This window comes from Caulobacter sp. SRI_014 (assembly GCF_057586315.1).
On sequence record NZ_JBYCZQ010000005.1, the window covers coordinates 166,084 to 221,982 of the forward strand.

A 55,899-nucleotide genomic window follows, 5' to 3' on the forward strand; every position below is an offset into this window, starting at 1 on the left:
CCTCGGGGCCAATGGCTGCTCGTAGTAGTCGGCCAGGGATTCCAGCGCCCGGGGGTTCAGGATCTCCAGCCGCCCCCGGCGGAAGCGGAACAGACCCCGCTTCTCGAGTTGGCCGATCGTCTCATTGACGTGCGCGCGCGACAGGCCCAGCGCATCGGCAAGGTGCGTCTGGCGCAGCGGCGTTTCCAACACCCCGTCGGCGGCCAGACCAATCGCGGCGGCCCGCTTGTAGAGGTACATCAGCACGGTTGCGATCCGTTCGGCGGCGTTCCGGCGCCCCACCGACAGCAGGTTCTCGTCGACCAGCCCCTCCTCATGGGCCGTCAGCCAGGTGACGTCGAAGGCCAGGCTCGGATAGCCCCGATAGAGGTCCCACATCTTCGACCGCGCCAGGCGGCAGAGTACGGCCGGTCCCATGGCCTCGACCCCATGGCTCGCCTCGCCCAGGAAGTTGGCCTGCACCCCGATCAGGTCGCCCGGCAGCAGGAAGTTGAGGATCTGGCGGCGCCCGTCCGGCAGGGTGCGATATCGAAAGGCCCAGCCACTGAGCACCGTGTAGAGCGGCGCCTCCGCCGCCCCCTCCGCCGTGACGATGTCGCCGGTTCCAAAGCTGTCCTCGCCGATCTTCATCGTCTGGATGAAGTCGACCTCCTCGGGCGTGCCGGTCTTGAAGGCCGGCAACGGCCTGTGTGGGCATTCCCGACAGCGGACTTCGGTCATCGCTACGCACCCCCAACAGACCTCATGGCTATCGCGCCGGCGCCGTGCGCGCAATGTTGGCGGCGAGATGGATTGTCGCGGGCTGTCGGATAGGGGCAATCTGGACGTCTTCCAGTCGGGAGGCCACCTTGCGCCCATCGCGTGACCTTGCCCTGTCGCTCAGCTTCGCCGGCGGCGTGCTGTTGCTGATCTGGCTGGCCAGCGCCTGGTGGCTCGGCGCCTTTCCCTTCGGCTGATCATTCAAGGACTTCGCATGCGCCTGCTCGCCCTCGCCCTTGTCGCCGCCCTGCCGCTGTCGGCTGCCGCCGCCCAGCCGCCCAACAGCTATGTTGAAGCGGTAAGGGGCTACATCGCCCGCGCCAAGGCGATCGACGGCAAGATCGGTGCGATCCTGCGCGCCGACCCTACCGCCCTCGACCAGGCCCGGGAGGCCGACATTCGCGCCCGCTCCAGGGGCATGCCGCCGCCGCTGAACGGCGCCGCGATCCTGATCAAGGACAACATCGACGTGGAGGGCATGCCCAACACCGGGGGCTCCCTGGCGCTGAAGGACAACTTTCCCAGGCAGGACGCGCCGCTCGTCGCCCGGCTGCGCAAGGCCGGAGTCATCATCCTGGGGAAGGCCAACCTGTCGGAATGGGCCAACATCCGCTCCTCGGACTCGGTCAGCGGCTGGAGCGCCGTCGGCGGCCAGACCCGCAACCCCTATGACCTTGCCCGCAGTCCTTGCGGCTCGTCCTCCGGCTCCGGTGCGGCGGTGGCGGCGGGGCTGGCCTGGGCGGCCATCGGCACCGAGACCGACGGTTCGATCACCTGCCCGGCTTCGGTCCACGGCCTTGTCGGCCTCAAGCCCACCGTCGGCCTGATCCCGCGCACCGGCGTCATCCCGATCAGCGCCAGCCAGGACACCGCCGGTCCGATGACCACCAGCGTCGAGGACGCCGCCGACCTGCTGACCGCCATGGCCGGCTTCGACCCGGCCGACCCGGCGACGAAGGAGGCCGACAGTCACAAGCGCAACTACGCGGTCGGTCTGAAGGCCGACGCCCTCAAGGGCCAACGGATCGGCGTCATGCGCTACGCAACCGGCTTCCACACCGAGACCGACGCCGCCTTCGAGGCGGCCCTGAAGGTGCTGGAGGCGCAGGGCGCCATCCTGGTCGATATCAAGGAATTCCCGAACTGGTCCGAAGCTGGCAATTCGGAGCTGGTCATCCTGCTGACCGAGTTGAAGGTCGGAATGGCCGACTACCTGGCCACCACCGATCCGACGAAGGTGCAGGTCCGCACGCTGGCCGACGTCATCGCCTTCAACAAGGCGCATGCCGCCGAGGAGATGGGTCTGTTTGGCCAGGACCTGTTCGAGCAGGCCGAGAAGACGGGCGGTCTCACCGACCCAGACTACCTGAAGGCCAAGGCCACCGCCGATCGCGTGGCGCGGGGCGGGCTGGACAAGCTCCTGAAGGACAACAACATCGTCGCCCTGGTCGGCCCGACGCTGGGGCCGAGCTGGATGATCGATCCCATCCTCGGCGACCGTTACGTCGGCGGCGGCGCCGGCAACGCGGCGGCCGTGGCGGGCTATCCCCACCTGACGGTGCCGATGGGTCTGGTGCGCGGCATGCCGGTGGGGTTGAGCTTCGTCGGGCCCAGGTGGAGCGAGGCGACGCTGTTGAACCTCGGGTACGCCTACGAGCAGGCGTCGAAGGCCCGGGTGGCGCCGAAGCTCTGACGGAAGCGAGGCCGGCTCCACAGTTCCTCCTCCGGCGCGTAGCGACGGGGGAGGAACTGTAGGTCGCCCTTCCTAATAAGCCGGCTTCGCCTTCGGCTTGCCCCAGCCCTTCTTCTGCTTGGGCGGTTGCTCCGGCGGCAGCGGCATCGGCGTGCCGTCGCGCTGGAAGCCGTAGTCGTAGCCGTCGCTTTCCCAGCCGCGGCGGTATCCGCCGGACCAGCCCCGCTCGCGCAAGGACCCAGGCAGGTTGCGCGCCGAGATGCAGTACAGCCCACGATCATACCGGGCCCGCCAGCAGTCGCCGTCGAAATAGACCCAATTGTCCTCCAGCTCGAGGATCGCGCCCGGTTCGGCATAGGCCGGCCGCGCCCCGCCGTAGAAGCGGCTGCGCGAAACCTTGGTGCGGCCCGAACCGGCATAGACGCCGATCTCGCGGGCTCCGATGGCGCTCTCGGTGATGGTCAGGCTGGCGCCGGTCGAAATGACGCCGCGCTGGGCGTCGCACAGCCGGCTACGGGCGATGTTGACATTGGCGCCGCGCTCAAGATGCAGACCGGTCGTCCAGCCGCAGACCACGACATTGCGGATGGTCATCGTGCCGGTGCCCGACCGCAGGCCTCGGACCAGCAGGCCCACATCCCCGGGCGTCTCGCCGCCACGGGCGACGATGCCGACCTGGTCCAGGCGGCTTTCGCCGTTGCCGGGGGTCAGGTCGACGCCAGCCGCCTCGCCGCTGATCTTGGTGCGGGCGATGTCAATAACGGCGCCCTCGATCAGCACGGCCGGATCCCAGCTTTTGGCCTCGATGACGCTGTCGCGCATGATCACCCGGCCGCCCGAAGCATAGACCGCCGAGGCGTCGCCCCAGTATTCGACATTGACGCGGACCAGGGCCACCTCGGCGTCCCAGGCCTCGATACAGGGCATACGGCCGCCCTGCTGGGTCTTGAGGGTCAGGTCGCGCAGCTCGACACCCTTCACGCCCGAAGCGATACGGATGCAGGCGTTGCCGGCCGACGGGGCGATGGTGGCGGTCGAGGTTTCGGCGCCGGTCGCGAAGATCGACGGGCCCTCGCCGGCGATGACCACAGGGTGCTCGACGACGATGGTTTCGGTGCAGGCCGCGGCGCCGCGGATATAGAGCACGCCGTTGTCGGCCAGGGTGCGCAGAGCGTCGGACACTGGCGTCGGCGAGCTGTAGCCGGCCGAGCCGCCATAGCTGTCGCCGGAGCCGCCACGGTCGTCGTAGCTGGAACCGCGATCAGGCGTGGAATAGGTCCCGCCGCGGTCGTCGCCATAGCCCCCGGCCTGCGGAGGCGCAGAGCCGCCGTTGCCATTGCCGTTGCTGCCGCCATTCGAAGGCGGCGGGGCCGAGCCGCCGTAGGAGCCGCCGCCATTGCCGTTCGAGCCGGCGATGTAGACGCCACTGCCGCAATCGACGACCGCGACCATCTGGTCGCGCGGATAGTCATCGTAATAACCGTCGTCGTAGCGCGGCCGATAACCAGGGCGGTAGGGCTTGCGGCCCCACTTGTAGCGACCGGGCTTCCATTTGTCGGGCCGGTAGCGCGGCTTCAACGGCGGGGTGATCAGTCCGCCGAAGTTGGGACGGATCTGCTGATCGATCTGGGCGTCAGGCAGGGCCAGGGCCGGCCCAGGCGCGGCGGTCATGCCGATGCCCATGGCGGTGGCGACGGCCAGCAACAGCCGGCGGAAGGAAGGCGTCTTGTCCATCAGCGGTAATCCCCCCGGCGATTCTGTTGCCGGTTTTCACGCGAAACCTGGGCCAGCACCTGCTGCAGCCGCCCGACGGACGGCTTGAACCCGGCCAGGGCGCCGTCGATCTGGTAGACAACGGCCTGCGCCTTGTCCTGATCGGCAACCCCGTCCATGCCGAGCGAGAAGAAGGTCGACATGGCGTACTTGGCCTCGGCCGATCCCTGCTTTTCAGCCTCGGAATACCAGTGGAAGGCGCGGGCGTAGTCGCGCCGCACCCCCACCCCTTCGGAATACATCACCGCCAGCACCAGCTGGGCCTTCGGCGAGCCGTTGACCGCCGCGTACTGGATGGCGCGGACCTTCTCGATAGGCGTCAGCCGGCCGGTCGGCTCGCGGCCCAGCATGGCCTGCAGGGTCTGGATGTCGCCCGGATAGACGTCGTCTTCCTTGGTCGGCTTGCCCTGGATGACGTTCAGGTAGTTGAGCGCCTCGGCGATATGCACGAAGGGCAGCTCGCGCAGCCGGTCGAGGGCCACGTCGGTGGCCTCGTCGCGCCAGTTGCTCTCGTCGACGTGCGGCACGCCTGAAGACGGCGAGTCCGGCGGATAGAATTCGTAGGGCGGCACCCAGCGCTTGGCCTTGGCCTCGACGAAGCTGCCGAAACCGCCGCGTTGCGGGGTCGAGCGTTCGAAGTCCTTGAGCATGACATAGGCGCCGACATCGCCGGTCTGAACGGCGAGGTAGTTGTAGAGGTAGGCATCGACGTCGTTGCGCGGGAACAGGTTGATCACCGATGGCGTACCCGGCTTGTAGGGCCGGCCCCGGGCGTCCATCGCCTGGCGGTTGTCGCCGGGCTCGCCGAAGATGCCGAAGCCGTCGTCATGGATGCGGGCCAGGGTGCGGAAACCCTCGGCGCCCTGGCTGGACAGCACATAGACCACCCGGCTGCGCACGGCGTCCTGTTCGTTGGAATCCATCCGGGCCAGCAGGCGGTCCAGGGTTGAGTAGGCGTTCTTGCGCTCAACAGCGCGGCAATGGTCGAAGCGCGAGGTGGCGGTCGGATCGCCGCTGCCGCCGCGCCGCCCGCTGGCCGCCACCTGGGCGTACCCGTCGGGGTTGGTCAGGGCCATGGTGTACCAGACGGCGGACTCGACCGGATCGTCGAGGTTGCGGTCGATGGCCCGCTGGCCCTCGTAACGGCGCCCCAGCTCCAACTGGGCGAAGAAATCACCGCGGAAGGCGCCGCGGCGCAGGATGCGAATCTCCTGCTGTTGGGCGTTGAACTGCGGCGAGGAGACGGTGGCCAACTGGGGCCGCGGACAGGCGTTCCCATCCTTCTTGCCCCACAGCCCGCCGGGCGCGGTGTCGCAGCCCAGCAGGGGCCCGACCACGGCGGCCACGGCCAGCCCGATCAGGACGGTACGCGCCCTGGCTCCAATCACGGCAACCCGTGACGGCGTAACGGATTCACTCACTGTGCCCACCCCGGTCACGGCGCTATCGGCTTCGTACATCTCAGCCCCCATAATCCCCGCCGTTAACCATAATTAACGGGCCACACTCGGTCCCGGATCAGTCCCTGTCAAGGTTCGCCCACCAAGGGTATGGAACTCTCCTGCCCCGTTCCTGAAGCAGGGATGAACAGTATTCTCGCGGCAGGGGAATCTGCGGGTCGCATAACAGGGGTACGCCTCCGATCCGCTCATATTACGTCTATAAATTGCCTTGATTGCGGCGCGAGGTGACATTCGGGAACACCAAACCGGGGAATCACCATGGCCGTCCTGAACCGCTACCGGAGCCTCACCGCCGGCGCCCTGTGCATCCTTGCCGCCGCCAGCACGCCCGCCCTGCCCGTCCTCGCCAAGCCGCCCTCCCGCGATGGGCAACCGACGCCGGACGCCTGCGCCAGGCTGGGCTTCGACCCCGCCCGGCTCCAGGAGCGCGGCGGCGGCTACCGGGGACGGCCGGTCGCCCAGTTGCGCGCCTATCCCGCGCCGGCGCCGCCGCCGGTCCTGAGCGTTCCGGCGCCGGCCCGCGCCGAGATGAAGCCGGCCCAGCCGACCGCCGCGGCACCCGCAGCGCTCCCTTCCACCGCCGACAAGCGGATGGGCTACGGCGGCGTTGTCAGCCCTGCCCCGGGCGACATCGAGACGGAGAAGTACCCGGGCGCCGCCTCCAACCCGATCCGCCAGGTCACCGCCGAACCGGTCTCGACCTTCTCCATCGATGTCGACACCGCCTCCTACTCCAACGTCCGCCGCTTCCTCACGGGCGGCCAGCTGCCGCCAAAGGACGCCGTGCGGGTCGAAGAGCTGATCAACTATTTCGACTATGGCTACGCCCCGCCGCGCGATGCCGCCGAGCCCTTCCGCGCCTACACCGCCGTGACCCCCTCGCCCTGGGCGGCCGGCAAGCAGATCGTCCACATCGGCCTGCAGGGCTACGCCATCCCGGCGACCAGACAGCCGCCGCTCAATCTGGTTTTCCTGATCGACACGTCCGGCTCGATGTCCAGCGAGGACAAGCTGCCGCTCGCCGCCAAGGCGATGAACGTCCTGATCGACCAGCTGTCGCCCGAGGACCGTGTCTCCATGGTCGCCTACGCCGGCTCGGCCGGCGCCGTGCTCGCCCCCACCAGCGGGGCCGAGAAGCTGAAGATGCGCTGCGCCCTCGGGGCCTTGCACGCCGGCGGCTCGACGGCGGGCGGCGAGGGTCTGGCCCTGGCCTACGCCATGGCGCAGCAGAACTTCCGCAAGGATGCGGTCAACCGCGTCATCCTGCTGACCGACGGCGATTTCAACGTCGGGGTCGCCGACCCGTCGAAGCTCAAGGACTTCGTCGCCGACAAGCGCAAGACCGGCATCTATCTGTCGGTCTATGGCTTCGGGCGCGGCAACTACAACGACACCATGATGCAGACCCTGGCCCAGAACGGGAACGGGACCGCCGGCTACATCGACACCCTGGAAGAAGGCCGCAAGCTGTTCCGCGACGACTTCTCCGGCAGCGTCTTCCCCATCGCCGACGATGTGAAGATCCAGGTCGAGTTCAACCCGGCCACGGTCGCCGAGTACCGCCTGATCGGCTACGAGACCCGGATGTTGAACCGCGAGGACTTCAACAACGACCAGGTCGACGCCGGCGAAGTGGGCAGCGGCGTCAGCGTCACCGCCCTCTACGAGGTCACCCCCACCGGCGGCCCGGCCAGCGTCGATCCGCTGCGCTACGGCGTCTCCAACCCGCCCAAGGCGGGCCCGGCCGGTGAACTGGCCTTCCTCAAGATCCGCTACAAGCTGCCCGGCGGTCAGACCTCGAAACTGATCCAGCAGCCCATCGGCGCCGCCAACGCCTACCGGAGCATCGAGGCCGCCCCCGAAGCCACGCGCTGGGCCGTCTCCGTCGCCGCCTACGGCCAGACCCTGCGCGGCGATCCCTGGCTTTCGCCCGGCTTCGGCTGGGACCGCATCGAGACCCTGGCGCAGAACGCGCGCGGCCAGGACCCGGACGGGCAACGGGCGGAATTCATCCGGCTGGTGCGGGCGGCGAAGGACGGCAAGCGGATCAACGAGTAGGCAGCCAGGCCCGGGGCCGTTGATCTGGGCGTAACCGTGCCAGCCCCGGAGAGCCGGGGCAAGCCAACTTAACTTGCGTTGAAGCCGCCTCGCCCCGATGCGATCTGGCCCTCCCGACGGGAGGGCCTTTTCCATGGACAGGGGCGAAAACGACCAGGGCGGCGCGGCGCGCGACATCACGCGGACAACCCCCGAGGATCAGGCGGCGACCTTTCGCAACCAGGACCAGGTCTGGCCACACCGGGAGATTCGGCGCGCCGGCGCTGTGCGGCCTCTGCCACCACACGCCCGTCCGCTCGCGGCGCGGATCAGCGTCGACGACTTCATGGCCCGGCGGCGCACGGCCGGCTTCCTGGTCCTGAAGAACGGCGAAGTCGCCCTGGAACGCTACGGCATGAGCAACGGACCGGAGAGCCGCTGGACGAGCTTCGCGCTTTCCCAGCCAATCACTTCGACCCTCGTCGGCGCCGCCCTCCACGACGGCGCCATCGGCAGCCTGGACGACCCCTGCGACCGCTACCTGCCGCAGCTGAGGGAATGCGCCTACGGCGAGGTGACCATTCGCAACCTGCTGCGAATGGCCTCGGGGATCGCCTGGGACGAGGGCGACGATTCAGCCGGCGCGGACGTCAGACGATTTGGCCGGGCGCTCGCCAGGGGCCAGCCCGGCGTGATCCTGGACGACCTTCGCTTCCTGCCGCGAGCCGCGCCCCAGGGCACGGTGTTCAACTTCTCGATTGGCGAAAGCTACCTGCTCGGCGCCGTGGTGGCGGCGGCCACCGGCCGGGCGCTGGCCGACTATTGTTCGCAAACCATCTGGGGGCCGGCCGGCATGGAGGCCGACGGGCTGTGGCAACTGGACGCCGAGGATGGTCTGGAGCTGGGCGGGATGGGGCTCAGCGCCCGGCTGCGCGATCTGGGCCGCTTCGGCCTGCTGGTGCTGGAAGAGGGCACGGCCTTCAGCGGCCGTCAGGTCCTCCCCTCCGGCTGGCGCGATCTTGCCGGCCAGCCGGACTGCGCAGCGACGGCCTTCGGCGCGATCACGCCCGGCAGTCCGGCCGGGTACGGCTACCACTGGTGGACCCTGCCCGGGGCGCCGTTCGCCGACGGCCTCCACGCCGGCGCCTTCCTGGCCCTCGGCGCATACGGCCAACGCCTCTACATCAATCCGACCGAGCAGCTGGTTATCATGATGCAGAGCGCATGGCGCCAGCAGGGAGACAGCGAGGCGGAGGCCGAGACCGTGACGCTCCTCAGGGCCATGGTGCGGGCGCTGCAACCGTCGGCTACCTGACTCGTTCAACTCCTTCGGACCACCGGGAATTCCAGATCAGGCATGACGCAGCGCATCGAGGACTACGCCCTCATCGGGGACCGCGAATCCTGCGCCCTGGTCGGCCTAAACGGGTCGGTCGACTGGCTGTGCTGGCCGCGCTTCGACAGCGACGCCTGTTTCGCCGCCCTGCTGGGCACCCGCAACAACGGCTGTTGGCGCATCTGGCCGGCCGACGAAGGCTACAAGGCCAGCCGCCGTTATCGTGAGGATAGTCTGATCCTCGAAACAACCTTCGAAACCGCCACCGGCCGCGCCACCATCATCGACTTCATGGCCCGCCGGAACGGCCACCCGGAATTGATCCGCATGGTCCGGGGCGACGCCGGTCATGTGGTCTTCAAGCTCGATCTGGCTCTGCGCTTCGGCTACGGCGCCGTCACCCCCTGGATGGCCCGCACCGACGGCGGCGCCCACCGGGCCATCGCCGGGCCCGACATGGTTATCCTGCGCACCCCGGTCGGCATGACCGGCGACGGTTGGCTGATGTCGGCGGACTTCACCGTCGGCGAGGGCGAGACCACCCCCTTCACCCTGACCTGGGCCCCCAGCCACGAGCCCCTCCCCGTCGCCACCAGCCCGCGCAAGGCCCTGGCCGACACCGAGGCCTTCTGGCGCCATTGGACCAATCAGGCGGCCGTAGAGGGCCCCTGGGCCGAGGCGGTGATGCGCTCCCTGATCACCCTCAAGGCCCTCACCCACGCCCCCACCGGCGGGGTCGTGGCGGCGGCCACCACCAGCCTGCCCGAGAAGATCGGCGGGCCCCGCAACTGGGACTACCGCTACTGCTGGATCCGTGACGCCACCCTGACCCTGCTGGCTCTGATGAACGCCGGCTACTACGACGAGGCCCAGGCCTGGCGCGACTGGCTGCTGCGCGCCGTGGCCGGCAGCCCGCAGGACATGCAGATCATGTACGGCGTCGCCGGCGAGCGCCGCCTCAACGAATGGGAGGCCAGCTGGCTGCCCGGCTATGAAGGCTCCACCCCGGTCCGCATCGGCAACGCCGCCTCGACCCAGTTCCAGCTCGATGTCTACGGCGAACTGGCCGACAGCCTGCACCAGGCCCGCCGCGGCGGCCTGACAGGCAACGAGGCCGCCTGGCAGGTCGAGCGGGCCCTGACCGACCATGTCTGCCGCGTCTGGCGCACGCCGGACGACGGCATCTGGGAGGACCGCTCGGAGCGCAAGCACTACACCTTCAGCAAGGTCATGGCCTGGGTCACCCTCGACCGCGCCGTCCAGGCGGTCGAGCACTATGGACTGCCCGGCGACGCCGAACACTACCGCGCCGTCCGCGAAGAGATCCGCGAGGACATCCTGGCCAACGGCTTCGACACCGAGCGAAACAGCTTCGTGCGCTCCTATGGCAGCCAGGCGGTCGACGCCTCCCTGCTTCTGCTCGCCGAACTGGGCTTTGTCGCCGCCGACGACCCCCGCTACATCGGCACCGTCGAGGCCATCGAGCGCGATCTGCTGCACAGCGGCTTCGTCCACCGCTACGACACCGGTGAGATCGATGACGGCCTCAACACCACCGAGGGCGCCTTCCTGGTCTGCACCTTCTGGCTGGTCGACGCCTATGTCGCTATCGGCCGGCTGGACGACGCCGAGGCCCTGTTCGAGCGCCTGCTGTCGATCCGCAACGACCTGGGCCTGCTGGCCGAGGAGTACGACCCGGTGGACAAACGCCAGGTCGGCAACTTCCCCCAGGCCTTCAGCCACATCGGCCTGATCAACAGCGCCTTCAACCTGACCAGGGCCAAGGGCCAGAACGGCCACACCATCGAGCGGGGCTAGCGGGAGACGGCCGGTTGAGGTCTTCTGGCGGCTTTCGGGGGTATGCACATGTTGGCACGGGCCTACGTCATCGCGGCCGGTCTCGGCCTTTTCGCCACGCCCGCCCTGGCGGCCAACGCGGCGATGGACAGCTTGCTGGCCCTCTGTGCGGCCAACCATGGTGAAGCCCGCGCCGTATTCGCCGCCGCCGAGGCTGACGGCTGGACCATGCGACCCGGCTGCGTCATGCCGAGGACCGACGACGCCAAGGTCGGCGATCTGCTCGCCACGCTCGATATGACGCCCTGCAACCTCTGGCGCTACAAAACCGTCGGCGGCCTTGAGCTGCGCCTGCGGGTCGTCGAGGAGCACGTGGATTGGGAGGACGGTCACCATCGCATCCGTCGCTGCGCCATCACCGATCCCGGCGCGAGCCTCGATAGCCTGCAGGCCGCCGCCACCGCCGGCCTCGGCGCCCCGCCGCAACCGAAGCAGGGCCCAAAGACCGCCTGGATCTGGACGGAAGGTCCCGCCGGCCGAAGCTTCCTGCCCCCGACCACCGAGGCGGTGCTTGGCGAGGCCGTCAGTCGGGGGCCGGTTTATGCTGTGCAGCTGGACCCCGGCGAACCGGAACCGACGTTGATCTACAGCGAACTGCTCAAGACCGACGCCGTCAAACCCTAACCGTCGACCTTTCCAGCCACTGCCCGCGATCTACCTCTCCCCTCAACCCCTTGGAACAAGGGGCCGACTTGGTTGTTGTGGTCCTGCTGGGGCCAAGCCGGAGAGTGATCTCGCATGCTCGTCGCCGACCTGATGACCCCTGTTTCCGAACCTCTCACCCACGAAACCACGCTGCGCCAGGCCGCCGCCGCCCTGACCCAGGCCAAACTCGACCAGCTGCCCGTCGCCCATGAGGGCCGGCTGATCGGCGCCGTCAGTGAGCGCGACCTGGTCGACTACGGCCTGGCGCGCGGCCTCAATGCCGACAGCCCGGTGTTCGCGGTCATGAGCCACTACATCGACTGGTGCTACGAGGACGAGGACGTCCTCGACGTCATCGGCCGCCTGGCCGACGCCGACCGCGAAAGCCTCATCGTCCTGACCCGCGACCACCAGCTGGCCGGCGTCGTTGCGGCCAGCGCGCCCGCCCGCGGCGGCTGGAGCGACGCGGCGATCGCCGAAGCGGCGGCTTGAAAAGGAAAAAGGGACACGTTGGATTTCCTGAGGAAATCCAACGTGTCCCTGGTTGCCTGCGCCGTGAGGCCTAGCGCCCGGTCGGCACGTCCTTGAACGCCACGTCCTTGTCGACGCGGACATCGCCCGGCAGACCCAGGACCCGTTCGGCGATGATGTTCTTGAGGATTTCGTCGGTGCCGCCGGCGATACGCAGGCCGGGCGCCCACAGCAGAGACTGCTGGAAGGCGGCCTGGAGCGGAGCCTCGGTCGGGTCGGTGAGGATACCGTACTGGTCCTCCATCTCGACGCCGTAGTTGCTCATCTCCTGCATCTGATTGGCGGCAATGATCTTGCCGATCGAGCTTTCCGGGCCGGGGGTCTGGCCCTTGGACAGCGCGGTCATGGTGCGGAAGCGGGTGAGCTTCAGCCCCTCGGCGGCGACGTACCAGTCGGCCAGCTTCTCGCGGAAGGCGCCGTCCTTGATGCCGTCGGTCTGGCGAGCCAGTTCCATGATGGTCTTGTAGTCGGGGCCGGAGGAGCCGCCGACCGCCAGGCGCTCGTTCATCAGGGTGACCAGCGCGACCTTCCAGCCGTCGCCGACGCCGCCCAGCCGCTGGCTGTCCTTCACGCGCAGGTCGGTGAAGTAGACCTCGTTGAACTCGCTGCCGCCCGAGGCCTGGTGGATCGGACGCACCTCCACGGCCGGATCGTGCATGTCGATCCAGAACATGGTCATGCCCTTGTGCTTGGGCACGTCGGGGTCGGTGCGGACCAGCAGGATGCCGTAGTCGCAGTACTGGGCGCCGGTGGTCCAGACCTTCTGGCCGTTGATCACCCACTCATCGCCGTCCTTGACCGCGCGGGTGCGCGAGGCGGCGACGTCGGAGCCGCCGGCCGGTTCGGAGAACAGCTGGCACCAGATCTCCTCGCCGCGCATGGCGGGACCGACGAAGCGCGTCTTGGTCTCGGCGTCGGCGAAGGCCATCACCGTCGGCACGCACATGCCGAGGCCGATGGTGAAGTAGCCGTAGTTGACGCCGACCTTGCCCTCTTCCTGGCCGAAGATGACCGACTGGATCGGCGTGCCGCCGCCCCCGCCCCACTCCTTGGGCCAGGTGATGCAGGCGTAGCCGGCGTCAGCCTTCTTGGCCTGCCAGGCCTTGGCCATGGCCATGTGCTCGGGGCTGTTGGGCCGGCGGCCGTTGGCCGAGCTGTTGTTCTTGTGCGCGGCCGCGTTTTCTTCGAGCCAGGCGCGAGCCTTTTCGCGGTAGGCGGCTTCTTCGGGAGAGTCGTTGAAATCCATGATCTTTTCCTCTCGCGCTTAGGCGGCGTTACGACGTTCGAGCTGGCCGACCAGCCGCTCTTTCCAGACCTTCGGGCCGCCGGCCACCAGGGCCAGCTGCCGCGAACGGCGGTAGTAGAGGTGGCAGTCGACTTCCCAGGTGAAGCCCATGCCGCCGTGCGTCTGGATGTTTTCCTTGGAGGCGAACCAGTAGGCCTCGCTGCCGGCGATGCGGGCGGCGGCGGCGGCGGCCGGCAGTTCGGCGGCGTTGGTGTTGAGCGCCCAGGCCCCGTAGTAGGCGTTGGAGCGGGCGACCTCGTTCTTGACGTACATGTCGGCCAGCTTGTGCTTGATGGCCTGATAGCTGCCGATCACGCGGCCGAAGGCGTAGCGCTCGAGCGCGTATTCCTTGGCCATTTCCAGGCAGCGATCGGCCCCGCCGACCTGTTCGAAGGCCAGCAACACGGCGGCGCGGTCGAACACCTGCTCGGTGATGGTCAGGCCCTCGCCGGCGGCGCCGACGGCCTTCACCGGGGCGTCCTTGAAGGTCAGCTTGGCGACCGAACGGGTCGGGTCGAGCGACTTCAGGGTCTCGCGGGTCACCGAGGCGTCGTTGAGGTCGACCAGGAACAGGCCGGGCCGGCCGCCTTCGGAGGCCAGAACCAGGGCGACGTCGGCGATGTCGCCGTCGGTCACCGGGATCTTCACGCCGTTCAGCTTGCCGCCCGACACGGTGCAGCTCAGCGACGCGCCATCGACCACGCCGGGGCCTTCCGAGGTGGCGTAGCAGCCGATGATCTCACCGGCGGCGATCTTCGGCAGCAGATGCGCCTTCTGCTCGTCGTTGCCGGCCAGGAGGATGGCCTCAGCCACGAAGTAGACCGTCGAAGCGAAGGGGATCGGGGCCAGCGAGCGGCCCAGTTCCTCGGCGAGAGCGCAGAGTTCGATGTGGCCCAGACCCAGGCCGCCGAATTCCTCGGGGATCGCCGCGCCCAGCCAGCCCTGCTCGGCGACGCCGGCCCACAGGGCCTTGTCATAGGAGACTGCATCGTCGTTCAGCACCACCCGCACCGCGCTGGTCGGCGAGCGGGCCTCGAGGAACTTGCGCGCCTCGCCCTTCAGCAGCTTCTGGTCGTCGGAATAGTCGAAATTCACGTGATCCTCCCGGGCGCTCACCCGTGCGCCTTCTGTCGGAGGGCAAGATAGACGGCTTTCGGCGCGGGGGAAGATTGACTTGGCGTCAACGATTTCAGGTTTTTATGGGCGGTCTGTTCAAAGCGACGGCGGGATCATGGCCAAAACGGTCTTCCAGAAGAACCAGCGCGTGTGGGTCGAGGCCGTCGGGGCCTGGGCCAACGTCGAGAAGATCGTCGCCATCTGGGCCAAGGGCTTTGATGAGCCGGTCCGGGTTACCTATGACGTCGGCCTCGGCCGCGAGTTCTTCGCCCATGAACTGAAGCCCGAGGATCAGGTCGTCGACGCCGACGAACAGGGCGAACGCTGGCGCCTGCTGCGAGCCAAGAACAAGTGGCAGCAACCGGCTGACTGCGCCCACCACCCCTATCCCGGCACCTATCCCATTGTCGTCACCGACCCTAACGACTGGGGCGGCTGGCGCACGCCGGGCGCGGAATACGACCGCGACCCCCACCGCATCGAGCGCCAGGCCCGCCTGATCGCCAGCGCCCCGCGCTTCCAGGCGATCGCCAAGGAGCTGATGGCCCTTGTCGCCGAGGCCCCGGATGACGCCCCGCCGGCCATCCTTGAGCTGGCGCAGCAGGCGGCGGCCATCGAGCGGTTCATCGCCGAGGTGCCCTCGCCGGGCGACCAGATGGATGATGAGGGCTCCGCGGTCGCCTAAAGCGGACGCAGGCAACACGATTTGATCAGAACGCGCGCTCGGGCGTGGCGCAGGCCATGGCCGGGCGCTACATCGGTGTCATGCGCACCGAAACGCCCCAGCCCATTCGGCTTTCCGACTACACCCCGCCCAGCCACCTGATCGACACGGTCCACCTGGACTTCGATCTGCAGCCGGGGGCCACGCGGGTGAAGGCCACACTGGCGGTCCGGCGGAACGGCGAGTCCGACACCCTGGTGCTCGATGGCGAGGGCCTCAGCACCCATCGCGTGCGGATCGATGGCCAGGATCACGCCTTCGAGGAGACAGCGGAGACGCTGACCCTCACGGGCCTGCCCGAAGCCTTCACGCTGGAGACCGAGGTCCAGGTCGACCCGTCGGGCAACACCGTGCTGATGGGTCTCTACATGTCGGGCGGCCGGTTCTGCACGCAGTGCGAGGCCGAGGGCTTTCGGCGTATCACCTGGTTCCTCGACCGTCCCGACGTGCTGTCGCGCTACACAGTGCGGATGGAGGCGGACACGGCCTTCCACCACCTGCTGGCCAATGGCAACCTGATCGACAGCGGGACGCTGGGCGCCCGCCACTTCGCCGTCTGGGAGGACCCCTTCCCCAAGCCCTGCTACCTGTTCGCCATGGTGGCCGGCGAGCTGGACGTGCTGGAAGACAGCTTCACCACCATGACCGGCCGCGACGTGGCCCTGAAGGTGTTCGTCGATCCGGGTATGGCATCGCGCGCCGAGTACGCCCTCGACAGCCTCAAGCGAGCGATGAAGTGGGACGAGGAAGTCTTTGGAAGAGAATATGATCTCGACCTCTTCATGATCGTCGCTGTGCGCGACTTCAACTTCGGGGCCATGGAGAACAAGGGGCTGAACATTTTCAACTCCTCGCTGCTGCTGGCTGACGCGGCGACCGCCACGGACATGGACTACGAGCGCATCGAGAGCGTCGTGGCCCACGAGTACTTCCACAACTGGACGGGCGACCGCATCACCTGCCGCGACTGGTTCCAGCTGTGCCTGAAGGAAGGCCTGACCGTCTTCCGCGACCAGGAATTCAGCGCCGACATGCGCGGCGCCGCCGTCCAGCGGATCAAGGACGTGAAGGCCCTGCGGGCCCGGCAGTTTCCTGAAGACGCAGGTCCGCTGGCCCATCCGGTGCGGCCCAACAGCTATCTGAAGATCGACAACTTCTACACCGCGACCATCTACGAGAAGGGCAGCGAGGTTATCCGCATGCTCAAGGCCCTGCTCGGCGACGAGGGCTTCTGGGCCGGCATGAACCTCTACTTCGACCGGCACGATGGCGACGCCACCACCGTCGAGGCCTTCATTCAGTGTTTTGCGGACGCGACGGGCAAGAACCTCGACGCCTTCTTCGGCTGGTACGAACAGGCCGGCACGCCGAAGGTGACGATCAACCGCCGTTACGACGCGGCGACCGGCAAGCTGGAGTTGACCCTCAAACAGGTCACCGCCCCGACCCCCGGCCAGCCCAACAAGACCGCCCTGCCCCTGCCGGTGGCGCTCGGCCTGCTCGACGAGGATGGCCGCACCCAGGCCGAGACCCAGATTCTGGTGCTCGACGGGGCCGAGACCGTCATCACCCTGGAAGGCGTCATGAAGCCGCCGGTGCTGTCGGCCCTGCGCGGCTTCTCGGCCCCGGTAAAGCTGGAGACCGACGCCCCGGCCGATCACGACTACGTCCTGCTGGCGGCCGACAGCGATCAGTTCAACCGCTGGGAATCGGGCCAGCGGCTGGCCACCCGGCTGATGCTGGCGCGGGCCGACGGCAAGGCTGATCCCGCCGGTGAGACCCGCTTCGCCGAGGCGCTGGGCCGCGCGCTCGACGATCAGGCCGCCAACGACGCCTTCAAGGCCTTGCTGCTCAGCCTGCCCAGCGAGCAGGACCTGGCCATGGAGATGCAGCCGGCCGATCCGGCCGCCATCCATGACGCCCGTGACGCCCTGCGCGACAAGCTGGCCGAGGTGCTGGCCGACCGTCTGATCCGGCTGCACGACGCCCTGGCCCACGCCGGCGCCTTCTCCGCCGACGCCGAGGCCGCCGGTCGGCGGGCTCTACGCAACGCCGCGCTGGATCTGCTGACCGCCCGGCCGTCCGAGGCCGTCATCAAGCGGGCCCGCGCCCACTACGGCGCGGCCGACAACATGACCGACGCCATCGGCGGGCTGAACGCCCTGATCGCGCTGGGTGGCGAGGCGGCCGACACGGCGCTTGCCGCCTTCCACGCCCGCTGGAAGCACGAGCCGCTGGTCATCGACAAATGGTTCGCCGCCCAGGCGCGCGATCCGTCGGAGCTGGCGCTCGGCCGGGTCATGGGTCTGACCACCCATCCCGACTTCGACGCCAGGAACCCCAACCGCCTGCGGGCCCTGGTCGGGGCCTTCGCCAGCTTCAACCCGGCCCGGTTCCATGACCCGGACGGCAGCGGCTACCGCTTTCTCGCCGACTGGATCATCGCCACCGACAAGGTGAACCCGATGACCGCCGCGCGCTTCGTCGAGGCCCTCGGCGGCTGGCGGCGTTACCGCGAGGATCTCGGCGGCAAGATGCGTGAGCAATTACAACGCATTGCGGCCGTCGAAGGCCTCTCCAAGAACGTGTTCGAACTGGCGACCAAGGCGCTGGTGTGAGTCTTCTGAATCACGAATCGCGACGAACTGACTCAAGGCGTTGATCAGGCCTTAACGCGAGGACTCCCGGCGCCTACCATGCCCCTCTGGGGTGAATCGGCGTTTGGGGAATTCGGGTTTGGCGCGTGGGCAAAAGGCAGGATCGGGGGAGCCCGCCTTCGCGGCGACCTCCCCGCGTGGCCGCTCCGCACCCCTGATGCGCGTCGGCATCCTGGCCGCCCTGTTCCTGCTGGCGGTCTACACCGCTTTCGGGGTGATGAAGCTCAACAACGGCTGGACCAGCACCCCGGCCCAGGTCGGTCCCGCCGCCATCGCCGCCCTGCTGGCCGGCAAAGTCGAGGGGGCGCTGTCGACCCAGCAGGCGGGCCTGGCCGCCGGGGCCGAAGTCCTGCGTCGCGCGCCCGACACCCCGATCGAGGCCAGTGAGCTGGCCCTGCGCATCGCCGGCCCCACGGCGGGCGCCGCCGCCGTTGTCCAGGACGACATCGTCCTCTCCAGCGCCGGTTCCCTGACCACCCCCGACTTCAAGGGCGCGGCCCGCGCCGCCGAAGCGGCCGGCGCCGCGACCTGGACCGGCTCGGCTCCCGGCGACCGCAACCGCATCTACATCGGCCGGTCGCAGGCGACGCCGGGCGGCAAGGCCTGGCTGATCATCGCCTCCGATCCCGCCAGGATCGCCGGCTCGGGCCTGACCCGCACCTCTGCCCTGGCCTTCCTCGACGGCCGGGTGCTGGCCTCCGTTGGTCCCGGCGTCGCCGGGGCCCCGACCCTGCAGGACGCCTTCGGCCTGCAGCTCAAGGCCATGCGGACGGACGTGCTGCTGCGCGGCCAGCTGTCGGACGGCAAGGCGCTGGACGTCGCCGTGCGGCCGGTCGGTGACGGCAACCTGCTGGCCGTGGCCGCCGACAAGGTCGACGGCATCATGAGCGTCGACGCCGAGCGGATGGACGGCCTCGTTTCCCTGCTCGTGCCTTTGGCCGTCGGCATCGCCCTGGCCCTGCTGCTGCTGATGCAGGGCCGCCGCACCCAGGCCGCCCAGCTGGCCATGGTGGCCAGCGAGGAACGCTTCCGGCTGGCCGTCGAGGCCGCCCGCTGCGGCATCTGGGAATGGGACCTGGAGAACGACCGGGTGTTCATGTCGGAAGTCACCGGGGTGATGTTCGGCTGGGGCGGGGCCGGGGTCGCCAGCGGCCAGGAGGTGCTTGAACGCGTCGCCCCCGACCACCGCGAGCGGGTCCGCCAGGCCCTGGCCCATGCCGCCGCCTACGGCGCCTTTGACGTCTCCTTCCGGGTGCCTGGCAGCGAGGGTCGCCGCTCGCTGTGGATCGATGCCCGGGGTCAGGGCGCGCACAGTCCCGCCGCTCAGGAACACAGCCGGATCATCGGCGTGGCCCTCGACGTCACCGAGGAACGCATCGCCCAGGCCCGCGCCCAGGCCGCCGAGAACCGCCTGCGGGACGCCATCGAGAGCGTCTCGGAAGCCTTCGTCCTCTGGGACCGCAACGGCCGGCTGCTGCTGTGCAACCGCAACTATCGCAGCACCTTCAACCTCGAGCCCCGGCTGTTGAAGCCCGGCGCCGCCCGCGACCAGGTCAACCGCTTCGCCCAGTTGGCCATCAAGCAGGAGCACCCCTCGCCGCATGGGAACAAGGGCGAGCGCGAGGCCGAACTCAACGACGGCCGCTGGGTGCAGATCAGCGAGCGGCGCACCGCCGAAGGGGGTCTCGTCATGACCGCCGCCGACATCACGGCGGTCAAGCTGCAGGAGGAGGCGCGGCGCCTCAACGAGGAGCAGCTGCAGAACGCCGTCGCCGGGCTGGAGCGCAGCCAGGAGCAGCTGGCCGAGCTGGCCCGCAAGTACGAGGCCGAGAAGGTCCGGGCCGAAGGCGCCAATCGGGCGAAGTCCGAGTTCCTGGCCAACATGAGCCACGAGCTGCGCACGCCGCTCAACGCCATCAACGGCTTCTCCGAGATCATGGTGGCGGAGATGTACGGCGCGATGGGCGACGCCCGGTACAAGGAATACGCCACCGACATCCACAACAGCGGCCAGCACCTGCTCGCCCTGATCAACGACATCCTCGACATGTCGAAGATCGAGGCCGGCAAGATGAACCTCAAGTTCGAGCCGATGAGCCTGGAGGACGTGACCGAGGACGCCGTTCGCCTGGTTCGCAACCGGGCCGAGGCGGCGGGGCTGGAACTGGGTATCGAGTTCCCGCACCTGCCCGAGGTCGAGGGCGACTACCGGGCCATCAAACAGGTGCTGCTCAACCTCCTTTCCAACGCCATCAAGTTCACCCCGCGCGGCGGCCGCGTCACCGTCCGGGCCGAGCCGCGCCGCGACGTGCTGGGCGAGCGGATCCGGGTGTCGGTCACCGACACCGGGATCGGCATTTCCCGCGAGGACCTCGCCCGTCTGGCCCAGCCCTTCGAACAGGTCGAGAGCCAGCATTCCAAGACCACGCAGGGCACGGGCCTCGGCCTGGCCCTGACCAAGAGCCTGGTCGAGCTGCACGAGGGCTCGCTGGAGCTGGACTCGGCCCCCGGCGAAGGCACCACGGTCAGCTTCAGCCTGCCGATCCGCCAGGGCGATCTCGCGGCCCAGGTGGCGTAAACGGTGCGCGTCGTCTAAGCCCCAGCCAATGCCCGCCGACGCTGCCCGCCTGACCATCGACCTGGACGCCATCGCGGCCAATTACCGACTGCTGCGCGACATGGCCGGCGGGGCCGAGACCGCGCCGGTGGTGAAGGCCGACGGCTACGGCATGGGGGCGAACCAGACCGCCCTGCGGCTGTGGGCCGAGGGGGCCCGAACCTTCTACGTCGCCCGCCTGGCCGAGGGGGAAGCCTTGCGCCGGGCGCTGGGCGAACGGGCCGCGGCCATCCTGGTGTTCGACGGCTGTCCGGACGGCGCGGCCGGCCGGTTGCTGGCCGCCAACCTCATCCCGGTGCTCAACAGCGATGAGCAGATCGCCGCCTGGGCCAAGGCCGGCCCCTGCGCCCTGCACGTGGATACCGGCATGAACCGGCTGGGCCTGACCCTGGCGCAGGCCGCCGACCTCGCCGCCGCGCCGGATGGCCCGCAGGTCGATCTTCTGCTCAGCCACCTGGCCTGCGCCGCCCAGCCCGGCCACCCGCTGAACGACAAACAGCTGCAGCGGTTCAGCGCCGTCCGCCGACTGTTCCCGAACGCCCGGGCCAGCCTGTCCAGCTCCGGCGGCGTCTTCCTGGGCGGCGACTACCACTTCGACCAGGTCCGACCGGGAGTCGCCCTGTACGGCGGCGAACCGCATGACGGACGGGCGCCGCGCCTGGCCACCGTCGCCACCCTTGAGGCCCCTATCCTGCAGATCCGCGACGTCCCGACAGGCGACAGCGTCGGTTACGGCGCCGACTTCGTCGCCGAGGCGCCGGTGCGGGCGGCCATCGTCTCGGCCGGCTATGCCGACGGCTACCTGCGCGCTTCTGCCCCGGGCGGCGGGGTGTGGTTCGCCGGGCAGCGGCGGCGGCTGTTGGGCCGGGTCTCCATGGACCTGATCGCGGTCGACATCACCGGCGCTGCGGCGAAGCCCGGCGACATGGTCGAGCTGATCGGCCCCAACCTGATGCTCGACGACGCAGCCAGGGCGGCCGGCGCCTCGGCCTATGAGTTCCTGGTGCGGATCGGGCGTCGGTCACGGCGCCGCTGGGTCGGTGAAGCCTAGCGGGCCGCCCGCTCCAGGGCGCCCTTGTCGACCGCGCCGACCAGGCTTTTCAGCTCGTCCATGCTGAGGCCGCCGCCCTCGGCCTGGATCAGGAAGCGGTCGCTGATCAGGATGCCGTACTCGCCGCGCCGGCTGCCACGGTCGTACTTTTCCATGGTCATGACGCCGCCGACCTTGCCGACCTTCTCGTAGGCCTCGCCCTGTTCGAAGCTGCGCTCGACGGAGAAGGCGGCCGCCATGCCGGCCATGGGACCGGCGCCGGCGAGGTCGATGACCCGCAGTTGGGCGCGGGTGTCGCCGCGGGTGTAGTCGGCGGAGGCCGAGGCCGAGCCGAAGCCGCCGGCCGAGGCGCTTTCGGCGGCCACCTCGCCCCGTGAGAAGCCGGCCACACTGGCCGGCAGGGTCGCCTTGAGGACGTCGGTCGAGACCAGCTCGGCCTTGCCGGTGCGGGCCGCCCGCTCCATGCGGTCGGCGGCCTCCTCGGCCTTGTCGACATCGATCGAACCGACGCCGGGGATGTTCATCGTGCCCGAGAAGTCGCCGTGGCGCGGGCCGAAGGGGCCACCGTGGCGGCCGATGGACATCAGGGGCGCGGTGACCGCGGCGATGACGATCCACACGACGATCGACACCAGAATGACGACGATGACGTAGCCGAGGGTCTTGTCCTCCGGGGTCTTCATCAGCCTGGGAAGCCCCTTCCACAGCAGGTAAAGGCTGTAGAGGCCGACAATGCCGAGCGCGCCGAGCCATGGGATCAGGTTAAAGATCCCGGCCAGCCAGGCCGCCGTGCTGGAATAGGCCGCGACCTTGAAGGCCTGGATCTGGTTCTTCTGGCCACCGAAGCTGGGAGCCAGGGCGTCGATGATCAGGGCCGTGACGAAGACCCCGGCCAAGGCCATCAGATAGGTGACGACGGCGTTGACCCCGGTCCACAGGATCGAGGGCCGGTAGTGCAGGCCCCAGAAGCCGACGCCGAACACCGACAACTTGATGAAAGTCGCGACCGCCGGGATGGCCGCGAGGGGGATAACCCAGGAGCGGTAGAGGCCGCCGATGGTCGCCGGCTCGGTGTCGATGACCTCCCAGGTGGGGGTCGGCCGAAGCAGGATGTCCTTGATACGCTGGATCATGCCGGTCCCCGGCGATCCACCCTCGATGACGCTCATCGCCCGTCTCCCTGGCGCGTTGCTATCCCCGATCCAAGGGCAGGCTAGCGCAGGAATGCGATTGAGAGAACAGCGTTCAGGCCGCGCGGGCCGAGAACACGTCGGTCAGGGCGGCGAACAGGGTCGCGGCGGTGATCGGCTTGTCGAGGTGGCGGTCGGCGCCGGCGGCCAGGCTGGCCGAGACGTGTTCGGGCAGGGCGTTGGCGGTCAGCATGATGATCGGCAGCCGGCCAGTGTTGGCCGCCTGGCCGGAGGCTTCCCGGGCGCGCTGGTGGCGGATGGCGGTCAGGCCGTCCATGACCGGCATCTGCATGTCCATCAGCACCAGATCGAAGCTGTCGGCGGCGAGGGCGTCGAGCGCCTCCTGGCCGTTCTCGACACAGGCGACGTCGGCGGAGCCGGCCAGCATCAGTTCCAGCACCCGGCGGTTGGTCGGGTGGTCGTCGGCGACCAGGATGCGCATCTGCGGCGGGGCGACGGCCTCGTTGTCCTGGGCGGTCGGCGCGTCGATGTCCTCGACCTGCGGCAGGGGCAGCTCGAACCAGAAGGTCGCCCCCTGCCCCGGCCGGCCCTGGCAATCGAGATGGCCGCCCATCAGCGACGCCAGTTCGCGGGAGATGGCCAGCCCAAGACCCGTGCCGCCGTACTTGCGGGTGATGGTGTTGTCGGCCTGCTGGAAGCGGCCAAAGATGCGCTCGCGGGTGGCCTCGTCGAAGCCCTCGCCCGTGTCGCGCACCTCGAAGCGGACGCGGCCCTCGGCGCAGCGGTAGCCGGTGACGGTAACCTCGCCGGCCTCGGTGAACTTGACGGCGTTGCTGACTAGGTTGGTCAGGATCTGGCGCACCCGGACCATATCGCCCTCGACGGCGACGTCGACCTCCGGCGATAGGTCGATGTTGAGGGCGACGCCCTTCTCGCGGGCCTTCAACTCACCGAGCGCCGCCGTGGCGCGGACCATGTCGCCCAGATGGAAGGGGGCGGTCTCAAGGGTGATCTGGCCGCTCTCGATGCGGGCCTGGTCGAGGATGTCGCTGAGCAGGCGCTCCAGCGTCTCGCCCGAGGCGCTGATGATGCCGACCATGTCCTTGACCCGGGGATCGAGGACTTCGCGCTGCAGGATGTCGGCGATGGCGACGATGCCGTTCAGGGGCGTCCTGATCTCGTGGCTCATGTTGGCCAGGAAGACACTCTTGGACAGCGCCGCCTCTTCGGCGGCGGCCAGGGCGGTGTGCAGCGCCTGGCGAATCTCGATGCGGTCGGTGACGTCCTCGCCGACGGTGACGATGTGGCGGGCGCCGTCCTCGCCGTAGGTGGCGACCTTCTTGGTGGTGAAGATGCGTTTGCCGCGCGCCGCCGTGGTGACGGTCTCTTCCTCGACGGCGGTCATCTGGCCCGAGGCGATGACCGCCTGGTCCTCATCGGAGAAGGCCTTGGCCTCCTCGGGCGGGAACAGCTCATGGACATTGCGGCCAAGCAGCGCCTCGGCCTGGACGCCCAGCATCTCCTCGGCGGCGCGGTTGACCAGCACATAGCGGCCGTCGCGGGCGTCTTTCACCATCAGGATGGCGGGCAGCATCTGGACGATGGCGTCGAAGAATTCCTCGCGGGCAATGGCCTCGTCGCGGGCTTTGGCCAGGGAGGCGATGACCGCCTCGGCCTCGCGGGTCTCCTCGGCCTGCTGGCGCAGGGCGTCGGTCATGTCGCCCGAGCCGTCGAGCGGAGAGACGTTGGCCGCATCAAGGCCCGAGGCCAGCTGTTCCTCGCAGGCCGCCTGGGCGGTCAGGAACAGGACCCGGCCGTCCGGCTGCATCGAGATCGCCCCGCGCAGCTTGAGGCCCGGGTCGGCGCGCGAATGCAGCACCACCGGGGTCCGGTCCAGGGCTGTCAGGTCGGCAAAGGCGGCGACCGGGCCGGCGGCCTCGACAATGAAGGTCTCGGTCAGCGATGCGCCGTCGATGCGCGGCGCCAGAACCAGCAGGCGCGGGGCCGGGCCGTGGATCGTCAGGTCCTCGCGAACCTCGAAGCGGCAGGGAAACAGGAAATCGAGAGTCGCGGAGTCAAAGGCGCAGCCGCTTGATGCGGGCCCCTCCGCGTCCACGGAGCCTGGGTTCAGGCTGTCCATTCTGGAGACCCCCAACACAGTCGGAAGTTGATACCGCCATCACTTAAGAAACAGTGTTCGCGGGCGCGGCGGGTGGTCGTGGAGCCTTTGCCGATAAGGGGTTGCGTCGCCCGGCGTGTCGATGAGCCGGCTTACCGGAAATCGGTCGGGTTGACTTGTTGTAAGTATATACTTACCGTAAGTTATGGCTTACGCAAAAGCATTTGCCGCCCTGGCCGATCCGACCCGGCAGGCGATCTTCGAGCGGTTGAAGGACGGTCCAGCAGCCGTCGGCCGGCTGGCGGAGGGCTTGCCGGTCAGCCGCCCGGCTGTGTCGCAGCATCTCAAGGTGCTGGGCGAAGCCGGGCTGGTGGCGCACCGCAGCGAGGGCACGCGCAACGTCTATTACGTCGATCCCAGGGGGCTGGGCGTCCTGCGCGCATGGCTGGACCAGTTCTGGGATCGCTCGCTAGCCGCCTTCGCGGCCGAGGTCGAAGCGGACAATCAGAAGAAGACGGAGGGGTAGATGACGACGATCAAGGTGGCGCCGGTGAGGAAGACCGTGCGGGTGGCGACAGGTCCGGCGCGGGCGTTCGAGCTGTTCACGGCCGGGATGAAGCGCTGGTGGCCGGAGGGCCATTCGCTGCTCGGCGAGCCGGTGGCGGCGATCGTGGTCGAGCCGCAGACCGGCGGGCGCTGGTTCGAGCGTAGCGAGAGCGGCAAGGAGTATGAGTGGGGCAAGGTGCTGAGCTGGGATCCGCCGGAGCGGGTTCTGCTGGCCTGGCAGCTGAACACCGAGTGGCAGTACGACGCCGATCTGCTGACCGAGCTGGAGATCCGGTTTGTGGCGGATGGCGACGGGACCGTGGTGGAGTTGGAACACCGGTTGGACGGCTATGGCGCGGCGGCCGAACAGATGAAGGCGGCGCTGGACGGACCGGACGCCTGGGAAGGTATCCTGAACGGCTATGCGGCGGTCGTGGGGTAGGCCTTTCAGAAGGCCAGGATCGGATAAGCCGCCGTGAGTGTCCCTTCTCCCCTCGCGGGAGAAGGTGGCGCGAAGCGCCGGATGAGGGGGCCCCGGAAAAGTTCAGCGGCAATGAGGCGGTTGGGCCGGGATGTATCAAAACCGGTGAGCCCCCTCACCCGACCCCTTTGGGGCCACCCTCTCCCGCGAGGGGAGAGGGAAGACCAGAGGCGAAACCTTCATTTGAACAAAACAGGAACATCAGCTACCTTCGGGACCCACGGCGCAGGACGCGCTATCCTTCCATCATCCCGAATCGGAAACGCCATGGCCCGCGACGGCGCCCTTTATGTCTGCCAGTCCTGCGGTGGCGTTTCGCCCAAATGGCAGGGGCAGTGTCCGGCCTGCGGGACCTGGAACAGCCTGGTCGAGGAACTGACCAGCAAGCTGCCCGGCGCCCTCGCCCCGTCCAAGAGCGCCCGGCGTGGGGGCCTGGTCTTCGAGGGGCTGGAGAGCGACACCCCCTCTCCGCCGCGCATCATCACCGGGGTCGATGAGTTCGACCGGGTCTGCGGCGGCGGCGTGGTGCCGGGATCGGCCATCCTGGTCGGGGGCGACCCGGGCGTGGGGAAGTCGACCCTGCTGCTGCAGGTCGTGGCCCAGGCGTCCCTGAGGGGCGCGCGGTGCGCCTACATCAGCGGTGAAGAGGCGGTCGAACAGGTGCGCGGGCGGGCCGGACGGATGGGGCTGGCCCAGGCGCCGGTCAAGCTGGCGGCGGAGACCTCGCTGCGCGACATCCTCGAGGGGCTGAAGAAGGAGCCCTTCGACCTGGTCGTCATCGATTCCATCCAGACCATGTGGTCCGACGCCCATGAGGCCGGCCCGGGGTCGGTGACCCAGGTCCGCTCCTGCGCCCAGGAACTGGTGCGCTTCGCCAAGAAGAAGGGGGTGGCCGTCATCCTCGTCGGCCACGTCACCAAGGACGGCCAGATCGCCGGGCCGCGCGTGGTCGAGCATCTGGTCGACGCCGTGCTGAGCTTCGAGGGCGAGCGGGGCTATCCGTTCCGGGTGCTGCGCGGGGCCAAGAACCGCTTCGGGGCTACCGACGAGATCGGTGTGTTCGAGATGGGCGACATCGGCCTCTCCGAGGTCAAGAATCCCTCGGCCCTGTTCCTGCACGACGGGGCCGAGCGCTCGGCCGGCGCGGCGGTGTTCGCCGGCATCGAGGGCAGCCGGCCGGTGCTGGTCGAATTCCAGGCCCTGGTGGCCCCCAGCTCGGGCGGCAACCCGCGTCGCGCCGTGGTCGGATGGGATTCCGGACGGCTGGCCATGGTGCTGGCCGTACTTGAGTCGCGATGCGGCCTTGGTTTTGGCAACCGGGACGTCTATCTGAACGTCGCCGGGGGGCTGAGGATCAGCGAACCGGCGGCCGACCTGGCCGCGGCCGCGGCCTTGGCCTCCTCCGCACTGGATGAACCCCTGCCGCAGGACTGCGTGGTGTTTGGCGAAATCAGCCTTTCCGGCGACGTGAGGCCCGTGGGCCGCATGGAATCGCGCCTGAAGGAAGCGGCCAAGCTCGGCTTTGGCCGCGCGCTCGCGCCGAACGGCGCCGGCGACTCGCTGCCCGTCACCGGCGTCTCGCGCCTGGCCGAAGCCATCGACCGCATCGGCCAGCAGAGGTGGACCACCCCTTGACCCTTTTCGACGTCCTTGCCGGCCTGCTGCTGATCATCAGCGCCCTCACCGCCTTCATGCGCGGGGCCACCAAGGAACTGACGGGGATGTTGGCGTTCGTCATCGCCGCCCTGATCGCCATCCTCTGCCTGAAGTTCACCGCCCCGGTGCTGCGCGGCATGATGAGCCCCGACTGGGCGGCCGTGACCGCCGCCCTGCTGATCGTCTTCGTCATCGTCTTCCTGCTGCTCAAGATCGTCGCCAGCCAGATCACCAGCCGGGTGCAGAACGCCGGCGCGCTGGGCACGGTCGACCGCCTGATCGGCGCCTGTTTCGGCCTGATCCGGGCTCTGGTGATCCTGGGCGCCTTCACCCTGCTGGTACAGCTGGCCGGGGCCGAGACCGGCCCGCCCAAATGGGTGTCGGAAGCCAGGCTCTATCCGCTGACCTCGGCGGCCGGAAAGGTGCTGAAAGCCTTCGCACCCAGCGCCTTCGCGGCGGCCGGCAAGGTTGCCCCGGCGGTTAAGGATGCGGTCCGCGACGGAGCGGGCTATAGCGACGCCGAACGCAAGGCGATGGACGACGCCGTGGAGAAAGCCCGATGACCCACCAGACCGTCTGGAACCCCGCCGACCACCGCGATCCCGACGACGATCAGCTGCGCCTCGAATGCGGGGTGTTCGGCGTCTATGGCGTGGCGGAGGCCTCAGCCGTCGCGGCGCTCGGCCTGCACGCCCTGCAGCACCGAGGCCAGGAAGCCTGCGGCATCGCCACCTTCGACGGGGCGCGGTTCTACACCGAGCGGCACGTCGGCCGGGTCGGCGACGCCTTTACCGGCCAGGACCTGGTCGAGCGGCTGCCTGGAAAGAGCGCCATCGGCCATACGCGGTACTCGACGGCGGGCGGCAGCGCCTTTCGCAATGTGCAGCCGATGTTCGCCGATCTGGAGGCCGGCGGCGTCGCCCTGGCCCACAACGGCAACCTGACCAACTTCCACACCCTGCGCGACCGGCTCGTCAGCGACGGGGCCATTTTCCAGTCGACCAGCGACAGTGAGGTCATCCTCCACCTGCTGGCGCGCAGCCGAAAGGCGCGCTTCGTCGACCGCTTCATCGACGCCATCAGCCAGATCGAGGGCGGCTACGCCCTGATCGCCCTGACCAACAAGAAGCTGATCGGGGTGCGCGATCCGCTGGGCATCCGCCCCCTGGTGCTCGGCGACCTGGCCGGCAAGCCGGTGCTGGCGTCCGAGACCTGCGCCCTGGACATGATCGGCGCCCGCTTCGTGCGCGACATCCAGCACGGCGAGATGGTTATTATCGACGACACCGGCATCGAGAGCCTGCGCCCCTTCCCGGCCCTGCGCGCCCGGCCCTGCGTCTTCGAACTGGTCTACTTCGCCCGCCCCGACAGCGTTGTCGATGGCCGCTCGGTCTATGACGTCCGCAAGAAGATGGGCGCGCGCCTGGCCATCGAAAGCGGCCCCGAGGCCGATGTGGTCGTGCCGGTGCCCGACAGCGGCGTGCCGGCGGCCATCGGCTATGCGCAACAGAGCGGCGTGCCCTTCGAGATGGGCATCATCCGCAACCACTATGTGGGCCGGACCTTCATCCAGCCGACGCAAGGCGTGCGCGAACTGGGCGTGCGCATGAAGCACAGCCCCAACCGCGCCGTCCTCGAGGGCAAGCGGGTGGTGCTGATCGACGACTCCATCGTGCGCGGCACCACCAGCCGCAAGATCGTCCGCATGGTCCGCGAGGCCGGGGCGAAAGAGGTGCACCTGCGCAGCGCCTCGCCGCCGATTAAATGGCCGGACTTCTACGGCATCGACATGCCCGAGCGGGACAAGCTGCTGGCCGCGACCCAGTCGCTGGAGGAGATGGCCCGGTTCCTCGAGGTGGATTCGCTGGGGTTCCTGAGTGTCGAGGGCCTGTATGAAGCGCTCGGCGTCGGCCCGCGTGACCCGGCCAACCCGCAGTTCACCGACCACTATTTCACCGGCGACTACCCCACCCGCCTGACCGACCGTGAACTGGCCCAGGCCGATGCGGACGGCGGCCGGCAGTTGAGTTTCCTCGTCAGCGCCTGACTCACCGAAGTTCCATTCGGGAACTTTCGCAGGCAACCATGACCGGCCCGGGGTATTATTTGGGGTCGAGAGGACGCGTTTTGAGGCCGCATGATCGATGACCAGCAGGAAGTCCGCCGCCTCAAGGCGCTTGAGAGCTATCGGATTCTGGACACCGGACCGGAAGAGACCTTCGATGATCTGACCGCGCTGGCCGCGCAGGTCTGCGAGGCGCCGGTCGCCCTGATCAGCCTCGTCGACAAGGATCGTCAGTGGTTCAAGTCGGCCTGCGGCTTCAATGAGAACCAGACGCCGCGCGACATCTCCGTCTGCGACCACGCCATCGCCCAGGACGAGCCGCTCTATCAGGTGCCCGACATGGGCGAGGACCCACGCTTCGGCGATGGCCCCTTGGTCAATGGTCCCGAGCACTTCCGGTTCTACGCCGGCGCGCTGTTGCGCACCCCGGACGGTGAGGCGCTGGGGACCTTGTGCGTGCTGGACCGCGAACCGCGCCCGGGCGGCCTGACGGTCAGCCAGAGCAGGGCTTTGCAGGCGTTGGCGCGGCAGGTGATGAGTCTGCTGGACCTGCGCCAGGCCCTGGCCTGGCGGGAAGAGCGCGAGACGCAATTCCGGGCCCTGGCCGACAGCATGCCCCAGATGGTCTGGTCGACGCGGCCGGACGGGCACCATGACTACTACAATGCCCGCTGGTACGAGTTCACCGGCGTGCCGGCGGGGTCCACGGACGGCGAAGGCTGGAACGGCATGTTCCATCCCGACGACCAGGAGCGGGCCTGGTCCCGCTGGCGCGAGGCGCTGAGCACCGGCGAGCCCTACGAGATCGAATACCGCCTGCGGCACCACAGCGGCGAGTACCGCTGGACCTTGGGCCGGGCCCGGGCCGTGCGCGATGCGGCGGGCCAGATCACCCGCTGGTTCGGAACCTGCACCGACATCCACGATCACAAGCGCATGGCCGAGCAGGAGACCCTGCTCAGCCGCGAGCTTTCGCACCGGATCAAGAATATCTTCTCGGTGATCTCGGGCCTGGTCGCCCTGTCGGCCCGGCGGTTTCCGGAGGCGGCGGGGTTCGCCAAGGACCTGCGCGAGCGCATCGTGTCGCTGGGCCGGGCTCATGACTTCGTGCGGCCGCACGCCATGGCCGGCGAGGGACCGCGCCTGACCCAGCTGTCCGAGCTGCTGGCCGAGCTGCTGCGCCCCTATCTGACCGAGGATCCGGACCGCGTCAGCATCATCGGCGACGCGGCCACCATCGACGACCAGGCCGCGACGCCCCTGGCGCTGATCTTCCACGAACTGGCGACCAACGCCGCCAAGTACGGCGGCTTCTCGAAGCCCGAGGGCCGGGTGACCATCACCTGCAAGCGGGGCAAGCGCGACCTGGTAGTGGAATGGGCCGAGAGCGGCGGGCCGAAGATCAAGGGCGCGGCGACCAGCGAGGGCTTCGGCTCGACCCTGTCCAAGCTCAGCGTCGAGACGCAGTTGGGCGGCAAGCTGACCCGCGACTGGCGGCCCGACGGGCTGGTGGTGACACTGGAGCTGCCGCTGGCGAGCCTGAACCGGGCCGACTAAGCCGCCGGCTCTAGTGGAACAGCTGCAGGGCCGGCGGCGGGGGCAGCAGGTTCTCGTGACGGCTCAGCGCGTAATCAAGGGCCCGCACCACGGAGTTCTCGTCGCTGGGCTTGGTCAGCAGGCCGATGACGCCGGCCGGACGCTCATGAGGCGGCAGCGGGTGGGCCGTGAGGTAGATGACCTTGGCGTCGCGGTCGCGGGCGAGCTCGGCGCCGAGGCCGACGCCCGTGCGGCCGTCGCGCAGGTTCACATCCACCAGCGCCAGGTCGATCGGTTTTTGGGCCGCCAGCGCCCGCGCCGTCGCGGCGTCCTGGGCGATGCCGACGACTTCGAAGCCACGCTCGCTCAGCACGGCTTCCAGTTCCATGGCGGTGAGGATTTCATCCTCGACAATCAACACTCGGGCTGTCATCGCGACCGTATCTAACTCCTTCGACCCGGCTAACGCCCCAATTCGATTCAGGTTTCCGTTTTCCGTCAGGTTTCCGACAGAACATCGGTTGGCGACATCAAGGACACACCAGCGCCCGTGAACAGCCGATGAAAGCCCTGCGCCTCGATCCCTACATGATCGCCCTGCTGGCCGTGGTCGTGCTGGCCTCGCTGCTGCCGGCGCGCGGCGTCGCGGCGGACGTGCTGTCGCCGGTCACCAAAGGCGTCGTCGGCCTGCTGTTCTTCCTGCACGGGGCCAAGCTGTCGCGTGAAGCGGTGATCGCCGGGATCACCCACTGGCGGCTGCATCTGGCTGTGCTGGGCGTCAGCTTCGTGCTCTTCCCGCTGCTGGGCTTGGCCATGGGACTGATCCCGGCCTCAATCCTGCCGACGCCGCTGGCGCTGGGCTTGCTGTTCCTCTGCTGCCTGCCCTCGACGGTGCAGTCCTCCATCGCCTTTACGGCCCTGGCGCGGGGCAATGTCGCCGCCGCTGTCTGCGCCGCCTCGGCGTCCAACCTGCTGGGTATGGCGGTGACGCCGATGCTGGTCGGCCTGACCATGCATGCCGAGGGTTCCGGCCCCGGCTGGGACGCCGCCGCCGACATCGCCCTGCAGCTGCTCGCCCCCTTCATCGCCGGCCAGCTGTTGCGCACCTGGGTCGCGCCCGTGCTCGAGCGCCACAAGCAGCTGGTCAGCTACGTCGACCGGGGCTCGATCCTGCTCGTGGTCTACGCCGCCTTCAGCCATGCCGTGGTCGAGGGCGTCTGGACGCGGGTGTCCGCGCCGGAGCTGATCGTCGTCACCCTGCTTTGCGCCGCCCTGCTGGCCCTGGTGCTGGGCCTGTCGACGGCGCTGGGCCGGCTGCTCGGCTTCAGCATAGAGGACCGCATCGTCTTGACCTTCTGCGGCTCCAAGAAAAGCCTGGTGACCGGGGCGCCGATGGCCGCCATCCTGTTCGCGCCGGCCGTGGCCGGGGTGATGATCGTGCCGTTGATGATCTTCCACCAGCTGCAGCTTCTGGCCTGCGCCTGGCTGGCGCGGCGGTACGGCGAACGCCCGGAAGAGGCGTGACTCGGCGGCCAAATCCGCTAGACAGCCGCCCATGACTCTTCCCCTCCAGGACAAGATCGCGCTGGTCACCGGCGCCACCCGCGGCATCGGCCAGGCGGCCGCCATCGCACTTGCGGAGGCCGGCGCCCATGTCATCGCGCTCGGCCGCACCCAGGGCGCTCTGGAAGCCCTGGACGACGCTATCTTCGCCAGCACCGGCCAGCACGCGACCCTTGTGCCCATCGACCTGCGCAAGCCGGAAGACCTCGACCCTCTCGGCGGCCATCTGTTCGAGCGCTTCGGCCGGCTGGACATCGTCGTCCATGCCGCCGGGGTGCTGGGCGGCCTGTCGCCGACCGGCCATGTCGAGCCCAAGAAGTGGGACGAGACCATCACCGTCAACCTGACCGCCACCTGGCGGCTGATCCGGTCCTTCGAGCCGCTGCTGAAGGGTTCCGAGATGGGCCGGGCGATCTTTGTGACCACCGGCCGCACCATCCGCCCCAAGGCCTTCTGGGCCCCCTACGCGGCCAGCAAGGCCGGTATGGAGGCGCTGGTCCGCTGCTGGGCCGACGAGCTGGAGACGACACCAATCCGCGCCGTCATCCTGGATCCCGGCGCGGTGCGCACTCGCATGCGGGCCGAGGCCTATCCGGGCGAAGACCCGCTGGACCTGCCCGAGCCGGCGCAGCTGGGCCCGCTGTTCGTGGAACTGGCGCAGCAGGTCGACCTGCCGGGCATGCCGGAGACGGTCTTCTTCAAGGCCGACTGACGCCCCCTCCACCACCCGCTACGCGGGCGGTCCCCCTCCCCCGCCGCGCCGACGGCGCGCCAAGGGAGGATTACTTCGTCCGGTTCGGGGTGCCGCCCCGCGAGCGGATCACCGGCTTGGCCGCGCCCGTGTTGGCCGCTTCCTTGGCCTGGCGCTTGGCCTTGTTGGCCCGCTTCACCCGCGCCTGCTTGGCTTCCTTGGCGTTCTCGCTGACGCCCAGCTTCTTGGGCTTGGGTTGCGGGCCGCGCCGGGTGCCCGAACCCATCGGCCGCTTGTCGCCATCGGCATCGGCATAGGGGTTGGCCCCCGACTTGATGGTGATGCGGATCGGCACGCCGGGCAGATCGAAGCTCTCGCGGATCGAGTTGATCAGATAGCGCCGGTAGTGCTCGGGCATCTGGCTGGCGCGGCTGGAGAACATCACGAAGGTCGGCGGGCGAGCCTTGGTCTGGGCCACATACTTGGGCTTGATCCGCTTGCCGTTGACGGCGGGCGGCGGGTGACGCTGGATGGCCATGGCCAGCCAGTCGTTGAGGTCGCGGGTTTTCACCTTGGTCGACCAGTTGGTGTAGGTCTTGATCACCGCCGGCATCAGCTTGTCGAGGCCGTAGCCCGTCTCCGCCGACAGGGCCACGACCGGGGCGCCGCGCACCTGGGGCAGCATGCGCTCGGCGTGTTCCTTGAAGTCCTTCAGGGTCTGGGCCTGATCCTCGACCAGGTCCCACTTGGCCAGCACGAAGACCAGGCTGCGGCCTTCCCGCTCGACCAGGTCGGCCAGCTGCAGGTCCTGCACCTCAAAGGGGTGGGTGGCGTCCATGACCAGGAGGACGACCTCGGCATAGACGATGGTGCGGATGCTGTCGGACACCGACAGCTGTTCCAGCTTCTCTTGGATCTTGGCCTTCTTGCGCAGGCCGGCGGTGTCGACCAGCCGGACCTTCTTGCCCTCCCACTCCCATTCCACCGAGATGGAGTCGCGGGTGATGCCGGCCTCGGGGCCGGTCAGCATGCGGTCCTCGCCGATCAGGGCGTTGACCAGGGTCGACTTGCCGGCGTTGGGACGGCCGACGATGGCCAGGCGGACGGGCTTGTCGCCCTCGTCGTCGGCTTCATCGTCCTGATGCTCGGGGGCGATGTTGACCAGCGCCGCATAAAGGTCGGCCATGCCTTCGCCGTGCTCACCGGAAATCGGGATCGGCTCACCGAAGCCGAGCGTCCAGGCTTCGGCGATGCCCGGGTCGCCCTGCTTGCCCTCGGCCTTGTTGGCGCCGAGCAGGACCGGCTTGTCGCGCTTGCGCAGGATCTCGGCGAACACCTCGTCCAGCGGGGTGATGCCTTCGCGGGCGTCGATCAGGAACAGGCAGACATCGGCTTCGTCGATGGCCAGTTCGGTCTGGCGGCGCATGCGCGCTTCCAGGGTGTCGTCGTCGACATCCTCGAAGCCGGCGGTGTCGACCAGGCTGAGGTTCATGTCGCCGATGTTGCCGCTGGCGAAGCGGCGGTCGCGGGTCACGCCGGGGCGGTCATCGACGATGGCGAGCTTCTTGCCCGCCAGCCGGTTGAACAGCGTGGATTTGCCGACGTTGGGTCGGCCGACGATCGCGAGTTTCAGGGCCATGGCGGTTAGTGGGCCTTCCGGAACGACAGCAAGTCAATCCGGTGGTCGGACGGGCTGGTTCAAAATGCAAAGAGGCGGCGGCTCTTCGCAGAACCGCCGCCAAATTACAAGTTTTCCGTGACCCTAGCGGATGGCGACCAGCTCGGCCTTGTCGGTGACGACATAGACCGTGCCGTTGACCGCGATCGGGGTGATCAGGGCCGGGCCGCCGAGCTTGATGGTCTTGGTGACCTCGCCGGTCTTGGGGTTCAGGGCCAAGGCGCGGCCATCGCTGGAGACAACGACCAGCTTGTCCGAAGCCAGGACCGGACCGAAGAACAGGTTACGGTCCTTGGTTTTCTTGATCCCCTCGTTGAGGTCCTTGATCCAGTGCACCTTGCCGCTCTCACGCGAGACGCAGAGCACCTCGCCGGCGCGGCTGATGATGTAGACCACGTCGCCGGCGGGCCAGGGGGTGGTGATCGAGGAGACCGGCACCGACCAGCGGGGCTGACCCGAGCGCAGGTCGATAGCGGCGAAGACGCCCGAATGGCTGGCGGCGAAGACGTCGCCCTTGAAGACCACCGGCCGGCCGGCCACGTCGCGGATTTCCGACAGGGCGTTGGTGCGGCTGGCGCGCGACAGGGCGTTGTTCCACAGGTCGTTGCCATTGCCGGCGCGCATGGCGACCAGCTCGCCCGAGGCGAAGGCGGCGACGATGACATCGCCCGCACCGGTCGGGCTGGAGGCGGACAGGATGCGGGCCGGCTCGACCAGGGCCTGGAAGTTCCAGGTCGGGTTGCCGGTGGCGGTGTCAAAGCTCAGGAGTTCGTTGTCGGTGCTGATGGCGAACACCTTGCCGGCGTGCACCGTCGGGGCGCCGTGGATCGGCGACTGTACATCCTGGCGCCAGCCGACCGCGCCGGTGTTGGCGTCCAGCTGGGCGACGAAGCGGAAGCCCGACGAGACGTAGACCTTGCCGTTCGAATAGGCGACGCCGCCGCCGAAGCCGACCTTGTCACGACGGTTGTCCGACTTCAGGCGCTGCTTCCACAGCTGGGCCCCGGTGTTGGCGTCGAGGGCGACCACGTCGGCCTCGGCGTCCATGACGAAGACCTTGCCGTCAGCCATGACCGGCGGGGCGGTGACGTGAACCTTGGCGTTGGAGCCCTTGCCGAAGCTGCGGCGCCAGGCGACCTCGAAATTCGGAGCCGCTTCGATGTTCTCGGTCACGGCATCGGCCGGGCCGCCGGGATTGGGCCAGTCGGCAACCGGGGCCGCGGGCGGCAGGAAGAAGTCCTGGCCGGCCAGTTCCTCGGCCACGACCACCTTCTCGTCGAAGGCGATGACCGAGATGCGCCGACCGTCGGAGGCTTCGTCCTTCACTTCCTTCGGCTTGAAGGGATTGATCCTGTCCACCGTGCCGGACACGGTCGAGCAGCCCGCGGCGGTCACCGCCAGGCCAAGGACGACGGCGGTCAGGAAGCCGCGACTTGCAATCATGGAAGAGCCTACCCGGGGCAGAAAGGATGAACGCGCAGGCTTGGCTGTCGCCGCCCCCGCGCCTTGGGAATCAAGCAGGGACACGGCGGATTTGAGGCAGGCCTCTGCGCCGCTCGCGTCCATTATTGCGGCGCTCCACCGGCTTCCGGCGGCAGTTGCAGGCCAGGCGGCAGCTGCATCTGGGACGGCGGCGGCAGGGTGGCGGCCAGCTTGGCCGCGTCGGCCATGGTCTTGGCGGCGCCGCTGTCGATCATCGCCACCGCCGCCTTGGCCCGCTCGCGCATGCCGTCGGAGGAGTCGAAGTTTTGTTGCAGAACGACAAACTCGCTGCGGGCTTCCTTGAACTTGCCGTCGCGCAGACGCAGGAAGGCCAGCGCCTCCTTGGCCTGCAGGCGGAAGGGCCGCTTGTCGCCGCTGAGGGCGGCGATGCGCTTTTCAACGTCGGCGGTCGGGGCCGTGTCGAGCAGGGCGTAGACGGCACGCAGCGATGCGAAGTCCTTGAGCATGGCGTTCGGGGCGCCCTTGGCGGCCTGGTCGAACAGCTTCACAGCCTCGTCGGTGGCGCCGGCTTCCTGGCGCATGCCGGCCTGGTTCAGCAGGGCCAGCGTCTTGTAGGCGCCGGTTCCCGATTTGGAGACTTCGCCGAACTTGGCGAAGGCGCCGGCCTCGTCGCGCTGCGCCAGGGCCTCGCCGGCCTTGGTCAGCGCCACCGAAGCCTTGGCGGCCTGCGAGTCCTGCCAGGCGACCCAGCCCCAGCCACCGCCAACAACAACGACCACCGTCGCGACCAGGGCGCCGACCCACGGCGCGGCCTTCTTGGCCAGGGCGAGATAACGCTCGGTGCGGAGCTGCTCCTCGACCTCTTCAAAAACATCGACCACGAACGAAAGACTCCGATGGGAGGGAATTGGTGGAGGCGGAACCTATAGGCTCGCCACAGGACAGGCAACGCGCCTAGTTGATCACAGCCAGGTCGGTGCTCTCGTCTTCCTTCTTGCGCCGGCGCTCGATGAGCCAGACGCACCAGATCGAAACCTCGTAGAGCAGGCAGATCGGGATGGCGAGCATCAGCTGGCTCACCGGATCGGGCGGGGTGACGATGGCCGCGACCACGAACACGCCGACGATGGCGTAGCGGCGGGCGACGCGCAGGGCGTTGCTGGAAACAAGCCCGGCCAGCCCGGCCAGGGTCAGCACCACAGGCAGCTGGAAGCAGAGGCCGAAGGCCAGCACCAGGGCGGTGACCAACGACAGATACTCATCGACCTTGGGGGTCAGTTCGACGGAGATGCCGGGCGAGGTGATCTGCTGGCTCAGCGAGAACCACAGCACGAAGGGCAGCATGACGTAATAGACCAGCGCCGCGCCGACCGTGAAAAGCACCGGAGAGGCGACCAGGAAGGGCAGCACCGTATAGCGCTCGCGCTTGTACAGGCCCGGCGCGATGAAGCGGTACAGCTGCCAGGCGATCACCGGGAAGGTGACGATCAACGCCCCGAAGCCGGCGACCTTCAGCTTGGTGAAGAAGAATTCCAGCGCCGCCGTGTAGATCAGCTTCAGCTGCTCGGCGCCGGGCGCCACGGCCACATGCTTCTGGCCGATCAGCACCAGGATCAGGTCGAAATAGCCGTGCTTGCCACCGGCCGCCTTCTGGGCGGTCAGCAGGTTCTGGGCCGCCGAGAAGGGCTCGACCAGGAACATGAAAATCTTGTCGGCGACAAAGAAGCAGCCGAGGAACCCGACGGCCAGGGCCAGGACGCAGATGATCAGCCTGCCGCGAAGCTCGACCAGATGATCCAGCAAGGGGGCCCGCGAGGCTTCGATTTCAGCTTCGTCGTTGATCACGAAACGATCTCGCTCTTACGCGGCGCCCTGGGCTTGCGCTTGGGCGGATCGACGATCGCGGGGGTCTCCGCCTTCTTCGGCGCGGCTTTGCGTTTCGCCGGGGCCTTGGCCGGAGCCGGAGCCTCAACCTTGGCCGCCGGCTTGGCGCGCGGCTTGCGGGCCGGCTTGGGCGCGGGTTCGCTGGCAGGCTCGGCCGCCTCGACGGCGTTGTCGATGGTCATGGCCGGCGACAGGCTGACGTTGCCGCTCTTCAGGCCCGACTCGATGTCGGCGAAGACCTGGTCGACGCTGGGGTCATGCAGGGGCGAGGTGAACTGGCCCGACCGCATGGCCTCGACCTCCTTGCGGAGCTCTTCCAGTTCGGACTGGCGGGCCATGTCCTCGAAGCTGGCGCGGAACTCCGACGCCATGCCGCGAAGCTTGGCGATGAACTGCCCGACGCGACGCATCAGCAGCGGCAGGTCTTTGGGTCCCACGACGATCAGGGCCACGGCGGCCACGACTAACATTTCGGAGACGCCGATATCAGGCGAAAGCATGGGCGCGCCTTAAGGCGTTGGTCAGCGGGCGTCTAGAGCCCAGGGCGGCTCGTCAGGAGACGATCTTGTCTTCGGTCTTCGTCTCGGTGCGCGGCAGAGGAGTCGCGGCGGGCTGGTCCTCGACCTTGCTCTCGCCCTTGAGGCCTTCCTGGAAGGCCTTGATGCCCTTGGCCGCGTCGCCCATCAGGCCGGACAGCTTGCCCTTGCCGCCGAACAGCAGCGCAACGACGCCAATAACAATGACCCAGTGCCACCAAGCGCCAAAACCCATAACTCGTCTCCCGACTGATCCGGCGGGCCCCTGGGGCGGCCGGTCTGTGATCCATAATCGTTGGCACGGTATATAGGCGGTTCAATGGCCACCCGCCAAATGAAAGCGCCGTAAGGGCGATTTGGCGCGGGTCAGGCGGGCTCTTCGCCCTCGCCGACATAGTCCTGAACGAACTCCGGCGAATCGACGTCGAGGTCCAGCTGTTCCTCGTCCTCCAGCGCCTCGCCCGCCAGGCTGGGGTCGGGGACCGAGAAGCCGGGGGGCAGGTTCATGTCCAGCAGCCCCAGCGCCTTCATGTCCGTCATCCCCGGCAGGTCGGCCAGCGAGGCCAGGCCGTAGTGCTCAAGGAACAGGTCGGTGGTGCCGTAGGTCACCGGCCGACCCGGCGTGCGGCGGCGTCCGCGCATCCGCACCAGGCCCAACTCCAGCAGCACGTCTAGCGTGCCCCGGCTGGCCTGGACGCCACGCACGGCCTCGATCTCCGCCCGGGTGACAGGCTGGTGGTAGGCGATGATGGCCAGGGTTTCCTGGGCGGCCTTGGACAGGCGCCGGGGCTCCTCCCGCTCCTCGGTCATCAGGAAGGCCAGATCGGCGGCCGTCTGCAACCGCCAGCGTCCCGCCACCTCGACCAGTTCGACCCCCCTGCCCTCATACTGTTCGCGCAGGGCGCGGATGGCGGCGGCCGGGTCGGAGCCTTCCGGCAGGCGGCGGGCCAGGTCGGCCTCGCTCAGCGGCTCGGCGGCGGCGAACAGCAGGGCTTCGACGCAGCGCTGGACATGGTCACTCACAGCGCCGCCTCCGGCCGGCCCTTGCGGACCTTGAGATAGAGATCGGTGAAGGCCTCCAGCTGCCGCGCCTCCAGCGCCCCTTCCTTCACCAGCTCGAGGCTGGCCGACAGGGTGGAGGCCAGGTAGCTGGCGCGGCTGGGACCGAACTCGTCATGCGGCATCGGGGCGATGCCCTGCAGGGCGGTCCACTTGCCCAGCTCCGGCAGCAGTTCGCGCAGTCGGCCGCGGGCGTCTTCCAGGCCGTAGGCGACAGGCGCCTCGGGGCGGTAGGTGCGGTAATGCTCGCGGCGGCGCTGCTGAATATAGGCGCTCATGAGCTGATAGAGGTCGCCCTCGAAGCGGCCCGAGCCGACCACCATCACCTGCTCGGGATCGCCCCGGGTGAAGACGTCGCGCTTCAGGCGCGGGCGGATGCCCAGGGCATCCGAGGCCTTGCGCATGGCGTCCAGCTTGGCCAGACGGAAGGCCAGGTTGGCGGCGACCTCCTCGGCCGGCGGCTCGTCGCCCCGGCCCTTTTCGGCGCGCGGCAGCAGCAGGCGGGACTTCAGGTAGGCCAGCCAGGCGGCCATGACGAGGTAGTCGGCGGCGAGGCTGAAGCGCAGGGCCCGGGCCCGCTTGACGAAGCTGAGGTACTGTTCGGCCAGCCGGGTGATCGAGATCTGCATCAGATCGACCTTCTGGCTCCGCGCCAGGGCCAGCAGCACGTGCAGCGGACCTTCATAGCCGTCCAGGTCGATGATCAAGGCCTCGCCGTCTTCGGCCGCCTCATTGGCGGCCTTGAAGTCGAGATTGGGCTGGAAGCCGTCGCTCATGCCGCGAACTTCCCTTCGAAGGCGGCGTCGAAGCGGGCGCGGGCGTCCTTGACGTCAAAGGGCTCGGGGGTCTTGGCCAGCCGCGCCAGGGCGGCCTCGGCCCGGCGTTTGGGCAGGCCCGACAGGCGTTTGACGCCCTTCATGATGGGCTCCATCTCGGCCATGTCGCCGTTGCAGTGGAGGATGACGTCGCAGCCGGCGGCCAGCGCCGCGCGGGTGCGCTGGGTGAAGTCGCCCTTGAGCGCCTTCATGGAGAGGTCGTCGGTCATCAACAGGCCGCCGAAGCCAATGTCGCCCCGGATGATGTCGCGGATGACGGTCTTCGACTGGGTTGCCGGCCGCTTGCCGTCCAGGGCGGTAAAGACGACGTGGGCGCTCATCGCCATGGGCATGTCGGAGAGCACGCGGAAGGGGGCGAAATCGATCTCGCTCAGGTCGGCGACGGACGCGTCGACCACCGGCAGGTCGTGATGGCTGTCGGCCATGGCCCGGCCGTGCCCGGGGATGTGCTTGATGACCGGCAGCACGCCGCCGGCGATCAGGCCCTCGGCGGCGGCGCGGCCGAGGCTGGCGACCTCGGCGACCGTGTCGCCATAGGCGCGGTCGCCGATGATGTCGTGGGCGCCGCGCTGGGGCACGTCGAGCACCGGCACGCAGTCGACGTTGATGCCCAGATCCAGGAGGTCATGGGCGATCAGGCGGGCGCCCAGCCGCGTCACCTCGCGCTTCACCAGGGGGTCGTTGGTCGTCAGGGTCCCGTAGGCCTGGCCCGGCGGGTATTTGGGCCAATGGGGCGGACCCAGCCGCTGCACCCGGCCGCCTTCCTGATCGATCAGGATCGGCGCATGCCAGCCGACGGTCTCACGCAGCGCGGCGGTCAGGGCGCGGACCTGGGCCGGGCTCTCGATATTGCGCTTGAACAGCACGAAGCCCCACGGCCGCGTCTCCCGGAAGAAGGCGACCTCGGCCGGCGACAGGGTCGTTCCGGCGCAGCCGAAGATGACGGCGCTGTCGGTCACCGAACGAAGCAGCTCTTCCCGGCCGCTTTCAGCTTGTCGCAGAAGGCCTGGGCCGAAGCCCGGTCGGTAAAGCCGGTGACCGAGGTGCGGTAGAGGGTCTTGCCGCCGCTATCGACGGTCTCGACCTTCTTGCCCTTGCCGGCGGCGGCGCCGGGCGACAGGGCGGCGGCGTCATTCCAGGCCTTGTCGGCCAGGGCCGGCGAGGACAGGGCGCCGATCTGCACCAGGAAGGTTCCGCCCGTGGCCTTGGGAGCCGGCGCCTTGGAAACCGGATTCGGGGCGACCGGCGCGGTGGCGACCTTGGCCGGCGGCGGGGTGGGCGGGGTCTTCGGGGTCGTGGCCGGCACGGCGGGCTTCAGCCCCGGGCCGGCGGTGACAGGCGCGACCGGGGCCTTGGCCACGGTCGGAACATCGGGACGCGGCAAAGGCTGTTCGGGCTCAGGCGCATAGGCCGGCGGGGCGTCGCCTTCCTCGCCATTGTAGATGACCAGCTTGTCGGCCGGGTCGGTCGGTTGATCGGCTTCCTTCGGAGGCGTTTTGGCTTCGGCCACCGTGCCGACCGTCTTGGGCGCGTCGCCCGCGCCCCGGAAACCGTCGCGATAGATGAACCAGGCCCCGGCGACCAGCACGACCAGGACGATGGCGCTGATGATCAGGGTGACGGGCGCCGGCGAGCCGCCGCGCACAGGCCGGCGGGCGTCGAAGGCCAGCGGGGCGTCATGGCTGGGCGGGGTGTAGGCGCCACGGTTGTAGTCGGACATCAGGGCTCCGCTCGAATGAGCATGGGCGAGGGTGGAGCGAATCGCTCCGATCGTCTCGCCAGTCTATCGAATCACACCGCCTGCGTGACCAGCGACCGAACCACTCAGGTCCAGGTTTCCAGCTGGAACAGCCGACGATGCTCTTCGATGGCGTATCGGTCGGTCATGCCGGCGATGTAGTCGCACACCACCCGCGCCCGCCCGGCTTCGTCGCGGTTCTGCGACTTCACGAACCACTCGGTGGGCAGCACCTCGGGTTCGGCCATGAACAACGAAAACATCTCGGCCAGAATGCGGCGCGCCTGGCTGCGCGTGCGGTTGACCTTCCAGTGGCGATACATGCGCTCGAAGAGGAATTCGCGCAGGCGGGCCAGGTCTTCCAGCATGTCCGGCGAGAAGGCGACCAGGGCCTGGTCGAGGCCGCGCACGTCAGCCGGGCTGGCCACGCCGGTGACGGCGGCGCGCTTCAGCGTCTCACCCATCACATCGTCGACCATGGCCCCGATCATCCGGCGCACGGCTTCCAGCCGGGTGATGCGGTCGTCGAGGTCGGGCCGCTCGCTGCGCACCCCCTGCAGGATCGGACCGATCAGCGGCACCTCCAGCAGTTCCTCCAGACGGAACAGCTCGGCCTGCAGGCCGTCGTCGACGTCGTGGTTGTTGTAGGCGATGTCGTCGGCCAGGGCCGCGACCTGGGCTTCGGCCGAGGCCCAGCCGCCCAGTTCCAGGTCCATCTTCTCGTTGAAACGGGTGACCGCCGCCCAGCTGGGGCGGGTCAGTTTGTCGGTCACCGGGCCATTGTGCTTGATGACCCCTTCGAGGGTCTCCCAGGTGAGGTTGATGCCGTGGAAGTCCGGGTAGCGGTGCTCGAGCTCGGTCACCACCCGGAAGGTCTGCACATTGTGATCGAAGCCGCCCCAGGGCTTCATGCTGTCGTCCAGGGCGTCCTCGCCGGCGTGGCCGAAGGGCGGATGGCCCAGATCGTGGGCCAGGGCGATGGTTTCGGCCAGATCGGCGTCGAGGCCCAGGGCCCCGGCCAGCGACCGGGCGATCTGGGCCACCTCCAGCGAATGGGTCAGGCGGGTGCGGTAGTGGTCGCCTTCGTGGGCGACGAAGACCTGGGTCTTTTCCTTCAGCCGGCGAAAGGCGGTCGAATGGATGATGCGGTCGCGGTCCCGGGCGAAGGGGTTGCGGGTGCGGCTCTCGGCCTCCGGAAACAGCCGCCCGCGCGACGCCTTGGGGACTTCCGAATAGGGCGAGCGGAAGACGGTGTAGCTGGACGTCATCTGTGACCTTCGAGCGTGCGCCCCTTTCCAGCGGGCGCGGGGTTGCACATATAGGGGCATACGAGAGTTTTCCACAGCATGACCGCCACGCCCGTCACCCTCAGTTCCTCCGCCGCCGCCCGCATCCGCGCCATCGGCGCGGCCGAAGGTCGGCCGCTGATGCTGCGCGTGGCCGTCGACGGCGGCGGCTGCTCGGGTTTCCAGTACCGTTTCGACCTCGTCGACGCCGTCGAGGCGGACGATCTGCAGATCGAGCGCGACGGGGCCGTGGCTCTGGTCGATGACATTTCGCTGGGCCTGCTGAAAGGCTCGGAGATCGACTTCGTCGACGAACTGGCCGGCGCCGAGTTCCGGGTGCGCAATCCGAACGCCAAGTCGAGCTGCGGCTGCGGCGTGAGTTTCTCGCTGTAGGAAGGGCCGGGGGGCCTCGTGGATCGCTTTCTCCAGTTCCTTGGCCGGCTCACGCACTGGCAGGTTTGGCTTGGCTTCAGCGTTCCGGCGCTGATCGTCGCGACGGTGTTGTCGCAATGGTTCGGCGACGCAGCCCTCTGGGTGCTGTTCTTCACGGTGCCGGCCGTCGGCTTCCTGATCTTTTTTGTGGTTCCATTCGTGTTGGCCCTGCACGCTGGCAATCGAAAGCAGGCGGTGATTGCCGCAGCGATTGCGGTCGGCGCCCTTACCATGATCGCCGTAGGCTGGATCACCACTCGCTAGGCTCCACCGCGCTCATTTAGGCAGCCTCCTAATTTCTCTTGCAATTAGCAAATTTCCTAATTAGCTTCCTCCCTATGAACACCTTGTTCAAAGCCCTGTCGCACCCGGCCCGTCGCCAGATCATCGAGATGCTGCGCGCCGGGCCCAAGTCGTCCGGCGACATCGCCGGGGCCTTCGACATGGCCTGGCCGACCATCACCGGCCACCTGACCTCGCTGCGCGAGGCCGGACTCGTCGAGTCCGAGCGCGACGGGGCCTCGATCATCTACCGGCTGAACATTTCCGCTGTCGAGGAGGCCGTTGGTTTCCTCATGGACCTCATGAAGACCGGCGAAGCGCCGGCCGCCACCCCCAAGGGAGCGCCGCAATGACCTTCAAACTGACCCGCATGGAAACCGCCGCCGGCATCGTCGTCCTGGCTCAGTTGGCCCTGGCCGCCTACACCGCAAAGTTCGGAACCTCCGGCCCCGTGCCGATGCACTTCGACCTGGCCGGCAATGTCGACCGCTGGGGAGACCGCAGCGAAGCGGCATCCGCCATCCTGGTCATCGCCAGCATCACCGCCGCCTGCGCCGCCTTCATGGCGTTCGGCCTGCGCCGCGACAATCCGGACACTGCCCGCCGGCGCGGCCTGACCCTGGGCATGGGCATCACCCTGGCCGTCACCGGCGCAGTGGCCCTGCTGCCCTTCCTCCTGGCCACCCCCGTGTTCTCGATCGATCAGGCCGGCCAGCTCGGCGGGGCCTTCCTCTGCCTGATCCTGACCGTCGCCGGCGCCCTGCTCGGCAAGGTTCCGCCCAACGCCCTGATCGGGGTTCGCACGCCCTGGAGCCTGACCAGCCGTCTGGCCTGGGACCGCTCCAACCGACTGGCCGGACGGCTGTTCTTCTGGGGCGGCCTGCTCGGCTTTCCGATCACAGTCATGCTGCCGCCTCAGGTCGCAATGGCCAGCGTAACGACCGCCGTGCTGCTGATCGCGGTCTATGTGGTTTTTGAGAGCTACCGCATCTGGCGCACCGACCCGGACCGCCGCGCCGTCTGAGGACCCCTTCATGAAACGCCTGATCCTGGTCGCCCTGGCGGCGGCTGTCGCCCTGCCCTGCGCCGCCCAGACGATTCCCGCCCCGGCCAGTCTGCCGCCCGGCATGACCTGGACCAGCGGGCTGGAGGTCGACATTCCGGGCAATCCCGGAGCGCTCCGGGCCGAAGTGGTCTGGTCCAAGGAGGGCCCTGAACGGGGTCCGGTGATGATCATCCTGCCGGGCTCAGGGCCGACGGACCGCGACGGCAACAACCGCTACGGCATCAAGACCAATGCCTACCGGCAACTTTCGGACCGGCTGGCCGAACAGGGCATCGCCTCCCTGCGTCCGGACAAGCGCGGAATGTTCTCCAGCGCCGACGCCGCCGCCGATCCCAACACCGTCAACATTGACGCCCTTGCAGCCGACGCCCGCCGTTGGGCGAGCGAGGGGAAGACCTTGATGAAGGCCCGCTGCGCCTGGCTGGCGGGTCACAGCGAGGGGGCGCTGGTCGCCCTGATCGCGGCCCAGGACAGCAAGGATATCTGCGGCGTGATCCTGATCGCCGGTCCGGGTCGGCCGTTCGGCGTGATCCTGCGTGAGCAACTGCGGGCCAATCCGGGCAACGCGCCCTACCTGGATGAAGCCTTCCGGATCATTTCGGAGCTGGAGGCGGGCCGCAAGGCCGACATTTCCAAACTGCCGGCGGGGTTCGCGTCCTTGTTCCACCCGGTCGTGCAAGACTACGTCATCCAGCTGATGGCCAAGGACCCGGCGGCCCTGGCCGCCGCCTACAAGGGGCCGGTCCTGATCCTGCAGGGATCAACCGACGTTCAGGTGACCCTCGAGGACGCAAAGGCGCTCAAGGCGGCGCAGCCCTCAGCCGAGCTGGTGCTGATCGAGGGCATGAACCACGTGCTGAAAACGGCGCCAGCCGAGCGGGCCGCCAATCTGGCGACCTACGCCAAGCCCGACCTGCCGATCGATCCCGCCCTGGCCCCTGCCATCGCGGCCTTCATCAAGGCTCACTGAGGAACGAACTGCACCGCGATGGCCATGGCCAGCAGCCAGACCGCTGGCGCGGCGATGGCGATCCAGGCGTAGCGTTCCTGGTCGCGCTTCCAGGTCACCCAGGCGACGAAGGGGGCGACGATGCTGACGATCCAGAAGCCGATCATCAGCAGGAAGGCCAGCCAGGCCATCGGATTGAGCAGGTTGGGGCGGTGATCGAAGACCAGGGGCGAGAACAGGGCCCCGACCGCGCCGAACGGCAGGGTCGCCAGCCAGCCGAGAGTCAGCACCCCGAGCAGAAACGCCCGCTGTTTTTTCTCCCGGCGATCTCGAGCCTTGAGCCCCTCGGTCATGAGCCCTAGCCTTTCAGGCCCCAACCGGAGCCGTCAATGCGTATCGCCACCTGGAACGTGAACTCGATCAACGCTCGCCTGCCAACTGTATTGAAGTGGTTCGAAACCGCGCAGCCGGACGTCGCCTGCCTGCAGGAGATCAAGTGCATCGACGAGAAGTTCCCGAGGGAGGAGTTCGAGCGCCTCGGCTATAATGTCGAGGTCCACGGCCAGAAGACCTACAACGGCGTGGCCATGCTCTCGAAGACGCCGTTCGAGGACGTCCGCAAGGGACTGCCGGAGATCATCGGCCTGACCGGCGAAGCGGATGACCATGCCCGCTACATCGAGGCGGTGGTCTCGGGTCCGACGCCGGTGCGGGTGGTCGGGATTTACCTGCCCAACGGCAATCCGGTCGGGACCGAGAAGTTCGACTACAAGCTGCGCTGGATGAAGGCGCTGCACATTCATGCGCAGAAGCTGCTGGCGCTGGAGGAGCCGCTGGTGATCTGCGGCGACTACAATGTCATCCCGGAGCCCGGCGACGCCGACAAGCCGGAGGGCTGGCTGGGCGACGCCCTGTTCCAGCCGGAAAGCCGCGGCGCCTTCCGGGCGCTGAAGAACCTCGGCTTCACCGACGCCTATATGCAGGTGGATGGCCGCGACGGCGGCTACACCTTCTGGGACTACCAGGCCGGAGCCTGGCAGCGTAACCACGGCATCCGCATCGACCATCATCTCTTGAGCCCGCAGGCCGCCGACCGGCTACGAGCGTTAGATATCCACAAGGATGTCCGCGACTGGGAAAAGCCGTCGGACCATGTGCCGGTGGTGGCCACCCTGGCGATCTAGACACGAAAAAGGGGCGGCCCGTTGGGGCCGCCCCTCTCTCGTTCTATCGAACCGCTATCAGGTGCGGATCTTGTAGCTGATCTCGCGTTGCAGCAGGTCCAGCCGGTAGTTCAGGTTCCGGACTTCAGCGCGGCTGAGGTCGCGGTTGTGGCGCTTGTAGCCCCGCTCCATCTGCTCGATGTTCTGCAGCTTGAAGAAGAAGTTACGGGCTTCACCGGGGGTCAGGGCCCGACGACGGGCGGCGGAGTCGATGCGCTGGGCCAGCTGGGCCTGACGCTCGTCGATCCGGCGAGCCTGGACCCATTCACGGCGCGAGCCGTCGTTCCAGCGGCGGTTGCCGAATTCGCCCGGGTTGTAGCGCTCGCCACGGCCATCGCGGTCGTAACGGTCGCCGCGATCGTCGCGAACCTGGCTGTAGTAGAACTCGCGGTCAGCGCTGTTCACCCGACCATCACGGTTGTAGTCGCGGTTCTGGTCAAAGCCACCACGGTCATCGCGGTCACCGCGTTGATAGGACTGGGCGGCGGCGGGCATGGCGGCGGCGATCGCGGCGGTCGCGGCGACGGTCAGCAGAATCTTCTTCATCATGGTCTTAACTCCTTCAGGTCTGGTCCACCCGAGGCGGGATGAACAGCTTGAGGAGGGTTTTAGTTGCCCGGACCTGACCGTGATCTGAGCCTGCCGTTATCTTCGGTTCATATTTGCAACACCGCCCGCCAGGGTCAGATCGGCATCCGCATGATTTCCTGGTAGGCGCTGATCACCTGGTCGCGCACGGCCATCACCGTTTCCAGGCTGGCCTCGGCCGAGCTGATGGCGGTGACCACATCGATCAGCTGGCCCTTGCCCTGCACATGGCCGGCCATGGCGCTTTCGGCCGCCTTGGAGCTCTGCACCGCATCGCCCATGACGTTCTTGAGCAGGTCACCGAAGCTGGCGCCCTGGATGGCCCCGGCGTCGGTCCCGGGGATGCCCCCGGTCTGCTGGGTGGCGGCGTAGGCCTTGGCGGCGGCGAGCGCGGTGATCATGCCTCAGGGCCCTATTTCTTGAGCAGTTCGAGGGTGCGCATCTCCATGGAGCGCGCGGTCTCGATGACGTTCAGGTTGGCCTCATAGGCGCGTTGCGCCTCGCGCAGGTCCAGCGCCTCGATCAGGGAGTCGACGTTGGGCATCTTCACATAGCCCTGCTTGTTGGCGGCCGGATGGCTGGGGTCGTAGACTGTCTTGAAGTCCTTCTGGTCCTGCTCGACCCTGGCCAGGCGCACGCCCTGGCCGCCGTCGACCATCTCGGGCTTGAACACCGCGATCTGCCGCCGGTAGGGGTCGGCGTCCGGGGTCCGGCCGGTCGAGTTGGCGTTGGCCAGGTTCTCGGCGATGACCCGCATCCGCGCCTGCTGGGCGCGCAGGCCCGAGGCGGCGATCCGCATCGTCGAATTCGAGGTCGTCGGGATGTCAGCCATCTATGCGGTCCTCAAGAGCCCGGTCGGCGGGCGGCCATGCGCAGCAGGCCCATGGATTTCTGGTAGAAACCGATGGCCGCGTCGTACTCCATCCGCGTCTCGGTCAGCTTCAGCATCTGGTCCTCGAGCACCACGGCATTGCCGTTGAGGGTGGTCTCGGAATCGCCCGTCTTCTGGGCCTTGGCGTACTTCTGGTCGTTGGTCGACCGGATCGGCACGCCGGCCATGTGGTTGGCCCGGGTCATCACCGGCGCGGCGACGCTCATCTGGCCGCCTGCCCCCGCCCCGCCCATGCCCTTCATGTGGGCGTCGAAGCTGAACGGCTTGACGTCCCTCGCCACGAAGCCGGGCGTGTTGGCGTTGGCGATGTTCTCGGCGATGACGTTCTGCCGGTCGGACAGGTAGCCCATCCGGTTCTTCAGCATCGCGAACAGCGGGATGTCCGTCAGGTTCATGGAAATCATGGTGAACAAACAGGGTTAATCCGGCCTTAAGTTTTGGGGCTCATCAGGGGGATGTTCCCTTTAGAGTCCCCGCGCGCGCTTCATGGACATCGTCCAACTCCTGCAGGCCATCTTCGCCCTGGCCGTGACGCTGGGCCTCATCGGCCTGACCGCCGTGGGCCTGCGCCGCTTCGCGCCCGACCTCCTCGCCCGCTTTCAGGGCGGCGAAAGCAAGGAACGCCGGCTGAAGCTGGTCGAGACCCTGGTCATCGACCCGACCCGCCGCCTGGTGCTGGTCCGTCTGGACGACCAGGAACGCCTGATCCTGCTTGGCGAGGGCAGCCTGCTTGAAACCGTCAAGCCGCGCCCCGCGCCGCGCCAAACCGCGACCAAGACCCAGACCGTGGAGACGACCTGATGGCCAGGCTCCCCAAGCCCCCGGTCCACCGCCGGCCCGCCGACAAAGGATCCTGGGGCCTCAAGCACAACATCTGCCTGGCCCTGCTGCTCGGCGTCGCAGTCGGCCTGCCCGGCGTGGCGGCGGCCCAGGCGGTGAACATCGACCTCGGCACCGGCGCCGGCCTGACAGAGCGTGTCGTCCAGCTGGTCGGCCTGCTGACCGTCCTGTCGCTGGCCCCGTCCATCGTCATCATGACCACCAGCTTCGTGCGCATCGTGGTCGTCCTCGGCCTGCTGCGCACCGCCCTTGGTCTGCAGCAGAGCCCGCCCAACGCGGTGCTGGTCAGTCTGGCCCTGTTCCTGACGGCCATCGTCATGGCCCCGACCTTCCAGAAATCCTACGACGAGGGCATCCGTCCCCTGCTCGACCAGCAGGTCGAACTGCCCCAGGCCTTCGACGCCGCTGCCGCGCCGGTGAAGACCTTCATGCTCAGCCAGGTCGACCGCGATGATCTGGGCCTGTTCATCCGCCTTTCGAAGATCCAGCGCCCGGCCAACATCCAGGAAACCCCGCTGCGGGTTGTCACCCCGGCCTTCATGATCAGCGAGCTGAAGCGGGCCTTCGAAATCGGCTTCCTGCTGTTCGTGCCCTTCCTGGTCATCGACCTGGTCGTCGCCAGCGTGCTGATGAGCATGGGGATGATGATGCTGCCGCCGGTGGTGATCAGTTTGCCCTTCAAGCTGATCTTCTTCGTGCTGGTCGACGGATGGCGGCTGGTGGCGGGCAGCCTGGTCGAGAGTTTTACGCCGGGATAGGGCCGCCTATCGAAGCGGCAGGACCATTATACCGCGGCGCCGGCGGGGATAGAGCGCGCGGCGCGATAGACTGCTGAATTTATGCGATATTTTGGTGGCGTCAGCTCTGCGAATGTAGGCGCCGGCGTTGGTATGGCGTAGGCGCCGGCGCGGGAAATGTTGACCCGTTTGTGCGAGGCGGCGCCTACACAGACGGTGTCGATCGGGCGCGGCCAGGACGCGCCCAATAATTTTCACCGGGTAAAACTCTGTCGTCATCCCGGCCGTAGCGAAGCGGAGAGCCGGGATGACGGGGATGGTTATGCCGGGGTGAAGCTGGTCAGCACCAGCCGGCCCTTGTCGTCCGGCGCGAAGGCGACCGTGGCGCCCAACGGCTCCTCGTCGATCATGCGCTGGACCAGCGGACTGCCGGCGTCGGACATGGCGATGAAGCGATCGCCCGACGCCACCTGGCCGATGACCATGCCGCGCGGCTCGGGGCCGCTGTAGTCGATGGTGTAGGTCCCCACCCTGCCCTCCCCGGCCGCCGTGGTGATGACGGGGGTCGGCCAGGCGTCGATGGCGGCCTGCAGCGGCTTGCTGTCGAAGGGCTTGAAGGGGCGGGCCGCCGTGCCGTAGACGCCAACGGAGTACTTGGAGAGGAAGCCGCCGTTGGCGCCGATCAGGCCGAGGCCGCCGGTCTTGCGCAGGCGGCGCACGATCTCGGCGATGGCGTGCATCGAGTAGTTGTTCCCGGCCCCGCCGAAGAAGGGCAGGCCGCCGGTGACGGTCAGGCCGCGCGGGTCGTCGGCCTTCAGGCCGAAGGCGTCGGCGATGTTGAACACGGCGATGGGGAAGCAGCTGTAGAGGTCGAGGTGGGTGAAGTCGGCCATCGACACGCCCGCCGTTGCGAGGGCCGCCTCGACGGCGTCGACGGCGGCGGGGCTGCGGGACAGGTCCTGGCGTTCGGCGACGGTGCGTTCCTTCACATCGGCGCCGCCATAGAGGTAGATCCAGCGGTCCTCGGGGACGCCCAATTCGCGGGCCAGGCCGACGGAGGTCAGCAGGACGGCGGCGCCCTGGTTGGCCTGGTCCCGGGCCACCATGCGGCGGGGGAAGGGATCGCTGGTCAGGCGGTTGGAGGCGGTGACGGTGGCCAGAGATGCGGCGTCATGGACTTCGCGCGACATGGCGTGGGGGTTGCCGGCGGCGACCCTGGTGAAGGGGGCGAAGAGCTCGCCCATGGCCTGGCCGTAAGCCTGGCGGCCCAGGCCCAGGCGGCCGCGGCGGGCGTTCTCGAACAGGGCGTAGAGCTGGATCGGGGTTCGGCCGCCGTGGTTGGCGATCTCCGGCGTCAGCAGGTTTTCGAGGCCGTATCCGCGGTCCTCGAGCTGGCCCTCTACGGTCTCGGCCCAGTCGCGGGTTTCGCCGGCGGTCTTCAGGTGGCGGACGGTCGAGATGGCCTCCGAGCCGGTCAGGAGGGCCATTTTCACCTCGCCGGCGGCGATGGCGTGGGCCATTTCGTTGACCAGGTGCTGGGGTCCCTGGCCGCCGGTGATTTCGAGGACGGCGCGGGCCGGGTCGGCGCCGATGCGCCTTGCGACCGAACGGGGGAAGTTGTTGGAGGCCCCGAACGGGGGCGTGTCGCGGGGGGTCGAGACCTCGAACTGGCGGATGGCGGCGATCAGGTCGATGTGGGCGGCGACGTTCCGGCCGCCGGCGTCATCGACAGCGGCCTGGCTGGCCCTGGCGGCCAGGGCCACGGGCGAGAGGGCCTGATAGTCGGCGGCGTCGATCCGCTCGGAGGCTTCGCCGACGCCGATGACGATGGGGGTGAGGTCGTGAGTCATGGCGGTATTTGGCGCTGTTCCCGTAGGGGGAGGCAACTGCTTCCCATTCCAATATTCCGCTCTTCCCGGCGAATGCCGGGATGATCGGAAGTTGGGGATGGGAGGAGGCTAGCGGCCGCCGGCGGCGGCTTTGGGGGCCGGGGCTTTCGCGGGCGCGGGCTTGGGCGCGGGGGCGGGGGCGGCTGGCGCCGCGGCCAGTTTGGCCGAGGGCTTGCCGGTCATGACGGGGGCCGGCTTTTCGCGGAACTTCTGCTTCATGCGGCCGACCCAGCCGTTGAAGGCTTCGGTCTCGGCCACCGAGCGGCCAAAGTCGGCGGTGGTCAGGCGTTCGCCGTCGAGGGAGGCGAAGGCCACCTTCAGGGCGTCGGGGTTGCGGGCGCCGTCGAACAGGGGCTGGTAGCGGCCCCGCATCCGGGTCAGGGACTCTTCGTCGCCGGCCAGGCTGTAGGAGACGCCGGCCCGCATCAGCTTGCCCTCTTCCTCGGGCTTCAAGGTCAGCGGGTTCTTCCAGCGGTCGCCCAGCTGTTTCTCGAACATCGAGCCGGACAGGGCCCAGCTGCGGGCCTTCCAGGCGATCTCGGCCCGGACGTCGGTGGCTTCGGGACCGGTGTCGTTCTCGATGACCTCGAGGGCCGCGTCGAGGCGGCCGAGCCCCATCAGGGCGCGCGCGGTGATCATTCGGCGCTCGGTGTTCAGCGCGGTGGGCAGCACGGTGGTGCGGCTGGCGTTGATCGCCAGCAGCGCCTGCTCCGGCTGACGGTTCATCAGGTAGATCAGAGCCAGGTCGGTGGCCACCGTCGCCTTCGGCACCCCGTCGAGGCGGTTTTCGACCTGCCACTTCATCAGCTCGGCGGCCTGATCGAGCAGGTCCACATCGACCAGGCGGCGCGCCATCCTGCGCACCATCATGTCGCCCTCGGCCCCGATCGGGGTGAGGTCCTTGAAGTCCTTGTAGAGACCCAGCGACTGGATCGGCTCCAGCCCGTCGGCTAGGCCGTCGAGGAACAACGCCTTGAAGGTGGCCGATAGGTCGTTCTGCAGGTCCACCGCCTGAGGCAGGTCCGGCCAGCGTGTGCCCGCCGAGCGCAACGCCTCCAGGCCTTCGCGGTAACGGCCCTGGCTGATGTAGAGCTGGCCAAGCAGGCGAATGGTCTCCAGCTCGGTCGCGTCGCCGCGCCAGCGGTAGCGCAGGCCATCGAAAATCTGCACCGCCTGGGCGGCGTTGATCTTGCCCTGGTCCAGCTTGATCTGTGTGGCCCGCAGCAGGGCCGGCGCCGCGTACTGCTCCAGCGGCGCCTGGGCGATCAGCTCATAGACGGCCAGGGCCTTGTCCTTGTCGCCCCGGGCTTCCAGCAGGCGGGCCTGGGTCAGCTGGTTGGCCAGTTCCTCGGCCTGCGGCAGGCCGGCGATGTTGGCGCGGTCCAGGCACTGCTGGGCGGAGGCGAAGTCGCCGAGGCCGATGGCGGCCTCGGCGTCGGCGCGTTCGAAGCGGGCCCGCCACAGCGGCGGGAACAGGGCCATGGCCTGGGCGGCCTGGGCGAACTTGGCCCGGGCGTCGGCCCATTGGCCCTGCTTCGACGAGATGTAGCCGCGCCAGGCGGAGCTGGACGGATCGTCGGCCAGGATGGCCACCGACAGGTCGCTGTCGGCCTCCTTCAGGCGCCCGGCCATGGCCCGGGCCACGCCGCGCAGGCCCCGGAATTCGGCCTCGCCCATCAGGGTCTCGCGCGAGCGGCCGGCGGCGTTGAGCACGCCGATGGCCTCGTAGGAGAGCTCTGTGCCGACCAGGAAGCGGGCGAGGGCCATGCGCGCCTCGGTCGGGGCGTCGGCGCCCTTTTCGGTCTCGGCGGCGGCGGCGGCCAGCAGCTGGTCGTAGCGGTCCATGAAGCCATGGTCGCTGCCGGTTTTGGCCCAGTCGTCGCCGATCAGGGCCGGCATGGAGGCGCGGGTCGGGGCGCTGAGCGTGCTGGCGGCGACCTCGGTCCCGGCGCCCTGGGCCCAGCTTGGCGACAACGCCAGGCCGGCGTCCTTGCCGATGTGGATCAGGTCGCCTTCGACGGCCATCGACAGGCCGGGGGCGTAGGCCTCCATGGCCAGGCCGTGCAGGGTCGGCAGCATGGAGAGGTCGACGAAGTCGCGCCGTGTGGCCAGGCCCTTGGCCGGCGCCAGGGCGGGCACCACCGCCAGCCGGTCGCCGACGGCCGGATCATCGACCCAGACGGGGCGCCCTGCCCCGGCCATGGTCGCGGTCAGGCCCGGATGCTCGGCGTCCCGCGCCACGGTGACCGTGCCGCCGCCGCCGCTGTCGCGGCCGACCGGGGCGGCCGGGCCGAGGGTCAGGATCCAGCTGGCGCCTTCGCCGGTCACGGTGACCGGCACATTCCGGGCCACCACCAGGCGCATGGCGGCGTAGTCCTTGCCGCCCAGGGTCTGCAGCTTCCTGTAGCGTTCGCCGGAGACCGGAACCTTGCCGGCGCCCAGCCTGGCCGGAGCGTCGAACACCACCCAGACCGCTTCACCGCGCCGGAAGACGGCGGCGCCGACCGGGTTGGCCCAGTCGAAGCGCATGCGGGTGAAGGTCGGCGGGGACTCGATCGACACCGGCACGACCCCGCCGGCCGGAACCGGATTGGGCCGGGGCGGCGCGTCGGTCTTGACCACCTCGACCGGCGGTGGCGCGGCCGGCGGTTCGGGAGCGGCCTTCTTCTCGGCGATGTTGACGAAGGTGGCGCCGTCGGCCTGACCGACCCTGGCGTCGGCGTTGGCCTCCAGCGTCAGGACGATCTCGAGGGCGCCGCCGACATGGCGGGCCTCGGCGGCCTTCACCCACCTGGGCGGGGTGGCCTTGAGCAGGGCGATGTCGGGCCTGGCGTCGCGGCTGAACCGCAGGATCAGCCTGTCGCCTTCGCGGCGCGAGGTCACCCGGGCGCCGCCGGCCCAATGGAATTCAATCCGGCTGAAGTCCGGGGCCTGGGCGACCCGCACGTCGAGCGCCGGCCGGGCGGCGTAGGCCGGAATCGCATAGGTCGAGGGTGCGGCGACGCCCGCGATGCAGGCGGCCGCGACGCCGGAACGAAGAGTCCGGCGAAGATCCATCCTAGCCGGCCTTCTCGGGCGGCTTGGCGTCGGCGGCGGGAGCCGGCGCGGCCTTCGGCGGGACCACCGCGGCCTGGGCCGGGGGTTTGGCCTTCGGACGCGGCTTCACGGGGGCCTTGGCGGGAACCTTGG

At 68.6% G+C, this 55,899-nt stretch carries 53 protein-coding genes (2 of these 53 cut by a window edge); 26 read left to right on the plus strand and 27 right to left on the minus strand.

Features of this window, described 5'->3' with window-relative positions; genetic code table 11:
* Positions 1-681, minus strand: the 5' portion of a protein-coding gene (locus AC2YG9_RS13505) for a Crp/Fnr family transcriptional regulator (protein ID WP_487298491.1). Its footprint begins 12 nt before the window's first position; 681 of the gene's 693 nt are visible here — the first part of the coding sequence; its start codon is at positions 679-681; its stop codon lies beyond the left edge, outside the window.
* Positions 682-973: 292 nt separating this feature from the next.
* Here AC2YG9_RS13505 and AC2YG9_RS13510 point away from each other — a divergent pair, with 292 nt between their 5' ends.
* Complete coding sequence (locus AC2YG9_RS13510; RefSeq protein ID WP_487298492.1) at positions 974-2,452, plus strand: amidase; 1,479 nt, start codon at positions 974-976, stop codon at positions 2,450-2,452.
* A gap of 72 nt (positions 2,453-2,524) precedes the next feature.
* Here the strand turns inward: AC2YG9_RS13510 and AC2YG9_RS13515 are convergent, their stop codons facing one another.
* Entirely contained in the window at positions 2,525-4,186 is a 1,662-nt protein-coding gene (locus AC2YG9_RS13515) for a hypothetical protein (RefSeq protein ID WP_487298493.1), read from the minus strand.
* A complete protein-coding gene (locus AC2YG9_RS13520) occupies positions 4,186-5,685 on the minus strand; it encodes a tetratricopeptide repeat protein (protein ID WP_487298494.1) in 1,500 nt (499 codons plus the stop codon). The genes AC2YG9_RS13515 and AC2YG9_RS13520 overlap by 1 nt, the downstream gene beginning before the upstream one ends.
* A gap of 261 nt (positions 5,686-5,946) precedes the next feature.
* On the opposite strand from AC2YG9_RS13520, the gene AC2YG9_RS13525 reads away from it, so the two are divergent.
* The 5 genes from AC2YG9_RS13525 (at position 5,947) to AC2YG9_RS13545 (ending at position 12,055) form a co-directional block, all read left to right on the plus strand.
* Complete coding sequence (locus AC2YG9_RS13525) at positions 5,947-7,746, plus strand: vWA domain-containing protein (RefSeq protein ID WP_487298495.1); 1,800 nt, start codon at positions 5,947-5,949, stop codon at positions 7,744-7,746.
* A 133-nt stretch (positions 7,747-7,879) separates the two neighbouring features.
* Positions 7,880-9,040 carry a serine hydrolase domain-containing protein gene (locus AC2YG9_RS13530; protein ID WP_487298496.1) on the plus strand — a complete coding sequence of 387 codons (1,161 nt, stop codon included), beginning with the start codon at positions 7,880-7,882 and terminating at the stop codon, positions 9,038-9,040.
* 42 nt (positions 9,041-9,082) lie between these two features.
* Positions 9,083-10,879 (plus strand): glycoside hydrolase family 15 protein, encoded by a 1,797-nt coding sequence (locus AC2YG9_RS13535; protein WP_487298497.1) that lies wholly within the window; start codon positions 9,083-9,085, stop codon positions 10,877-10,879.
* A gap of 48 nt (positions 10,880-10,927) precedes the next feature.
* Positions 10,928-11,542, plus strand: coding sequence for a hypothetical protein (locus tag AC2YG9_RS13540; RefSeq protein WP_487298498.1), 615 nt, complete (start codon positions 10,928-10,930; stop codon positions 11,540-11,542).
* Positions 11,543-11,656: 114 nt separating this feature from the next.
* On the plus strand, positions 11,657-12,055 hold the full coding sequence (locus tag AC2YG9_RS13545) for a CBS domain-containing protein (protein ID WP_487298499.1): 399 nt from the start codon (positions 11,657-11,659) through the stop codon (positions 12,053-12,055).
* Between the two features lie 70 nt (positions 12,056-12,125).
* Here AC2YG9_RS13545 and AC2YG9_RS13550 read toward each other — a convergent pair whose 3' ends face one another.
* Together AC2YG9_RS13550 and AC2YG9_RS13555 are read right to left on the minus strand one after the other, a co-directional pair.
* On the minus strand, positions 12,126-13,340 hold the full coding sequence (locus AC2YG9_RS13550; protein ID WP_487298500.1) for an acyl-CoA dehydrogenase family protein: 1,215 nt from the start codon (positions 13,338-13,340) through the stop codon (positions 12,126-12,128).
* 18 nt (positions 13,341-13,358) lie between these two features.
* Positions 13,359-14,474: an acyl-CoA dehydrogenase family protein gene (locus AC2YG9_RS13555; protein ID WP_487298501.1), complete on the minus strand. Its 1,116-nt coding sequence runs from the start codon at positions 14,472-14,474 to the stop codon at positions 13,359-13,361.
* A 136-nt stretch (positions 14,475-14,610) separates the two neighbouring features.
* Between AC2YG9_RS13555 and AC2YG9_RS13560 the strand changes: the two genes are divergently transcribed.
* The 4 genes from AC2YG9_RS13560 (at position 14,611) to alr (ending at position 21,544) form a co-directional block, all read left to right on the plus strand.
* The gene (locus tag AC2YG9_RS13560) at positions 14,611-15,180 is read left to right on the plus strand and encodes a hypothetical protein (RefSeq protein WP_487298502.1); all 570 of its coding nucleotides are present in this window, start codon (positions 14,611-14,613) and stop codon (positions 15,178-15,180) included.
* 80 nt (positions 15,181-15,260) lie between these two features.
* Positions 15,261-17,837, plus strand: a complete 2,577-nt coding sequence (pepN, locus tag AC2YG9_RS13565) for an aminopeptidase N (protein WP_487298601.1) — start codon at positions 15,261-15,263, stop codon at positions 17,835-17,837.
* A 196-nt stretch (positions 17,838-18,033) separates the two neighbouring features.
* Complete coding sequence (locus AC2YG9_RS13570) at positions 18,034-20,454, plus strand: sensor histidine kinase (RefSeq protein WP_487298503.1); 2,421 nt, start codon at positions 18,034-18,036, stop codon at positions 20,452-20,454.
* A gap of 28 nt (positions 20,455-20,482) precedes the next feature.
* Positions 20,483-21,544 (plus strand): alanine racemase, encoded by a 1,062-nt coding sequence (alr, locus tag AC2YG9_RS13575; RefSeq protein ID WP_487298504.1) that lies wholly within the window; start codon positions 20,483-20,485, stop codon positions 21,542-21,544.
* Here the strand turns inward: alr and AC2YG9_RS13580 are convergent.
* Positions 21,541-22,713: a Yip1 family protein gene (locus AC2YG9_RS13580; protein WP_487298505.1), complete on the minus strand. Its 1,173-nt coding sequence runs from the start codon at positions 22,711-22,713 to the stop codon at positions 21,541-21,543. The two genes, alr and AC2YG9_RS13580, sit on opposite strands and share 4 nt — an antisense overlap.
* A gap of 76 nt (positions 22,714-22,789) precedes the next feature.
* A complete protein-coding gene (locus AC2YG9_RS13585) occupies positions 22,790-24,835 on the minus strand; it encodes a hybrid sensor histidine kinase/response regulator (RefSeq protein WP_487298506.1) in 2,046 nt (681 codons plus the stop codon).
* A gap of 184 nt (positions 24,836-25,019) precedes the next feature.
* On the opposite strand from AC2YG9_RS13585, the gene AC2YG9_RS13590 reads away from it, so the two are divergent.
* The 6 genes from AC2YG9_RS13590 to AC2YG9_RS13615 all read left to right on the plus strand — a co-directional run bounded on the left by AC2YG9_RS13590 (position 25,020) and on the right by AC2YG9_RS13615 (position 31,119).
* The gene (locus AC2YG9_RS13590) at positions 25,020-25,340 is read left to right on the plus strand and encodes an ArsR/SmtB family transcription factor (protein ID WP_487298507.1); all 321 of its coding nucleotides are present in this window, start codon (positions 25,020-25,022) and stop codon (positions 25,338-25,340) included.
* Positions 25,341-25,802 (plus strand): SRPBCC family protein, encoded by a 462-nt coding sequence (locus AC2YG9_RS13595; protein ID WP_487298508.1) that lies wholly within the window; start codon positions 25,341-25,343, stop codon positions 25,800-25,802.
* Positions 25,803-26,108: 306 nt separating this feature from the next.
* A complete protein-coding gene (radA, locus tag AC2YG9_RS13600) occupies positions 26,109-27,476 on the plus strand; it encodes a DNA repair protein RadA (RefSeq protein WP_271068409.1) in 1,368 nt (455 codons plus the stop codon).
* Positions 27,473-28,060: a CvpA family protein gene (locus tag AC2YG9_RS13605; protein ID WP_487298509.1), complete on the plus strand. Its 588-nt coding sequence runs from the start codon at positions 27,473-27,475 to the stop codon at positions 28,058-28,060. Before radA ends, AC2YG9_RS13605 begins: the two co-directional genes overlap by 4 nt.
* Complete coding sequence (purF, locus tag AC2YG9_RS13610) at positions 28,057-29,544, plus strand: amidophosphoribosyltransferase (RefSeq protein ID WP_487298510.1); 1,488 nt, start codon at positions 28,057-28,059, stop codon at positions 29,542-29,544. Before AC2YG9_RS13605 ends, purF begins: the two co-directional genes overlap by 4 nt.
* A gap of 90 nt (positions 29,545-29,634) precedes the next feature.
* Entirely contained in the window at positions 29,635-31,119 is a 1,485-nt protein-coding gene (locus tag AC2YG9_RS13615) for a sensor histidine kinase (RefSeq protein ID WP_487298511.1), read from the plus strand.
* Positions 31,120-31,129: 10 nt separating this feature from the next.
* On the opposite strand, the gene AC2YG9_RS13620 is transcribed toward AC2YG9_RS13615, so the two are convergent.
* Positions 31,130-31,531, minus strand: coding sequence for a response regulator (locus tag AC2YG9_RS13620; protein WP_487298512.1), 402 nt, complete (start codon positions 31,529-31,531; stop codon positions 31,130-31,132).
* A gap of 128 nt (positions 31,532-31,659) precedes the next feature.
* On the opposite strand from AC2YG9_RS13620, the gene AC2YG9_RS13625 reads away from it, so the two are divergent.
* Positions 31,660-32,622 carry a bile acid:sodium symporter family protein gene (locus AC2YG9_RS13625; RefSeq protein ID WP_487298513.1) on the plus strand — a complete coding sequence of 321 codons (963 nt, stop codon included), beginning with the start codon at positions 31,660-31,662 and terminating at the stop codon, positions 32,620-32,622.
* Positions 32,623-32,653: 31 nt separating this feature from the next.
* On the plus strand, positions 32,654-33,373 hold the full coding sequence (locus AC2YG9_RS13630) for an SDR family NAD(P)-dependent oxidoreductase (RefSeq protein ID WP_487298514.1): 720 nt from the start codon (positions 32,654-32,656) through the stop codon (positions 33,371-33,373).
* A gap of 70 nt (positions 33,374-33,443) precedes the next feature.
* Here AC2YG9_RS13630 and der read toward each other — a convergent pair whose 3' ends face one another.
* From der to AC2YG9_RS13685, 11 genes are all read right to left on the minus strand, one after another.
* Entirely contained in the window at positions 33,444-34,991 is a 1,548-nt protein-coding gene (gene der / locus AC2YG9_RS13635) for a ribosome biogenesis GTPase Der (RefSeq protein WP_487298515.1), read from the minus strand.
* A gap of 123 nt (positions 34,992-35,114) precedes the next feature.
* Positions 35,115-36,473, minus strand: a complete 1,359-nt coding sequence (locus AC2YG9_RS13640) for a PQQ-like beta-propeller repeat protein (protein WP_487298516.1) — start codon at positions 36,471-36,473, stop codon at positions 35,115-35,117.
* A gap of 122 nt (positions 36,474-36,595) precedes the next feature.
* The gene (locus AC2YG9_RS13645) at positions 36,596-37,354 is read right to left on the minus strand and encodes a tetratricopeptide repeat protein (RefSeq protein WP_487298517.1); all 759 of its coding nucleotides are present in this window, start codon (positions 37,352-37,354) and stop codon (positions 36,596-36,598) included.
* A 73-nt stretch (positions 37,355-37,427) separates the two neighbouring features.
* Complete coding sequence (gene tatC / locus AC2YG9_RS13650; RefSeq protein ID WP_487298602.1) at positions 37,428-38,315, minus strand: twin-arginine translocase subunit TatC; 888 nt, start codon at positions 38,313-38,315, stop codon at positions 37,428-37,430.
* Complete coding sequence (tatB, locus tag AC2YG9_RS13655) at positions 38,315-38,857, minus strand: Sec-independent protein translocase protein TatB (protein ID WP_487298518.1); 543 nt, start codon at positions 38,855-38,857, stop codon at positions 38,315-38,317. The genes tatC and tatB overlap by 1 nt, the downstream gene beginning before the upstream one ends.
* A gap of 52 nt (positions 38,858-38,909) precedes the next feature.
* A complete protein-coding gene (gene tatA, locus AC2YG9_RS13660) occupies positions 38,910-39,128 on the minus strand; it encodes a twin-arginine translocase TatA/TatE family subunit (RefSeq protein ID WP_487298519.1) in 219 nt (72 codons plus the stop codon).
* Between the two features lie 131 nt (positions 39,129-39,259).
* Positions 39,260-39,916: an SMC-Scp complex subunit ScpB gene (gene scpB, locus AC2YG9_RS13665; protein WP_487298520.1), complete on the minus strand. Its 657-nt coding sequence runs from the start codon at positions 39,914-39,916 to the stop codon at positions 39,260-39,262.
* Complete coding sequence (locus AC2YG9_RS13670) at positions 39,913-40,728, minus strand: segregation and condensation protein A (RefSeq protein WP_487298521.1); 816 nt, start codon at positions 40,726-40,728, stop codon at positions 39,913-39,915. Before AC2YG9_RS13670 ends, scpB begins: the two co-directional genes overlap by 4 nt.
* The gene (nagZ, locus tag AC2YG9_RS13675) at positions 40,725-41,747 is read right to left on the minus strand and encodes a beta-N-acetylhexosaminidase (RefSeq protein WP_487298522.1); all 1,023 of its coding nucleotides are present in this window, start codon (positions 41,745-41,747) and stop codon (positions 40,725-40,727) included. Before nagZ ends, AC2YG9_RS13670 begins: the two co-directional genes overlap by 4 nt.
* Positions 41,744-42,508 carry a cell division protein FtsN gene (gene ftsN, locus AC2YG9_RS13680; protein WP_487298523.1) on the minus strand — a complete coding sequence of 255 codons (765 nt, stop codon included), beginning with the start codon at positions 42,506-42,508 and terminating at the stop codon, positions 41,744-41,746. The genes nagZ and ftsN overlap by 4 nt, the downstream gene beginning before the upstream one ends.
* A gap of 104 nt (positions 42,509-42,612) precedes the next feature.
* Positions 42,613-43,794 carry a deoxyguanosinetriphosphate triphosphohydrolase gene (locus AC2YG9_RS13685; protein ID WP_487298524.1) on the minus strand — a complete coding sequence of 394 codons (1,182 nt, stop codon included), beginning with the start codon at positions 43,792-43,794 and terminating at the stop codon, positions 42,613-42,615.
* Positions 43,795-43,872: 78 nt separating this feature from the next.
* Between AC2YG9_RS13685 and erpA the strand changes: the two genes are divergently transcribed.
* The 5 genes from erpA to AC2YG9_RS13710 all read left to right on the plus strand — a co-directional run bounded on the left by erpA (position 43,873) and on the right by AC2YG9_RS13710 (position 46,562).
* Complete coding sequence (gene erpA, locus AC2YG9_RS13690) at positions 43,873-44,205, plus strand: iron-sulfur cluster insertion protein ErpA (protein ID WP_487298525.1); 333 nt, start codon at positions 43,873-43,875, stop codon at positions 44,203-44,205.
* An 18-nt stretch (positions 44,206-44,223) separates the two neighbouring features.
* Positions 44,224-44,508: a hypothetical protein gene (locus AC2YG9_RS13695; protein WP_487298526.1), complete on the plus strand. Its 285-nt coding sequence runs from the start codon at positions 44,224-44,226 to the stop codon at positions 44,506-44,508.
* 74 nt (positions 44,509-44,582) lie between these two features.
* Positions 44,583-44,879, plus strand: a complete 297-nt coding sequence (locus AC2YG9_RS13700) for a metalloregulator ArsR/SmtB family transcription factor (protein WP_487298527.1) — start codon at positions 44,583-44,585, stop codon at positions 44,877-44,879.
* On the plus strand, positions 44,876-45,550 hold the full coding sequence (locus tag AC2YG9_RS13705; protein WP_487298528.1) for an SdpI family protein: 675 nt from the start codon (positions 44,876-44,878) through the stop codon (positions 45,548-45,550). The genes AC2YG9_RS13700 and AC2YG9_RS13705 overlap by 4 nt, the downstream gene beginning before the upstream one ends.
* A 10-nt stretch (positions 45,551-45,560) precedes the next feature.
* The gene (locus AC2YG9_RS13710; RefSeq protein WP_487298529.1) at positions 45,561-46,562 is read left to right on the plus strand and encodes an alpha/beta hydrolase; all 1,002 of its coding nucleotides are present in this window, start codon (positions 45,561-45,563) and stop codon (positions 46,560-46,562) included.
* Here the strand turns inward: AC2YG9_RS13710 and AC2YG9_RS13715 are convergent.
* A complete protein-coding gene (locus AC2YG9_RS13715; RefSeq protein WP_487298530.1) occupies positions 46,556-46,894 on the minus strand; it encodes a hypothetical protein in 339 nt (112 codons plus the stop codon). The two genes, AC2YG9_RS13710 and AC2YG9_RS13715, sit on opposite strands and share 7 nt — an antisense overlap.
* A 36-nt stretch (positions 46,895-46,930) precedes the next feature.
* On the opposite strand from AC2YG9_RS13715, the gene xth reads away from it, so the two are divergent.
* Entirely contained in the window at positions 46,931-47,725 is a 795-nt protein-coding gene (gene xth / locus AC2YG9_RS13720; protein WP_487298531.1) for an exodeoxyribonuclease III, read from the plus strand.
* A 57-nt stretch (positions 47,726-47,782) separates the two neighbouring features.
* On the opposite strand, the gene AC2YG9_RS13725 is transcribed toward xth, so the two are convergent.
* The 4 genes from AC2YG9_RS13725 to AC2YG9_RS13740 all read right to left on the minus strand — a co-directional run bounded on the left by AC2YG9_RS13725 (position 47,783) and on the right by AC2YG9_RS13740 (position 49,648).
* Positions 47,783-48,313 carry a hypothetical protein gene (locus AC2YG9_RS13725; protein ID WP_487298532.1) on the minus strand — a complete coding sequence of 177 codons (531 nt, stop codon included), beginning with the start codon at positions 48,311-48,313 and terminating at the stop codon, positions 47,783-47,785.
* A gap of 134 nt (positions 48,314-48,447) precedes the next feature.
* On the minus strand, positions 48,448-48,753 hold the full coding sequence (gene fliE / locus AC2YG9_RS13730) for a flagellar hook-basal body complex protein FliE (RefSeq protein WP_487298533.1): 306 nt from the start codon (positions 48,751-48,753) through the stop codon (positions 48,448-48,450).
* An 11-nt stretch (positions 48,754-48,764) separates the two neighbouring features.
* Positions 48,765-49,184, minus strand: coding sequence for a flagellar basal body rod protein FlgC (flgC, locus tag AC2YG9_RS13735; protein WP_487298534.1), 420 nt, complete (start codon positions 49,182-49,184; stop codon positions 48,765-48,767).
* An 11-nt stretch (positions 49,185-49,195) separates the two neighbouring features.
* Positions 49,196-49,648 carry a flagellar basal body protein gene (locus tag AC2YG9_RS13740; RefSeq protein ID WP_487298603.1) on the minus strand — a complete coding sequence of 151 codons (453 nt, stop codon included), beginning with the start codon at positions 49,646-49,648 and terminating at the stop codon, positions 49,196-49,198.
* A gap of 82 nt (positions 49,649-49,730) precedes the next feature.
* On the opposite strand from AC2YG9_RS13740, the gene AC2YG9_RS13745 reads away from it, so the two are divergent.
* Both AC2YG9_RS13745 and fliP read left to right on the plus strand, forming a co-directional pair.
* Entirely contained in the window at positions 49,731-50,045 is a 315-nt protein-coding gene (locus AC2YG9_RS13745; protein ID WP_487298535.1) for a flagellar biosynthetic protein FliO, read from the plus strand.
* Positions 50,045-50,842 (plus strand): flagellar type III secretion system pore protein FliP, encoded by a 798-nt coding sequence (gene fliP / locus AC2YG9_RS13750; RefSeq protein ID WP_487298536.1) that lies wholly within the window; start codon positions 50,045-50,047, stop codon positions 50,840-50,842. The genes AC2YG9_RS13745 and fliP overlap by 1 nt, the downstream gene beginning before the upstream one ends.
* 299 nt (positions 50,843-51,141) lie before the next feature.
* On the opposite strand, the gene AC2YG9_RS13755 is transcribed toward fliP, so the two are convergent.
* The 3 genes from AC2YG9_RS13755 to AC2YG9_RS13765 form a co-directional block, all read right to left on the minus strand.
* A complete protein-coding gene (locus AC2YG9_RS13755) occupies positions 51,142-52,671 on the minus strand; it encodes an acetyl-CoA acetyltransferase (protein ID WP_487298537.1) in 1,530 nt (509 codons plus the stop codon).
* 108 nt (positions 52,672-52,779) lie between these two features.
* Complete coding sequence (locus AC2YG9_RS13760; RefSeq protein WP_487298538.1) at positions 52,780-55,767, minus strand: tetratricopeptide repeat protein; 2,988 nt, start codon at positions 55,765-55,767, stop codon at positions 52,780-52,782.
* Between the two features lies 1 nt (position 55,768).
* Positions 55,769-55,899, minus strand: the 3' portion of a protein-coding gene (locus AC2YG9_RS13765; protein WP_487298539.1) for a MotE family protein. It continues 727 nt past the right edge of the window; the window shows 131 of its 858 coding nt (coding positions 728-858); the start codon falls outside the window, past its right edge; its stop codon occupies positions 55,769-55,771.

Bases quoted from the DNA above. Each gene is read 5' to 3' on its own strand.
- AC2YG9_RS13625 (WP_487298513.1), top strand. From the start codon at position 31,660: ATGAAAGCCCTGCGCCTCGATCCCTACATGATCGCCCTGCTGGCCGTG.
- AC2YG9_RS13640 (WP_487298516.1), bottom strand. From the start codon at position 36,473: ATGATTGCAAGTCGCGGCTTCCTGACCGCCGTCGTCCTTGGCCTGGCG.
- AC2YG9_RS13715 (WP_487298530.1), bottom strand. From the start codon at position 46,894: ATGACCGAGGGGCTCAAGGCTCGAGATCGCCGGGAGAAAAAACAGCGG.
- AC2YG9_RS13685 (WP_487298524.1), bottom strand. From the start codon at position 43,794: ATGACGTCCAGCTACACCGTCTTCCGCTCGCCCTATTCGGAAGTCCCC.
- AC2YG9_RS13570 (WP_487298503.1), top strand. From the start codon at position 18,034: ATGCGCGTCGGCATCCTGGCCGCCCTGTTCCTGCTGGCGGTCTACACC.
- tatB (WP_487298518.1), bottom strand. From the start codon at position 38,857: ATGCTTTCGCCTGATATCGGCGTCTCCGAAATGTTAGTCGTGGCCGCC.
- AC2YG9_RS13705 (WP_487298528.1), top strand. From the start codon at position 44,876: ATGACCTTCAAACTGACCCGCATGGAAACCGCCGCCGGCATCGTCGTC.
- AC2YG9_RS13580 (WP_487298505.1), bottom strand. From the start codon at position 22,713: ATGAGCGTCATCGAGGGTGGATCGCCGGGGACCGGCATGATCCAGCGT.
- xth (WP_487298531.1), top strand. From the start codon at position 46,931: ATGCGTATCGCCACCTGGAACGTGAACTCGATCAACGCTCGCCTGCCA.
- AC2YG9_RS13535 (WP_487298497.1), top strand. From the start codon at position 9,083: ATGACGCAGCGCATCGAGGACTACGCCCTCATCGGGGACCGCGAATCC.
- erpA (WP_487298525.1), top strand. From the start codon at position 43,873: ATGACCGCCACGCCCGTCACCCTCAGTTCCTCCGCCGCCGCCCGCATC.
- AC2YG9_RS13745 (WP_487298535.1), top strand. From the start codon at position 49,731: ATGGACATCGTCCAACTCCTGCAGGCCATCTTCGCCCTGGCCGTGACG.
- AC2YG9_RS13620 (WP_487298512.1), bottom strand. From the start codon at position 31,531: ATGACAGCCCGAGTGTTGATTGTCGAGGATGAAATCCTCACCGCCATG.
- AC2YG9_RS13520 (WP_487298494.1), bottom strand. From the start codon at position 5,685: ATGTACGAAGCCGATAGCGCCGTGACCGGGGTGGGCACAGTGAGTGAA.
- fliP (WP_487298536.1), top strand. From the start codon at position 50,045: ATGGCCAGGCTCCCCAAGCCCCCGGTCCACCGCCGGCCCGCCGACAAA.
- AC2YG9_RS13545 (WP_487298499.1), top strand. From the start codon at position 11,657: ATGCTCGTCGCCGACCTGATGACCCCTGTTTCCGAACCTCTCACCCAC.
- purF (WP_487298510.1), top strand. From the start codon at position 28,057: ATGACCCACCAGACCGTCTGGAACCCCGCCGACCACCGCGATCCCGAC.
- AC2YG9_RS13725 (WP_487298532.1), bottom strand. From the start codon at position 48,313: ATGATGAAGAAGATTCTGCTGACCGTCGCCGCGACCGCCGCGATCGCC.
- pepN (WP_487298601.1), top strand. From the start codon at position 15,261: ATGCGCACCGAAACGCCCCAGCCCATTCGGCTTTCCGACTACACCCCG.
- tatA (WP_487298519.1), bottom strand. From the start codon at position 39,128: ATGGGTTTTGGCGCTTGGTGGCACTGGGTCATTGTTATTGGCGTCGTT.
- der (WP_487298515.1), bottom strand. From the start codon at position 34,991: ATGGCCCTGAAACTCGCGATCGTCGGCCGACCCAACGTCGGCAAATCC.
- AC2YG9_RS13510 (WP_487298492.1), top strand. From the start codon at position 974: ATGCGCCTGCTCGCCCTCGCCCTTGTCGCCGCCCTGCCGCTGTCGGCT.
- AC2YG9_RS13595 (WP_487298508.1), top strand. From the start codon at position 25,341: ATGACGACGATCAAGGTGGCGCCGGTGAGGAAGACCGTGCGGGTGGCG.
- AC2YG9_RS13760 (WP_487298538.1), bottom strand. From the start codon at position 55,767: ATGGATCTTCGCCGGACTCTTCGTTCCGGCGTCGCGGCCGCCTGCATC.
- AC2YG9_RS13755 (WP_487298537.1), bottom strand. From the start codon at position 52,671: ATGACTCACGACCTCACCCCCATCGTCATCGGCGTCGGCGAAGCCTCC.
- AC2YG9_RS13740 (WP_487298603.1), bottom strand. From the start codon at position 49,648: ATGATTTCCATGAACCTGACGGACATCCCGCTGTTCGCGATGCTGAAG.
- fliE (WP_487298533.1), bottom strand. From the start codon at position 48,753: ATGATCACCGCGCTCGCCGCCGCCAAGGCCTACGCCGCCACCCAGCAG.
- radA (WP_271068409.1), top strand. From the start codon at position 26,109: ATGGCCCGCGACGGCGCCCTTTATGTCTGCCAGTCCTGCGGTGGCGTT.
- AC2YG9_RS13560 (WP_487298502.1), top strand. From the start codon at position 14,611: ATGGCCAAAACGGTCTTCCAGAAGAACCAGCGCGTGTGGGTCGAGGCC.
- alr (WP_487298504.1), top strand. From the start codon at position 20,483: ATGCCCGCCGACGCTGCCCGCCTGACCATCGACCTGGACGCCATCGCG.
- AC2YG9_RS13630 (WP_487298514.1), top strand. From the start codon at position 32,654: ATGACTCTTCCCCTCCAGGACAAGATCGCGCTGGTCACCGGCGCCACC.
- AC2YG9_RS13530 (WP_487298496.1), top strand. From the start codon at position 7,880: ATGGACAGGGGCGAAAACGACCAGGGCGGCGCGGCGCGCGACATCACG.
- AC2YG9_RS13615 (WP_487298511.1), top strand. From the start codon at position 29,635: ATGATCGATGACCAGCAGGAAGTCCGCCGCCTCAAGGCGCTTGAGAGC.
- AC2YG9_RS13550 (WP_487298500.1), bottom strand. From the start codon at position 13,340: ATGGATTTCAACGACTCTCCCGAAGAAGCCGCCTACCGCGAAAAGGCT.
- ftsN (WP_487298523.1), bottom strand. From the start codon at position 42,508: ATGTCCGACTACAACCGTGGCGCCTACACCCCGCCCAGCCATGACGCC.
- AC2YG9_RS13590 (WP_487298507.1), top strand. From the start codon at position 25,020: ATGGCTTACGCAAAAGCATTTGCCGCCCTGGCCGATCCGACCCGGCAG.
- AC2YG9_RS13525 (WP_487298495.1), top strand. From the start codon at position 5,947: ATGGCCGTCCTGAACCGCTACCGGAGCCTCACCGCCGGCGCCCTGTGC.
- AC2YG9_RS13670 (WP_487298521.1), bottom strand. From the start codon at position 40,728: ATGAGCGACGGCTTCCAGCCCAATCTCGACTTCAAGGCCGCCAATGAG.
- AC2YG9_RS13515 (WP_487298493.1), bottom strand. From the start codon at position 4,186: ATGGACAAGACGCCTTCCTTCCGCCGGCTGTTGCTGGCCGTCGCCACC.
- AC2YG9_RS13585 (WP_487298506.1), bottom strand. From the start codon at position 24,835: ATGGACAGCCTGAACCCAGGCTCCGTGGACGCGGAGGGGCCCGCATCA.
- flgC (WP_487298534.1), bottom strand. From the start codon at position 49,184: ATGGCTGACATCCCGACGACCTCGAATTCGACGATGCGGATCGCCGCC.
- AC2YG9_RS13540 (WP_487298498.1), top strand. From the start codon at position 10,928: ATGTTGGCACGGGCCTACGTCATCGCGGCCGGTCTCGGCCTTTTCGCC.
- AC2YG9_RS13700 (WP_487298527.1), top strand. From the start codon at position 44,583: ATGAACACCTTGTTCAAAGCCCTGTCGCACCCGGCCCGTCGCCAGATC.
- AC2YG9_RS13710 (WP_487298529.1), top strand. From the start codon at position 45,561: ATGAAACGCCTGATCCTGGTCGCCCTGGCGGCGGCTGTCGCCCTGCCC.